Annotated in this window: 51 protein-coding genes and 1 riboswitch (2 of these 52 running past the window's edge); of the genes, 32 read left to right on the top strand and 19 right to left on the bottom strand. The window is 55.7% G+C overall.

The window, feature by feature from the left end; genetic code table 11:
* Together V6U78_RS11225 and V6U78_RS11230 are read left to right on the top strand one after the other, a co-directional pair.
* Positions 1–144, top strand: partial view of a D-2-hydroxyacid dehydrogenase gene (locus V6U78_RS11225; RefSeq protein ID WP_405340742.1) — the final stretch only. 804 nt of this gene lie to the left of the window's left edge; 144 of the gene's 948 nt are visible here — the last part of the coding sequence; its start codon lies beyond the left edge, outside the window; the stop codon is at positions 142–144.
* Positions 144–1,046, top strand: coding sequence for a phospholipase A (locus tag V6U78_RS11230; RefSeq protein WP_405340745.1), 903 nt, complete (start codon positions 144–146; stop codon positions 1,044–1,046). The genes V6U78_RS11225 and V6U78_RS11230 overlap by 1 nt, the downstream gene beginning before the upstream one ends.
* Positions 1,047–1,103: 57 nt before the next feature.
* Here the strand turns inward: V6U78_RS11230 and qhpR are convergent, their stop codons facing one another.
* Entirely contained in the window at positions 1,104–2,189 is a 1,086-nt protein-coding gene (qhpR, locus tag V6U78_RS11235; protein WP_347428185.1) for an AraC-like transcriptional regulator QhpR, read from the bottom strand.
* Positions 2,190–2,336: 147 nt separating this feature from the next.
* The gene (locus V6U78_RS11240; RefSeq protein ID WP_405340749.1) at positions 2,337–3,341 is read right to left on the bottom strand and encodes a phosphotransferase enzyme family protein; all 1,005 of its coding nucleotides are present in this window, start codon (positions 3,339–3,341) and stop codon (positions 2,337–2,339) included.
* A 221-nt stretch (positions 3,342–3,562) separates the two neighbouring features.
* Between V6U78_RS11240 and V6U78_RS11245 the strand changes: the two genes are divergently transcribed.
* On the top strand, positions 3,563–4,906 hold the full coding sequence (locus V6U78_RS11245) for an aspartate aminotransferase family protein (protein WP_405340752.1): 1,344 nt from the start codon (positions 3,563–3,565) through the stop codon (positions 4,904–4,906).
* On the opposite strand, the gene V6U78_RS11250 is transcribed toward V6U78_RS11245, so the two are convergent.
* Positions 4,892–5,530: a DsbA family protein gene (locus V6U78_RS11250; RefSeq protein WP_405340755.1), complete on the bottom strand. Its 639-nt coding sequence runs from the start codon at positions 5,528–5,530 to the stop codon at positions 4,892–4,894. The two genes, V6U78_RS11245 and V6U78_RS11250, sit on opposite strands and share 15 nt — an antisense overlap.
* A 97-nt stretch (positions 5,531–5,627) precedes the next feature.
* Positions 5,628–6,266, bottom strand: a complete 639-nt coding sequence (locus tag V6U78_RS11255) for an NAD(P)-dependent oxidoreductase (protein ID WP_405340758.1) — start codon at positions 6,264–6,266, stop codon at positions 5,628–5,630.
* A 117-nt stretch (positions 6,267–6,383) separates the two neighbouring features.
* On the opposite strand from V6U78_RS11255, the gene V6U78_RS11260 reads away from it, so the two are divergent.
* Positions 6,384–7,304 carry a LysR family transcriptional regulator gene (locus tag V6U78_RS11260; protein ID WP_405340761.1) on the top strand — a complete coding sequence of 307 codons (921 nt, stop codon included), beginning with the start codon at positions 6,384–6,386 and terminating at the stop codon, positions 7,302–7,304.
* Here the strand turns inward: V6U78_RS11260 and V6U78_RS11265 are convergent.
* Positions 7,272–8,324, bottom strand: coding sequence for a helix-turn-helix domain-containing protein (locus V6U78_RS11265; protein ID WP_405340764.1), 1,053 nt, complete (start codon positions 8,322–8,324; stop codon positions 7,272–7,274). The genes V6U78_RS11260 and V6U78_RS11265 overlap by 33 nt on opposite strands.
* A gap of 232 nt (positions 8,325–8,556) precedes the next feature.
* Here V6U78_RS11265 and eat point away from each other — a divergent pair, with 232 nt between their 5' ends.
* On the top strand, positions 8,557–9,978 hold the full coding sequence (gene eat / locus V6U78_RS11270; RefSeq protein ID WP_405340767.1) for an ethanolamine permease: 1,422 nt from the start codon (positions 8,557–8,559) through the stop codon (positions 9,976–9,978).
* A 71-nt stretch (positions 9,979–10,049) separates the two neighbouring features.
* On the opposite strand, the gene V6U78_RS11275 is transcribed toward eat, so the two are convergent.
* Both V6U78_RS11275 and fliD read right to left on the bottom strand, forming a co-directional pair.
* The gene (locus V6U78_RS11275) at positions 10,050–10,829 is read right to left on the bottom strand and encodes a hypothetical protein (RefSeq protein WP_405340769.1); all 780 of its coding nucleotides are present in this window, start codon (positions 10,827–10,829) and stop codon (positions 10,050–10,052) included.
* 115 nt (positions 10,830–10,944) lie between these two features.
* On the bottom strand, positions 10,945–12,327 hold the full coding sequence (fliD, locus tag V6U78_RS11280; protein ID WP_405340772.1) for a flagellar filament capping protein FliD: 1,383 nt from the start codon (positions 12,325–12,327) through the stop codon (positions 10,945–10,947).
* A gap of 151 nt (positions 12,328–12,478) precedes the next feature.
* Here fliD and V6U78_RS11285 point away from each other — a divergent pair, with 151 nt between their 5' ends.
* Both V6U78_RS11285 and V6U78_RS11290 read left to right on the top strand, forming a co-directional pair.
* A complete protein-coding gene (locus V6U78_RS11285) occupies positions 12,479–12,823 on the top strand; it encodes a HopJ type III effector protein (RefSeq protein ID WP_405340775.1) in 345 nt (114 codons plus the stop codon).
* Entirely contained in the window at positions 12,813–13,154 is a 342-nt protein-coding gene (locus V6U78_RS11290) for an FKBP-type peptidyl-prolyl cis-trans isomerase (protein ID WP_405340778.1), read from the top strand. Before V6U78_RS11285 ends, V6U78_RS11290 begins: the two co-directional genes overlap by 11 nt.
* Before the next feature lie 108 nt (positions 13,155–13,262).
* On the opposite strand, the gene thiC is transcribed toward V6U78_RS11290, so the two are convergent.
* Positions 13,263–15,164 (bottom strand): phosphomethylpyrimidine synthase ThiC, encoded by a 1,902-nt coding sequence (thiC, locus tag V6U78_RS11295; protein ID WP_405340781.1) that lies wholly within the window; start codon positions 15,162–15,164, stop codon positions 13,263–13,265.
* Between the two features lie 75 nt (positions 15,165–15,239).
* Positions 15,240–15,341, bottom strand: a riboswitch (TPP riboswitch).
* A gap of 148 nt (positions 15,342–15,489) precedes the next feature.
* Here thiC and V6U78_RS11300 point away from each other — a divergent pair.
* Together V6U78_RS11300 and mobA are read left to right on the top strand one after the other, a co-directional pair.
* On the top strand, positions 15,490–16,017 hold the full coding sequence (locus V6U78_RS11300; RefSeq protein WP_405340784.1) for a hypothetical protein: 528 nt from the start codon (positions 15,490–15,492) through the stop codon (positions 16,015–16,017).
* Positions 16,018–16,244: 227 nt separating this feature from the next.
* Positions 16,245–16,850: a molybdenum cofactor guanylyltransferase MobA gene (gene mobA / locus V6U78_RS11305; protein ID WP_405340787.1), complete on the top strand. Its 606-nt coding sequence runs from the start codon at positions 16,245–16,247 to the stop codon at positions 16,848–16,850.
* A 50-nt stretch (positions 16,851–16,900) separates the two neighbouring features.
* Here mobA and V6U78_RS11310 read toward each other — a convergent pair whose 3' ends face one another.
* The 3 genes from V6U78_RS11310 to V6U78_RS11320 all read right to left on the bottom strand — a co-directional run bounded on the left by V6U78_RS11310 (position 16,901) and on the right by V6U78_RS11320 (position 19,559).
* Positions 16,901–17,698, bottom strand: coding sequence for an ABC transporter permease (locus V6U78_RS11310; protein WP_405340790.1), 798 nt, complete (start codon positions 17,696–17,698; stop codon positions 16,901–16,903).
* Complete coding sequence (locus V6U78_RS11315) at positions 17,685–18,314, bottom strand: ABC transporter ATP-binding protein (protein WP_405340793.1); 630 nt, start codon at positions 18,312–18,314, stop codon at positions 17,685–17,687. Before V6U78_RS11315 ends, V6U78_RS11310 begins: the two co-directional genes overlap by 14 nt.
* Before the next feature lie 117 nt (positions 18,315–18,431).
* On the bottom strand, positions 18,432–19,559 hold the full coding sequence (locus V6U78_RS11320) for a MalY/PatB family protein (protein WP_405340796.1): 1,128 nt from the start codon (positions 19,557–19,559) through the stop codon (positions 18,432–18,434).
* A 230-nt stretch (positions 19,560–19,789) separates the two neighbouring features.
* On the opposite strand from V6U78_RS11320, the gene V6U78_RS11325 reads away from it, so the two are divergent.
* Positions 19,790–20,185 carry an acyl-CoA thioesterase gene (locus V6U78_RS11325; protein WP_405340799.1) on the top strand — a complete coding sequence of 132 codons (396 nt, stop codon included), beginning with the start codon at positions 19,790–19,792 and terminating at the stop codon, positions 20,183–20,185.
* 279 nt (positions 20,186–20,464) lie between these two features.
* Here the strand turns inward: V6U78_RS11325 and V6U78_RS11330 are convergent, their stop codons facing one another.
* Positions 20,465–20,944 carry a hypothetical protein gene (locus tag V6U78_RS11330; RefSeq protein WP_405340802.1) on the bottom strand — a complete coding sequence of 160 codons (480 nt, stop codon included), beginning with the start codon at positions 20,942–20,944 and terminating at the stop codon, positions 20,465–20,467.
* Positions 20,945–21,195: 251 nt separating this feature from the next.
* Here V6U78_RS11330 and V6U78_RS11335 point away from each other — a divergent pair, with 251 nt between their 5' ends.
* From V6U78_RS11335 to V6U78_RS11350, 4 genes are all read left to right on the top strand, one after another.
* On the top strand, positions 21,196–23,700 hold the full coding sequence (locus tag V6U78_RS11335; protein WP_405340805.1) for a TonB-dependent receptor plug domain-containing protein: 2,505 nt from the start codon (positions 21,196–21,198) through the stop codon (positions 23,698–23,700).
* 53 nt (positions 23,701–23,753) lie between these two features.
* Complete coding sequence (locus tag V6U78_RS11340) at positions 23,754–25,445, top strand: ABC transporter ATP-binding protein/permease (protein WP_405340808.1); 1,692 nt, start codon at positions 23,754–23,756, stop codon at positions 25,443–25,445.
* Positions 25,442–28,318, top strand: coding sequence for a M16 family metallopeptidase (locus V6U78_RS11345; RefSeq protein ID WP_405340811.1), 2,877 nt, complete (start codon positions 25,442–25,444; stop codon positions 28,316–28,318). The genes V6U78_RS11340 and V6U78_RS11345 overlap by 4 nt, the downstream gene beginning before the upstream one ends.
* Positions 28,319–28,427: 109 nt before the next feature.
* A complete protein-coding gene (locus V6U78_RS11350; protein ID WP_405340814.1) occupies positions 28,428–29,939 on the top strand; it encodes a coproporphyrinogen-III oxidase family protein in 1,512 nt (503 codons plus the stop codon).
* Here V6U78_RS11350 and V6U78_RS11355 read toward each other — a convergent pair.
* Genes V6U78_RS11355 through V6U78_RS11365 form a run of 3 tightly spaced genes read right to left on the bottom strand, consistent with a single transcriptional unit; the run spans position 29,936 to position 33,974 of the window.
* Complete coding sequence (locus tag V6U78_RS11355) at positions 29,936–32,119, bottom strand: GNAT family N-acetyltransferase (protein ID WP_405340817.1); 2,184 nt, start codon at positions 32,117–32,119, stop codon at positions 29,936–29,938. The two genes, V6U78_RS11350 and V6U78_RS11355, sit on opposite strands and share 4 nt — an antisense overlap.
* Positions 32,119–33,042 (bottom strand): substrate-binding domain-containing protein, encoded by a 924-nt coding sequence (locus V6U78_RS11360; RefSeq protein WP_405340820.1) that lies wholly within the window; start codon positions 33,040–33,042, stop codon positions 32,119–32,121. The genes V6U78_RS11355 and V6U78_RS11360 overlap by 1 nt, the downstream gene beginning before the upstream one ends.
* Positions 33,039–33,974 carry a formate dehydrogenase accessory sulfurtransferase FdhD gene (locus V6U78_RS11365; protein WP_405340823.1) on the bottom strand — a complete coding sequence of 312 codons (936 nt, stop codon included), beginning with the start codon at positions 33,972–33,974 and terminating at the stop codon, positions 33,039–33,041. The genes V6U78_RS11360 and V6U78_RS11365 overlap by 4 nt, the downstream gene beginning before the upstream one ends.
* A 125-nt stretch (positions 33,975–34,099) precedes the next feature.
* On the opposite strand from V6U78_RS11365, the gene V6U78_RS11370 reads away from it, so the two are divergent.
* The 4 genes from V6U78_RS11370 to V6U78_RS11385 all read left to right on the top strand — a co-directional run bounded on the left by V6U78_RS11370 (position 34,100) and on the right by V6U78_RS11385 (position 37,713).
* Positions 34,100–34,564: a DUF3305 domain-containing protein gene (locus V6U78_RS11370; RefSeq protein ID WP_405340826.1), complete on the top strand. Its 465-nt coding sequence runs from the start codon at positions 34,100–34,102 to the stop codon at positions 34,562–34,564.
* Complete coding sequence (locus V6U78_RS11375; RefSeq protein WP_405340829.1) at positions 34,564–35,154, top strand: DUF3306 domain-containing protein; 591 nt, start codon at positions 34,564–34,566, stop codon at positions 35,152–35,154. Before V6U78_RS11370 ends, V6U78_RS11375 begins: the two co-directional genes overlap by 1 nt.
* 70 nt (positions 35,155–35,224) lie before the next feature.
* Positions 35,225–36,931 carry a 4Fe-4S binding protein gene (locus tag V6U78_RS11380; RefSeq protein WP_405340832.1) on the top strand — a complete coding sequence of 569 codons (1,707 nt, stop codon included), beginning with the start codon at positions 35,225–35,227 and terminating at the stop codon, positions 36,929–36,931.
* A 131-nt stretch (positions 36,932–37,062) separates the two neighbouring features.
* Positions 37,063–37,713 (top strand): TorD/DmsD family molecular chaperone, encoded by a 651-nt coding sequence (locus V6U78_RS11385; protein ID WP_405340835.1) that lies wholly within the window; start codon positions 37,063–37,065, stop codon positions 37,711–37,713.
* Between the two features lie 11 nt (positions 37,714–37,724).
* On the opposite strand, the gene V6U78_RS11390 is transcribed toward V6U78_RS11385, so the two are convergent.
* Positions 37,725–38,906, bottom strand: coding sequence for an HD-GYP domain-containing protein (locus V6U78_RS11390; protein WP_405340838.1), 1,182 nt, complete (start codon positions 38,904–38,906; stop codon positions 37,725–37,727).
* 345 nt (positions 38,907–39,251) lie between these two features.
* Between V6U78_RS11390 and V6U78_RS11395 the strand changes: the two genes are divergently transcribed.
* The 6 genes from V6U78_RS11395 to moaB all read left to right on the top strand — a co-directional run bounded on the left by V6U78_RS11395 (position 39,252) and on the right by moaB (position 45,191).
* Positions 39,252–39,500 (top strand): twin-arginine translocation signal domain-containing protein, encoded by a 249-nt coding sequence (locus tag V6U78_RS11395; RefSeq protein WP_405340841.1) that lies wholly within the window; start codon positions 39,252–39,254, stop codon positions 39,498–39,500.
* Between the two features lie 53 nt (positions 39,501–39,553).
* The gene (locus V6U78_RS11400; RefSeq protein WP_405340844.1) at positions 39,554–42,409 is read left to right on the top strand and encodes a molybdopterin-dependent oxidoreductase; all 2,856 of its coding nucleotides are present in this window, start codon (positions 39,554–39,556) and stop codon (positions 42,407–42,409) included.
* 18 nt (positions 42,410–42,427) lie between these two features.
* Positions 42,428–43,066 (top strand): formate dehydrogenase FDH3 subunit beta, encoded by a 639-nt coding sequence (gene fdh3B / locus V6U78_RS11405; RefSeq protein WP_405340847.1) that lies wholly within the window; start codon positions 42,428–42,430, stop codon positions 43,064–43,066.
* Positions 43,066–44,151 carry a formate dehydrogenase subunit gamma gene (locus tag V6U78_RS11410; RefSeq protein WP_405340850.1) on the top strand — a complete coding sequence of 362 codons (1,086 nt, stop codon included), beginning with the start codon at positions 43,066–43,068 and terminating at the stop codon, positions 44,149–44,151. Before fdh3B ends, V6U78_RS11410 begins: the two co-directional genes overlap by 1 nt.
* Positions 44,152–44,352: 201 nt before the next feature.
* The gene (locus V6U78_RS11415; protein ID WP_405340931.1) at positions 44,353–44,676 is read left to right on the top strand and encodes a DUF1244 domain-containing protein; all 324 of its coding nucleotides are present in this window, start codon (positions 44,353–44,355) and stop codon (positions 44,674–44,676) included.
* Complete coding sequence (gene moaB, locus V6U78_RS11420) at positions 44,676–45,191, top strand: molybdenum cofactor biosynthesis protein B (RefSeq protein WP_405340853.1); 516 nt, start codon at positions 44,676–44,678, stop codon at positions 45,189–45,191. The genes V6U78_RS11415 and moaB overlap by 1 nt, the downstream gene beginning before the upstream one ends.
* Before the next feature lie 47 nt (positions 45,192–45,238).
* On the opposite strand, the gene V6U78_RS11425 is transcribed toward moaB, so the two are convergent.
* Positions 45,239–45,976, bottom strand: coding sequence for a glutathione S-transferase family protein (locus V6U78_RS11425; protein ID WP_405340856.1), 738 nt, complete (start codon positions 45,974–45,976; stop codon positions 45,239–45,241).
* A gap of 84 nt (positions 45,977–46,060) precedes the next feature.
* On the opposite strand from V6U78_RS11425, the gene V6U78_RS11430 reads away from it, so the two are divergent.
* Positions 46,061–47,299 carry a molybdopterin molybdotransferase MoeA gene (locus V6U78_RS11430; protein ID WP_405340859.1) on the top strand — a complete coding sequence of 413 codons (1,239 nt, stop codon included), beginning with the start codon at positions 46,061–46,063 and terminating at the stop codon, positions 47,297–47,299.
* Between the two features lie 412 nt (positions 47,300–47,711).
* On the opposite strand, the gene V6U78_RS11435 is transcribed toward V6U78_RS11430, so the two are convergent.
* Together V6U78_RS11435 and V6U78_RS11440 are read right to left on the bottom strand one after the other, a co-directional pair.
* The gene (locus V6U78_RS11435; RefSeq protein WP_405340862.1) at positions 47,712–49,817 is read right to left on the bottom strand and encodes a sensor histidine kinase; all 2,106 of its coding nucleotides are present in this window, start codon (positions 49,815–49,817) and stop codon (positions 47,712–47,714) included.
* A 24-nt stretch (positions 49,818–49,841) separates the two neighbouring features.
* On the bottom strand, positions 49,842–51,218 hold the full coding sequence (locus V6U78_RS11440) for a sigma-54-dependent transcriptional regulator (RefSeq protein ID WP_405340865.1): 1,377 nt from the start codon (positions 51,216–51,218) through the stop codon (positions 49,842–49,844).
* A gap of 264 nt (positions 51,219–51,482) precedes the next feature.
* Here V6U78_RS11440 and V6U78_RS11445 point away from each other — a divergent pair, with 264 nt between their 5' ends.
* The 7 genes from V6U78_RS11445 to V6U78_RS11475 form a co-directional block, all read left to right on the top strand.
* The gene (locus tag V6U78_RS11445; protein WP_405340868.1) at positions 51,483–52,298 is read left to right on the top strand and encodes a substrate-binding domain-containing protein; all 816 of its coding nucleotides are present in this window, start codon (positions 51,483–51,485) and stop codon (positions 52,296–52,298) included.
* Between the two features lie 45 nt (positions 52,299–52,343).
* On the top strand, positions 52,344–53,051 hold the full coding sequence (locus V6U78_RS11450; RefSeq protein WP_405340871.1) for an ABC transporter permease: 708 nt from the start codon (positions 52,344–52,346) through the stop codon (positions 53,049–53,051).
* Complete coding sequence (locus V6U78_RS11455) at positions 53,048–53,704, top strand: ABC transporter ATP-binding protein (RefSeq protein WP_405340874.1); 657 nt, start codon at positions 53,048–53,050, stop codon at positions 53,702–53,704. The genes V6U78_RS11450 and V6U78_RS11455 overlap by 4 nt, the downstream gene beginning before the upstream one ends.
* A 210-nt stretch (positions 53,705–53,914) precedes the next feature.
* On the top strand, positions 53,915–54,463 hold the full coding sequence (mobB, locus tag V6U78_RS11460; protein ID WP_405340877.1) for a molybdopterin-guanine dinucleotide biosynthesis protein B: 549 nt from the start codon (positions 53,915–53,917) through the stop codon (positions 54,461–54,463).
* Positions 54,460–55,755, top strand: a complete 1,296-nt coding sequence (gene moeA, locus V6U78_RS11465; RefSeq protein ID WP_405340880.1) for a molybdopterin molybdotransferase MoeA — start codon at positions 54,460–54,462, stop codon at positions 55,753–55,755. The genes mobB and moeA overlap by 4 nt, the downstream gene beginning before the upstream one ends.
* A gap of 78 nt (positions 55,756–55,833) precedes the next feature.
* A complete protein-coding gene (gene moaC / locus V6U78_RS11470) occupies positions 55,834–56,661 on the top strand; it encodes a cyclic pyranopterin monophosphate synthase MoaC (protein WP_405340883.1) in 828 nt (275 codons plus the stop codon).
* A 2-nt stretch (positions 56,662–56,663) separates the two neighbouring features.
* On the top strand, positions 56,664–56,736 hold the beginning of the coding sequence (locus V6U78_RS11475; protein WP_405340886.1) for a molybdenum cofactor biosynthesis protein MoaE. 407 nt of this gene lie beyond the right edge of the window; only the first 73 of its 480 coding nucleotides appear in the window; the start codon lies at positions 56,664–56,666; the stop codon falls past the right edge of the window.

Consider the following 56,736-nt stretch of genomic DNA (forward strand, 5'->3'; position numbering starts at 1 on the left):
CTGTTAGAGGCGCTGGATGAAGAGCTGAACCTGATCATGACCCCACATAGTGCTTGGATTAGCCCAGAAGCGCGCCAAAACATTCTTGGTCTGACCGCCAAACAGCTTGCCGCTTGGCAGGCCCAAAACAAGGAATTTGATTGATGAAACAGGCCCCGCCTTTTGCCTTTTTGTGGTGTGCTGCCTTTTTGCTACTGACTTTGCCCTTTGCGCTGCTGGCTGAGCCTCAGCCTGAGCCTTGGTTGTTGCCACCCGTGGAGACTACTGCTCAAGAGTCAGAAGCAGCAGTTGCGACCACGCCAGCAGCACCGACAGCCTTGGAAGAGTATATGAACTCACCGATGGCCGCGCTGACCGTGCATGAACCCATGTACTTTGTTGCAGGCAGCGGTGAAGGTGAGGATATTAAAGCCCGCTTTCAGTTCAGCTTTAAATATCGGCTGTTTGATGAAAACACGGAGTTTGTGCAGCGCTTCCCGCTGTTAGGGCGCTTGCACCTTTCCTATACCCAAACCAGCCTCTGGAACTGGTCTGCCCAATCTGTGCCTTTTGAGGACACCAGCTATAAACCCAGCCTGTTCTTTGAGCTGCTGGATACCCCCGTCGCGCCTGTGTTGAATGTAGGCTATTACCATGAATCGAACGGAGAAGATGGCGATGATTCACGCAGCATGGATACGCTCTTTGTGCAGCCTGTCTGGGGCACTCAGCTGTGGGGCCGCGATTTTTATTTTATCCCGCGCGCCTTGGTGTATTTGACCAAGGGCGATGAAAACCGCGATCTGACCAAGTACCGTGGCCATGTTGATTATCTGCTGCGCTATGGCAATGAGGATGGCTTGGTGCTGAGCAGCTTGTATCGCTATGGCTATGGTGGACGCCATACCGTGCAGATGGATGCCAGCTATCCTCTACGCATGCCGATAGCCTGGCGTACGGGTGGGTTTGTCTTCGCACAGGCGTTTAGCGGTTACGGCGAAAGCATGCTCACCTATAACGAGCGAGTCGATTTTACGCTGCGTATTGGCCTTGGGATCGTGCGCTAAGGAACACTCTGATCAACGCAGCATGACCGCGCAGCAGTTAATCAGCGGCTTCCTAAGCTAGGAAGCCGCTGCCAATGGTGCGTGATGCGCCAGATACTGGCAGCGCCACTGGCGCGGACTCAAGGTAAACCAGCGTCGGAACGCGCGTGAAAAAGCACTGACTTCGGAATAGCCCAAAAGCAGTGCCATTTCTGAAATGCTGATCTGCTTCTGCTTTAAATAGTGCTGCGCCAAATCCTGACGGACCTGATCAACCAGCTGGCTAAAGTGGGTGCCTTCCTGCTGCAGCTGGCGTTGCACACTGTGCTGAGAGGTCTGCATCTTGGCTGCCAGCTGCTCTAAACATGGCTCACCTTGGGGCAGCTGCAGTTGGATCTCCAGCCGAATCTGCTCGGCTAGGCTCTGGCGTGGTGGCTGGATATTCAGCCGCTGAATGGCATCTTGCATCACCAGCAAAAGAGTTGGATTGTGATCCGGCATCGAGCGTTGTAACTGGCTTTTGGGGATCACGAGAGCATTGTAGGGTTGATCAAAATACACGGGGGCATCAAAGAGCTTACAGTGTTCGTGCCAGTTCTCAGGTCGTGGATGCTCAAAATAAACTTCCTTGGGCGCCCACTGGGGTCCCAGCCCGGTGCGCAGCAGATTTAAAAACATGCCCAGTGTCAGTTCGGCATCCTGACGCCGACACAAGATCCCGCCGTGGCGCACCTGATAATCCAAACGCCAGCTGTTGCCCTGATCCACCAAGCGCGTCAGCGTATCATGCTGATGATAAGGAAAGGCATGGACCAAGTTAATCAGAGCCTGCTCCACGGTTGCAGAACAGAGGCCTATATAGCCGAGCAGGCCGAGAGACTGAGGTTGAAACTGATAACCATAATGCAGCCCAAAGTTATCCTGACCGAGCTGCTCAGCTGCGGTTTCCATCGCTTGGCAGTAGTGAATCAGGCTGAGGCTTTGCGTTGGGCACGCCAAGCGCTCAGGATCTAGCCCGCTGTGGCCGAGAATCCGCTCAGGATCCCCGCCCTGCTGACTAATGAAATCACTAAAACCTGTTGCCGCTGCGGCCAGCACACCCTGATGACCTGCCCGCGTGGTAGAAAAAATAGCACTGACATGCTGGGGAAGAAGGTCTTGCATGCTGAGGCTCCATCTGCAGGAAAAACGCGAACCTGCAGAGAGAGCAAAGCCTGTGCCAACCCGTAAAACCTATAAGAATCAGTTGATTGATGGCACCTGAGTCGAGAAGAATGACTTCTTATGGTGCAGCCCGTCCTTCTTGGTGCGTTAACAGCCTAGGGGCCAGCGCTCAGGCTGCGCCAGATATTGGCGGCAGAGTCTGAGCGTATGCTGCATCCAATCCGCATCGAGTTGGCGGACGGTTTCTGTTTCTGCATGAGAGGCAATCCAGGCTGTCATTTGCAGGCGTCTTTGCAAAAACAGGCTGGGAAGAACTGCCAAATCAGCGGCCGACAAAGGGCAGTGAGCTTGATACCCCGCCAACCAGCGCTCGGCCCACAGAGGCGCATTGGGATGATGTTCTTCAAAGCTGAGTGCCGCTGCCAAATCATGCAGATACCAGCCTTGGCCGCAATCATCAAAATCAATCACGCGTGTTTGTTGCTGATGACGCAGCAGATTGGTCAGGCGCAGATCGGCATGAATCAAGCCATAGCGCTCAGGGCTCTGGCCATACTCAATCAGGGCCTGCTGGATCTGGGTTAAAGCCGCCTCGACCAGCGGGTGTTCTTCAGCGGGCAAGCCACTGGCTGCACGCCAATCGCCCCAGTGCCCCTGTGGGCCGACCATGGTTTCATGATTCCAGATGATCCTTTTAAACGCTGCCGGCGCTTGCCACTGGCGGCTATGTTGATGCAGTTGCGCGGTGATTTCACCCAGCTGATAGAAGGCCTCAGGGCTGACATCAGTCGTCGGCATCTCCCCGTCCATCCAGTGAAAGATGACCGCATAGCGGTGCTCACCATCGAGCTGCAGTTTTTGTACCCGCTCTCCTTGTCGATCATAAAGCGCTTCGGGTGCCTGAATATCGGCCGCGCGCAGTGCATCCAGCCACATCAGCTCGCTTTCTATGGCTTGTTGATCGTGATAATGGCCGCGATGTAAACGCAGGGCATAGCGTTGTGTGGGTGTTTCAATGACAAAAGTCGCGTTCTCCGAGCGACAGAGTAAACGCAGTTCGCCTTGGACTGAATCGGGATAGGCTTTTAATGCGCGTAAAGCCAGTTGCGTCAGCTGGCTGCTGGTTAGCGTTTCATATTGTAAGGCGCTCATAATGGATGCTCCTGATGGTTGGCAAGGTGGAAGCAGCATGCCGCAGGTTTCAGGCTGGCTGCTTGACCTTAAAACGCATCTTGTTGACCTCAGATGGAGCTGGCGCCTCAGATGGAGTGAAGTTGACCGAACAAGGTTTTTTCTGCTGTGTGCCGTCAAGTTTTTTATCCAAGGCCAAGGCATGATGATGCTCAGTCCATTGCATAGGCAGGAGAAAAGAGATGAATGTTCGTTCAACGATTATGGATACCAACAGCTTTCGTGCCGAGCATGCGGCCGATTTAAGTCAGGCATTGCGTGATTTGACCCACAAACGCGAGCAGGTCTTAGGCGGTGCTTATCGACTGTTTTATCGCCGTCCGGTGCATCTGGTGAAGGGGCAGGGCCAGTATTTGTGGGATGCCGAGGGCAAAAAATATCTTGATGTCTATAACAATGTCGCCAGTCTCGGCCATTGCCATCCCGCCGTGATTGATGCCGTCCATCAACAGATGGGGCAGCTGAACACCCACACCCGTTATCTGCATGAGGGGATTCTCGACTATACCGAATCCCTGCTGGCGACTTTGCCGCCAGAAATCAATCGTGCCATGTATATGTGTACTGGCTCCGAGGCCAATGATCTGGCGATTCGGGTTGCCCAGTCCTGGAGTGGCGGTACCGGCATTATCGTAACGCAAGAGGCTTATCATGGCACCAGCGCGCTGACATCGGGTGTGTCGCCTGCCTTGGGCAGTGGGCAGCCGCTTTCTCCAACGACCCGCGTGGTGCCAGCCCCTGATGCCTATCGCATCGGTCATGAACATCTGGGGGCCTGGTTTGCAGATCAAATTCAGCAGCAGATCGATGATATGGCCGCCCACGGCATTCGCTTTGCGGGTTTAATCGCCGATTCACTCTTTTCTTCCGATGGCGTGTTGCCAGGGCCGCGCGGTTTTCTGAAGCCAGCGATCGATCTGATACATCAGCAGGGCGGGGTGTTTATTGCGGATGAAGTCCAACCTGGTTTTGCACGTACCGGAGAGCATTTCTGGGGGTTTGAGCGTCATGGTGTGCTGCCTGATATCGTGACCACAGGCAAGCCGATGGGGAATGGTTTTCCGGTTTCGGGTTTGATCGCACGCGAAGAGGTGCTGGCCACCTTTAGCGATCACCTGCCCTATTTCAATACCTTTGGTGGTAATCCGGTCGCGATGGCGGCGGCTCAAGCGGTATTGGATGTGATTCAACAAGAAGGCCTGCAAGCACACAGTGCGCAGATGGGGCAGAGATTGCTGACGGAGTTAAAAGGGCTGCAGCAGCGTTATCTTTCTATCGGTGATGTGCGCGGCGCGGGTCTGTTTATTGGCCTTGAACTGGTGCAAGATCCAGCCACCAAAGCACCGGATCAACAACTGGCTTTGGATGTGATCGAAGCCCTGCGCGAGCGTGGCGTGCTGACCTCAGTGGCTGGGCCACATGGCAATGTGCTGAAACTACGCCCCCCCTTGGCTTTTCAAGAACAGGATATTGATTGGCTGGTCGGGGCGCTGGATCAAAGTTTGCAGGTGTTAGGTGCGCGTTAGGAGGGCTCTGATCTGAAGATGGAGTTCTTCTAAGCTGGCTGTGCTGATCGGCAGAGGATGTGCCTGATGCTGATGCCAGAGCACTAAACTGGGGAAGTGCTCGACACCCAGCTGGCGCGCGAGCTGAAATTCTGCAATGGCTTGTGCCTCGCTGGTGGCATAGGTGTGCAGAACGGCATCAGGATCCAGCCCCGCCGTCTGAGCCAGCTGCTGATAGGTGGCCGATGCGCCAAGATCCAGCCCTTGCTGGTAAAAAGCGGCTTGCAGCAGATGAAAGAGTTCGGTTGCGCGTTCAGGGGCTTGGCTTTTCAGACTGATCAAGCCCCGTGCCGCCTGCAAGGAGTCCATACAAAAGCGCCCTTCGCTGAGCAGAGCCTGATAGGGTGCACCAAACTCTGCCCCCGTCATCTGCTGAATCTGCAGATTGGCTGAGGCCAGATAGGGTAAGCGTGCCATAGGTTGAACGCGAGGCCCGATAAACAAGCCGCCAGAAATGACTTCCACCGGCAGTTCTTGCTGCCAAACTGCCGCCAATGCCTGCCATTGGGGCGCGCGCCCCCAACACCAACCACAGTAGGCATCACCGACATAAATTAAACGCGAAGACTGGGTATCCAGTGACATGATGCACCTCGTTAAGCGGCCTGAAAGCTCAGGCCGGAGTCCAAAGTCAGAAAGACGCTTTCTAGTAGGCCAGTAGGGGCTAGTCGGCTAGTCGGGGCTAGTAGGCCACACTCATCCGCTGCCAAGCATGCTGTGCGGTTTCTGCTTCATCCAGGAAGGCCACGGCATAGTCCTCGACCGAGATGCGGCTCTGCCCTTTTGCATCGACCAGAAGCTGGTCTTGACCAAGGCGGAATTGGCCTGTGCGCTCACCGGGAAAGATTTCAGCGGCAGGTGAAATCAGCGTCCAGTTTTGAGTCTGCTGGGCGCGCAGGCGCTCAAGTGCTGTTTTGGCACCCTCGGCTGTGGCGCGGTAAGCCGCAGGGAAGTCTGGGCTATCCAGCAGCAGCTGACCTGGTGCCACCTCAAGGCTGGCCGCACCACCGACCAGCATCAAACGTGGCACACCAGCGGCTTGGGTTGCGGCCAGAATCGATTCAAAACCACGCACATAGTAGCCATACACATCTTCCTGAGCGTGGCCGCTGAAGGCGCTGATGACCAGATCGGCACCACGCAGTTGCTCGCTGAGGGTGGCGGTATCCAGCACATCGCTTGGCAGGGCCTGCAACAGAGGGTGGGGCGCGAGTTTTTGTGGATGGCGAACCAGTGCGGTGACCTGATGCCCGCGTGTGAGGGCTTCATTCAATAAGGCAGAACCAATAAAACCACTGGCACCAATCAAGGTAAGGTTCATCTTGTGACTCCTCATCAGGGGGGAAGGGATGCGCGCATTATTGCGCTCAACACTGTCTTGATAAATAGCCTCTTTTTTGATTCACTGTTATCAATTTGATAACAATCTGAGGTGAGTATGGCGCGTGATCTGGATCTGAACAGCCTACCTCTCTTTCTGGCCTTGGCTGAAACGCACAGCTTTACCGCCACCGCCGAACGCTTGGGTTGTACTAAAACGCGGGTAAGTTTAAAAATCAGCCAGTTGGAGGCCCATCTGGGTGTCACCCTTTTTCAACGTACAACGCGTCGTGTGCAGTTGACTCAGGCTGGCCATAGTCTGTATCAAGCCATCCAGCCTGAGATGCAGATGTTGCAGGCGGCGCTGCACCATACCCAGATAGAAGAGCATCAATTGACTGGTGAGCTGCGTATCAGTGCGCCAGAAGACTATGCTGTCGCTGTTTTGGGGGCGGCAGTGGCCGATTTTGCGCAACAGCATCCTGAATTGCGTATTGATCTACGCAGTGCTGATCCGATCAGCAATATGGTCGAAGAGGGGGTGGATCTGGCGTTTCGCTTGGGCTGGCTCAGGGATTCCAGCTTGCGCGCGCGCGAATTGGGACAGTTTGAGCAGTATCTGCTGGCCGCCCCCAGCTACCTAGCGGCTCAAGGGACGCCCACCCATCCACAGCAGTTGGTGGAGCATCGCTGGATTGCGTTAAACCTGCTGCGCGCGCCTTTAACCTGGACTTTTCAACAGGCTGATCAGCCGCAACGCGTGCAGATGAAGGCTCAGATCAGTGCACACTCCACGGCGGGTTTAAAAGCCTTGCTGGTGGCGGGTGCGGGTATTTCTATCTTGCCTGATTTAAGTGTGCGCTCTGAAATTGAGCAGGGCCAGCTGGTGCGCCTCTTGCCTCATTGGTCGCTGCCTCCAGGCGCGATCTATGCTGTCTATCCGCCCAGTCGTCGTCAGCCAGCCCGAGTTCGCGCCTTTGTCGATTTCTTTCAGCGTTGGTCTGCCTCACGCTCGATCCCAATGGTGGGCCGCGCCTGAGTGGTGGGCCTGCTGCATGTGCTGCGCCAAGGTCAGAGAAGGGGATTCTCCAAACAGGGTTTTATAATCTAAGGCGAACTGCCCTGGGTGCCAGAAGCCCCATTCTGCAGCGACTTGATAAATCCGCACTTCTTCACCCGCTGCAGCCAGTTGCACGAGTCGGCGGCGCACCTGATTCAAACGTGTCATGCGCAAATAGCGTAGCGGGCTGATGCCCAGAATCGTCTCGAAGCTGTATTGCAGTGTACGCCGACTGGTGTGGGTCAAGGCGCACAACTGGCTCATACTGAGCGGCGTTTCAGGATGAAGACGTAAGAGCTCACACACTTGATCTACTGTGGCCTTACGCCGTGCGTAGCTTGGGCGTTCACTGGGTTGTGCCTCACTATCGCTGAGCATCAACAGCAGCCAGCTGTAAAGCTGGTCTCGATCCAGTTGCGGCTGCGATACCTGCCCGTGAAGATGATGCTCAATCCAGCTTTGGAGCAGGCGCTGTTCTTGCTCTGACCATTGGCGGCGGGCAGCTTGCCAGAGCTGTTCTGAAAAGGGCAGATGCTGTTGGGCTGCACAGGTCGCGAGGGCTTCCCGCTGGATCACCAATCCATAAATCTGAAAATGATTGGGCGTGGTCAGCGCAAAGCTTGCTGTGCCAGCGTGTAGCATCAGCTGGTTTTCGACTTCAAGACCATTAATGCGGCATTGCTGCCCTAGCGCTGGAAAGCCGATCCAGAGACCTTCTGACCAGATTTGGCATTCCTGCTGAGTCGCTTGATGGATCTGCTCACGAAAAAACTGCAGCTCCTGATCTTCCACTAAATCTGTCACGCCATAAAAAGCCCCTTCACCTAGCTGATCATACTGCTGCTGCCAGCGATGCAGGCTCGTGGCCTGGGTATCGGCATCAAAAGCCTGCTGAGTGCATTTTTTCAGTGCGTTTTCTTCTGCTTGCATCTCTTCTGTGCCTCTGGGTTGCTCGTGGAGCTGAATCTGGCGCGGGTCTGGTGTGCGATCACGGCACAAGACGCTTTTTCTTTGTTTAACACCATGTTTCAGAAGGCTTTTTTATCTTTGCCAAAATCGGATAGGCCAGAGGTACGAAAGTCGCTTATCACCTGATGGCCGATCCTCGTAGAGGAATGCAAAAGGCGTTCCTGCTGCGTGGTCGTGCAGTGAAGATTGAGGCGGGCGTCTCAATCCACATGCAGAGCATTGGTGTTGATCTGCACCTAGGTTGAAAAATGAGGAATCGATCATGTCCCAAATAGAGCAGGCTTATCTGGCAAAAAGACAGCTGAAACGCGGTACCGCCGGTTGGATTCTACTGGCTGGGCTGGGCGTGTCTTATGTGATTTCGGGGAATTTTGCGGGTTGGAACTTTGGTATTGAGCAGGCTGGATGGGCAGGTTTTGCGATTGCCGCTGTGTTGATGGCCGTGATGTACTTGACGCTGGTGCTGTCGCTGGCTGAAATGTCTGCAGCCATCCCTGCCGCAGGGGGTGGATATAGCTTTGCGCGTCAGGCGATGGGGCCGGCCGGTGGTTTTATGACGGGCTTGGCGGTGTTGATTGAATACGCGCTGGCCCCTGCCGCGATTGTCATTTTTATTGGTGCGGCGGTGGAATCGCTGACAGGCTTGAACGGCCCGTGGGTCTACGCGCTCTTCTATGCGGTCTTTATCGGTATTCATCTCACTGGCGTGGGTGAGGCCTTAAAAGTGATGATGGTGATTTCAGGCTTGGCGGTGCTGGCTATTTTAGCGACGGCTTTGGTGTTGTTTGGGCAGTTTGACAGCGCCAATTTAATGGATATGCAGGCCGCAGAAGGCGGTAGCTGGTTGCCGATGGGCTGGTATGGTGTTTGGGCAGCGCTGCCTTTTGCCATGTGGTTGTTTTTGGCTGTAGAAGGCGTGCCTCTGGCTGCTGAAGAAGCCAAGGACCCCGCCAAGGATGTCCCTAAGGGCATTATTGGCGCGATGCTGTTTTTGTTGCTTACAGCCAGTCTGGTGGTCTTTTTGGTTCCTGGTGCTGCTGGCGCGCAAGCCATGTCGATTAGTGAAGTGCCGCTTGTGGATGCATTAAATGCCGTGGGAGCACGAGATCTGGCTATCACGATTAACCTGCTGGGTTTGGCGGGTTTGGTGGCGTCTTTCTTCTCGATTATTTACGGCTATAGCCGACTGGTGTTTGCTCTTTCGCGTGCGGGTTATCTGCCTAAGAGCCTTTCTGTGACCTCTGAGCGCAAGGTACCTGCGCGGGCCTTGATTCTGCCAGGCGTGTTGGGTTTTGTGGCTTCACTGAGTGGAGAAGGGGATTTGATGCTGGCGATGGCGGTTGTGGGGGCCACGGTCTCTTATGCGCTGATGGCTTATAGCCATATTCTGCTGCGCACTCAGCGCCCTGATCTGCCTCGGCCTTATCGCACCCCCGGTGGTCGCCTGACTTCTGGTGTGGCGCTGGTGCTGGCGCTTGTTGCTCTCACTGGCGTCTATGCGTTTGATCCGCGTGCCTTCTGGTATACCTCGGTGCTCTTTGCCCTCGGGGCAGCCTACTACTTTGGCTATAGCCGCCATCATCTGGTGGCCAAAACAGCCGAAGAAGAGTTTGCCCTGCTGGCCGATGCCGAAGCCGATTTGCAGCCTGAGCCAGAAGCTGAGCTGACGCCTGTCGTGAATTAAATCCTCTCGATGGCAGACTCAAGACACCCGTTGGCGGTGATCTTGGGTCCGCCATTTCTTGATTGATGGGGTTATTGCCCTGCGCGCGACCAAGCACAAGCCGGTGCGGCAGGCTGGTCGCAGATCAGGTTGATGTGCTCTAGATAAAAGGGCGGCAAGGGGCTCAGCGGCAGATTCTCGACGGTCACCTTGGTGTCTTCAAACACATTCTCGTTCAGTGTTCTGTGTAGCGTTGAGGTGAGGTAATCAAGCGTAAAATGCGTGACCTCGCCATGATATCGAGAAAAACCGAAATAGCGGTATTCTGCGAGTCTTAAGCGATCCTCCACCATCACAAAGTGCAGTGTTTGAGAGGCGGTCCAGTTGCTGCCACAACTCAAAAAATAACGCAGTTGAATCAACAGCGCTCCAGAATGCAGTTGGATATCATCGAGCGGATCGGCCAAGCAAGGTGCATCTGCGTTGGCCGGTGGTGGCAAAAAATCATCACGACTGATCAACAGCTGATCACCACTGGCACTGCCGAGCAGGATGATCAAGCGGCGTGGGTTCACATTCAGCGGTGGTGCGCCATAGCTGTCTTGATGAGCAATCAGCTTGTTAGGATCGTCTTCGAGCAAGACCAGAAGGGTGTCCTGCTGGCCGTTGTGGTTTAAATCTCCCGTCCTGTAGAGTTCAAGCTGCCAGCCTTCAGTGATCCACGGGGCAAAGTGAGCCTGAGCTTCGGCTGGTGTCATGCTGTTGGGGTGCGGTGTGCTGGAATCTGGCGTATTGGGGGAGCTCTGGGCAAAAGCCAGCACCTGAGTGCAGAGTAAGAGCAGGCACAAGATCAGCTGGGGCAGGCTGGACATGGTTGAGAAGACCTTAAAGAGAGGTGTGAATGGCATCCAAACGCAACCCGCCTGATCAGGACCACTTGTGCAGTCGTTGGTCAGGCGGGTTGCATCCGTGCTGCTCCAGCTGATTCTAGCGCGTATAGCCAGGCAAGCCTGCCATCTGTTGCTGAATAAACATCCCTGTGGCATTCATATTGGCGGCCATCGCATCGGCGGCCGCAAACTGGCGATAGAGTCGCTGTTCCATCTGGTCCAGACGCATCAACTGGGCTTCAATCCGATCATCAATGCGTTTGATTTCATTATTCAGCCCATCCGTGCGTGTTTCGATCAGTCCTTTCTGCAGCTGACCTTCGACGACGGTGGTTTTGGTCATGCTGTCTGCTAAAGCACCAAAGCGAGCCGCATAGCCTTCTTCTGGATGACCAATAATATGGGCAACCCGATCAAAATCTTCATCCAAGGCCGCATTCAGCTTGGCCGAATCAATCCGCAGCGTGCCATTTTGTGGATTGGGGTTTTTGGGATCATAGCTGGGATCGACATAGGTTTCGATACCGATCAAGGCCAGCATGTTTTCTGGCTTGCCCCCGGTTGGGGTATAGAGCTCATTGCGCAGTTGTGTTTCTATTGAGCGCACCACACCTTCGCCACCCAGTGGGCCTTTTTTGGCTTCATTGAGATGAATGATGACATCGTTATAGGCCATCACAAAGGCATCGATATTGTCCTTGATCGCCTGCTTGTCTTGATCCACATTCAGATTGCCGATGCGCTGCTCTGCAGGCAGATTCCCCGCACCGGCTGCCACATTGATGGTGACACCGCTGATGACATTCGCAAAAGTATTGGTGGAACTGCGGCTTTCGATGCCATCAACTCGAATACGGGCATCCAGATCGGCAGCTGGATCGGTTGAGAGGTCAGAAGCGGTCAGCGCGTCGCTGTGGATTGTTAAGCGGCCATCATTGCCTGTTTGGCTGGCATTAACGGTCAGGCGCACCTGCCCGTTGCCTTCATTGACCAGATTGGCAGAGGCCACACCGCGTAAGTCTTCGTGGCTGTTGATCTTTTCTCGAACTTGATCTGCGGTGAGGCCGCCAATTTCTAAGGTCACACCATTGATTTCGAGCGTGGCATCTTCTGCAAAGGTGTCTTCAGCACTGAGCGATTCGGAAACAAAGCGATCGGCGCGTGCTTCGGCAAGCACTTCGATCTGGTAGTTACCTAGTGTGGCACCAGCCAGATGATCGGCCTGAGCGGTAAAGAGTTGGGGTTGGCTAGATTGCGCAGCCAGCTGCTGGAATTTCTCTGGGGAGTTGAGCTGGTTCATCGCCGCGTTGAGCTGATTGAGGCGGCTGGCTAGCTCGGCATAGGCGCTGAGTTGAACCTGAGCAAACTCCTTGTTTTCCTCCATCCGGTAGATGGGGGCCGCTTCAGCCGCGAGGGTGGCATCCACTATCTCCTGCACCGGCATGCCCGAACCTATGCCTTGAAAAGAAACGGGGTTCATCCTGGCTCTCCTATGAATTGAAACGCTTGTTTGTCTCTATCTAAACAAGTCGGCCAACAGAAGTCGAGCTTGAGCTTTTTTTGCATCTGCGAACAAAGTGAGATCTGTTATTCTCTGCGGCTGATGTTTTGACTAGACTGAGGAGCAACAGATGACCCTTGATGCCCTGTTGAGCACACTAGCCCAGCAACCGGTTGATTTTAAAACCGTAATGGCGGTAATTGATGCCGAATATGACTTTACGCCAACGCGCTTTATCAATGGCGACCAGATCAATGAAGCCAATACTAACAATGGCTCGTGCAAGATTTTTGCCTTTGGTCAGCGGCATGGATTAAGTGAGCAGGCGACCCTGCATGCCTTTGGTGACTTTTACACTCAGGATGTATTGCAAAACCCTGAGGGCACAGATCACCAGAATATCCGCAACTTTATGCAAACCGGTTGGTCCGGCGTGCAGTTTGATGGTGAGGCTTTGCGCGCCCATGTCGAGTGAAGTCCGTATTGAAGATCTAGCTGTAGGACAAGGCCCAGCGACTCAGCGTGGCGCATTGATCACCGCACACTATCGGGGCTGGTTAGAAGACGGCACCGAGTTTGATTCCTCTTATAGCCGCAACCAGCCGTTTCAGACCGTCCTCAGCCACAAGCGTGTGATTCAAGGCTGGGTACAGGGGCTGATCGGGATGCAGGCCGGTGGGCGTCGTCGTCTCTGGGTGCCTGCTGAGTTGGCCTATGGTGAGCGGCGGATGGGTGACAAGATACCGCCCCATTCGAACCTGGTGTTCGAAATTGAGCTGCTGGAAGTGCTTAACCGCGAAGATTAAGGCAGAGCCTCTGCGTTCGCTTATCTCATGAGCCTGTATCGAAACAGCCGCCATCTAGATGTATAGCTCTATGCGGCGGCTGTTGTCGGGATGCTCGACTTCAGCGCATCAAGCCTTGTGGTAAAGCGCCGCGCCCTTTTCTTTGAACTCCTGTGATTTTTGCTGCATGCCCTGTTCAGCCTGAGCATTGATGGCCGCGACTTGCGCTTCATCCAGATCCCGCACTTCCTGACTGATTTTCATCGAGCAGAATTTTGGCCCACACATGGAACAAAAGTGCGCCACCTTGGCAGAATCCTTCGGCAGGGTTTCATCATGGAAAGAACGGGCGGTATCTGGATCAAGCCCCAGATTAAACTGGTCTTCCCAGCGGAATTCAAAACGCGCCTTGGACAGCGCATTATCACGTCTTTGTGCCGCTGGGTGGCCCTTAGCCAGATCTGCCGCGTGGGCTGCAATCTTGTAGGTGATGATGCCGGTTTTTACGTCATCCTTGTTGGGTAAACCCAGATGCTCCTTGGGCGTGACATAACACAGCATGGCGCAGCCGTACCAACCAATCATCGCCGCACCGATGCCAGAGGTGATGTGATCATAGCCGGGGGCAATATCGGTGGTCAGCGGGCCGAGAGTATAAAAGGGCGCTTCATCACAGCATTCGAGCTGTTTATCCATGTTCTCTTTGATCAGATGCATCGGTACATGGCCAGGGCCTTCAATCATCACCTGTACATCATGCTGCCAGGCAATTCTGGTCAGCTCACCCAGCGTCTCCAGCTCCCCGAACTGGGCGGCATCGTTGGCATCCGCAATCGAGCCAGGACGCAGACCATCGCCCAGTGAAAAGGCCACATCATACTGCTTGCAGATCTCGCAGATGTCTTCGAAATGGGTATAAAGGAAGTTCTCCTGGTGATGCGCCAGGCACCATTTGGCCATGATCGAGCCACCACGCGAGACAATACCCGTGACCCGTTTGGCTGTCAGGGGCACATAGCGCAGCAAAACGCCTGCGTGGATGGTGAAGTAGTCGACGCCCTGCTCAGCCTGCTCGATCAGCGTGTCGCGGAAGATCTCCCAGGTCAGGTTTTCAGCCACCCCGTTGACCTTCTCCAGTGCCTGATAAATTGGCACGGTGCCCACCGGAACCGGACAGTTACGGATGATCCACTCGCGGGTTTCGTGAATGTGTTTGCCGGTGGACAGATCCATGATGGTGTCTGAACCCCAGCGAATACCCCAGGTCATCTTGGCAACTTCTTCCTCAATTGAAGAACCCAGTGCCGAGTTACCGATATTACCGTTGATTTTCACCAGAAAGTTGCGCCCGATAATCATCGGCTCGGTTTCCGGGTGATTGATATTGCAGGGGATAATCGCGCGGCCGCGTGCCACTTCATCGCGCACAAATTCGGGTGTGATTTCCTGCGGAATCGCCGCACCAAAGGATTGACCTGCATGCTGATGCTGGAGGATGGCTTCCACCGCCTTACTGCCCAGCTGCTGACGCTTCTGGTTTTCACGGATGGCAATAAATTCCATCTCAGGCGTGATGATACCCTGACGCGCATAGTGCAGCTGAGTCACGTTTTTGCCCGGCAGCGCACGGCGAGGTTTGCGCTTCAGATCAAAACGCAGCGGCTCCAGTGTGGGATCAGCCTCGCGGCGACGGCCAAATTCACTGGTTGGGCCATCCAAAAGCTCGGTGTCGCCACGTTCTTCAATCCAGGTCGCGCGCAGGGCGTGAAGCCCTTTGCGTATATCAATGCTGGCATTTGGGTCGGTGTAGGGGCCAGAGGTATCATAAACGAGAAGATCTGGGTTCTGCTCCACGCCAAACTCGGCGGGTGTATCGGCCTGGCTGATCGCCCGCATGGGCACGCGTAGATCTGGACGTGAGCCTTCAAGGTAGACCTTGCGCGAGTGAGGCAGTGGCTGCACACTGGCGGCGTCGACCTGGGCTTTTTCTCGAAGAAACTGGCTTGAAAAGGAGGTTTCTGGCTTGTTCATTGTCGTGCTCCCACGTTTATCAGGACAAAGCGGGAACCGGCAGGCGAAAAGAATGAGCTGCAGCTGGCGCTGCGAAAAATGAAGGATCTCGATTCCTACGCCGGTACTAACCGGTTCAGGTTCAACGGGTATCATCTCAGCTTCTGCCTTACGGCTTCGGCACCCCGTCAAGATGCAGTCCCGAGTGTAGCAAGTTCATTGGCTGAAAGAAACGCCACAGGCGGGTGGCCACAGAAAAGGATTTAAGTTTTCAGTCCTCTGGCCGATAATGTGCCTGAATCGGTGCCGCCTCAGGCGGTAGAACTGGTGCTATAGGAACGCCCTCATGCGTATAGAAAACTCCTACAATCATTCGCTTGAAGCCCAGGAAAGCCTGAATACCTCGCTGAACTCAGCGCAGGGTGCCCAGTTTTCCTTGATGCTGAGTTTGATGATGGCACCGGTTTATTCCCCCGACCTGTCCGATATCTACAGTAATATGGCGATCAACAGCCCTCAGGCTGTCTATCCCACCCATATTCCTACCCGCTTTGATCCTCCTGAGCTCAGTCAGTATGCTGGCCCGCCTGCGGCCTATCGTGATCTGCGTTTGGTTGAAGATACCTATGCACGCCAGATGGCCAGACGCATTCAAGGCGATATGGGGATTGCTCTGGTGCATGGTAATGCGGGCTATTTTAGTTGGCTGCGTGCGCTGACTGAGCAGTATCCCAAGCTGCAATTTGTGACTACCCTCAAGGCGGCAACCGGTCCTTCACCGCATCAGGTGGCCGCTGCCTATGCCGCGCAAGCCAAGCCAGATACGGCGACTTTGATTAAAGAAATTAACTCTTCTTTGACTGTGGCTGCTTAACCAGAGGATCCTTAATCAGGGGATCCTTAATCTGCGCTTCCTTAATCCACGACCTCCTTGCTGTATTTTCTTCTTTTGTTGATCTTGTCTTGCGATATTCAACCTGTGTTGGCCTGTGACTTGCCTCGGTGGCGCTAGCCGCTGTCTTGCATGAATGCAGAATCAGGGTTTGCAGCCTAGGCAGGATGCCTGATAATGGCCGCACCATTGATTACTGGAGCTTGGCCATGTCTTCTTTAGCTGCTTATTCGACTGCGAATCCTGGCGTCACAGGTGTCATTCTTGCCGGTGGGGAAGGACGGCGCATGGGGGGGCAGGATAAGGGTTGGGTGGATTTTGATGGGCAGCCCTTGATTCAGCATGTGATCAACCGCCTAGAGCCGCAAACGCAGACACTACTGATCAATGCTAATCGCAACCTCTCGGCCTATGCTGCGCTTGGCTTTAAGGTGATTGAAGATCTGCAAACGGGCTTTCATGGCCCGCTGATGGGCATGCTGACAGGGTTGAACGCCGCCTCAGATGATTGGGTGATGTTTGTTCCTTGTGATGGGCCTTTTTTGCCAACAGATTTGGTTGACCGTTTGCTGGCTGCCGCTTTAGCAGCTCAAACACGTATTGCCGTTGCCGCAGAAGCAGGCCGTCTGCAGCCAGTGGTGGTGCTCCTGCATCGCAGTCTGGCGGCTGATTTGCAGCAGGCCATGGCGCAAGGCGAGCGTAAACCCGATCGCTGGTATGCGCAGATGGGCATGACGCAGGTAGAGTGTGATGCGCAGAGTTTACGTAACTTTAATCGTCCTGAGGAGTTGATGAGCAATTCGGCCAACGGCTAGGCAAGCCAGCTCTGTCCCTGGATGGCACCTAGTCTGCATAGCTTCAGTTGTTATCGGCTATTGAGGCGGTCCAGCCTCAGTCTTTGTCTTTGATCAAAAAGTCGTCGGCTACCCAGCAAGACAGCGATAAGGCTTCCAAGCCCCGTGCCTAGAGTGATCATCAGCATGATCAGGATTTGATATTTGACGGCCAGTGCTGGTGGGGTGCCTGCCAGAATTTGCCCTGTCATCATGCCTGGAAGGCTAATAATACCTGCCGCAGCCATGGCATTGATGCTTGGCAGTAGGCCGGCACGCATGGCCTCTCTGCGCACTGGTCCAAGGGCTTCGCTCCAGTGCTGGCCGAGCATTAAGCGATTTTCGATGATAGCACGCTGTTGCCACGCCTGCTCAGTGAGGCGCTCTAAGGCCAAGGCCACTCCGGTCATCGTATTTCCCAGCAGCATTCCTAGCAAAGGAATCGCGTATTGCGGTGTATACCAGGGTGTCGGGCCGACCAAGAGGAGCAGAGTGAGGATGGCGAGAGAAAAAGACGATAGAAATAACGACAGTGTTGCTAGAGTATATCCCCAGGCACCCTTAAACCGCCGTTGTTGACGTGCGATGATCTCACGGCCAGCCAGGAGCAGCATGGTGATGGCCATTAAACTGACCCAGAGCAGACTGCCGAGAGAAAAGAGAACTTCTAGGATCAGGCCAATCAGAGCCAGCTGAAGGATAGTACGCAGTGCTGCAACTAATAATTGGCGGCTCACACCTAGCTGGGCGCTTTGTGCCAGCAGGGCCAAAACCAAGATCAGGCTGGCTGCTAAACTCAGTTGCCACCAGCTGAGTTCAATGACCTCCAAGAGGTTGCTCCTGAATCTGTTCGCCTTGAATTAATAAAATCTTATCAGCCACTCTATTGACCTGCTCTCGATCATGCGCCACCCAGATCACAGGCCAAGCATGGCGCTGTATTTCTTCTTTTAGCCATGACTCTACCTTAAGACTTTGCTCAGGATCAAGATGGGCGGTGGGCTCATCAAGCAGCAGCACCTGCAGCGGAAAAGCCAGCGCGCGTAGTAAAGCCAGACGCTGCTTTTCGCCGCTGGATAAGCGGCTCACTTGCCAATGCATGGCCTCTTGCACCAAGCCGAGTGCTGCCAGTGCTGCAGGATCGACATCGGCGGGAAAGTGATCAGCGACTTCATCAGACCACCATTGGCTTTCCGCTGGAACCAGGCGGACTTTAAGCCGCCATAAATGGGCCGGCATGGCCTGCTGGCTTTGCTCATTCAGCCAGACTTGGCCTTGGTGTGGCTCAAGATCGGCAAGCGCGCGCAGAAAACGGCTTTTTCCACTGCCAGAAGCCCCGGTTACACAGCAGATTTCTCCACCGCGCAGTGTTAAAGAAAAGGGCTTCCAGAGTGGATTGCTTAGGGCCTCTAGGCGCAGAATCGGCTTAGGCTGGGGTGTCATCATTCACATCCTGAAAGGAATAAGGTTCACCAGCCTAGCAACTGCACGCAAAAATTTTACTGCCTTGGCTCAGGGTTCAGTTTATTGATACAAAAAAACACCTTTGTCATCAAAAGTTCATCAACGGCCCCGCCGTGTCTGGATCACCCGCGCCATACGTTGTAGGGCTGCATCGAGTTGTGCGCTAGGGCAACCAAAATTGAGGCGCAGATAGCCATCAGTGCCAAAGGCTTCACCGAGCGAGAGCGCGACGCCACCTTCAAGGAAGTCCTGTTCGTTCAGTCCGAGCTGGCGCAGATCCAGCCAAGCGACAAAGGTGGCCTGAGGGCGCGTAAAGCCAATTTCAGGGTAGTCTTGGAGCCAGTGTTCGAGCTGATCGAGATTGGCATTAAGCTGCTGTTTGAGCGCAGCCAACCATGCTGCGCCCTCTTGCCAGGCGGCTTGCGCGGCTAGTAGGCCGAGATAATTCATATCAGGCATCATGCCGCGCATCTGGCGGCGAAAACGCACACGCCTTTCTGGATCAGGAATGATGGCAACAGCGCAAGAAAGCCCAGCGATATTGAAGGTTTTGCTCGGTGCCATCAGCGTGATCGAGCGGGCAGCGGCGTCTGGATTGAGTGCAGCAAAAGGCAGATGCCGCTGCTGAGGATCAAGGAGCAGATCCGCCCAGATTTCATCAGAGATCACCAGCAGATCGCGCTCAAGAGCCAGCTGCGCCAGTTGCTCTAAATCCGCGCGTGTTGCCACCTGTCCGCTTGGGTTGTGCGGGTGGCACAAGACCAGTGCTTGGGTCGCATCGGTCAGATAAGGCGTCCAGTCTGTCGCCTCGCTGGGGACGCTCACCAGGGGCCGCGCGCGCAATCGACCTAGCTGACGAATCGGTGGATAGACCGGCTGTGGCACAGCCAGACCTGCCTCGGGCGCTAATTCGGCTTCGATAGCGAGATGCAAGCCAGGCACCACCCCCGGTAGCCAGACCAGCCATTCTGCTTCGATGGCCCAGTGATACTGCTCAGCGCACCAGGCAACAAAGGTGTCGATCAGCCCAGAAGGGATCTCGCCATACCCAAAAACGCCGCGTTCGACGGCTTGGCGCAGCGCTTTTTGTACCGCTGGCGGTGCGGCAAAGTCCATATCGGCCACCCACATGGGCAGAATATCTTGCTCTTCATAGCGCTGCCATTTGAGGCTGGCGGTGCCACGGCGCTCGATGGGGGTCACAAAATCAAATTCAGGTGTAGACATGTGCATTCCTTGATAGCAAAGAAACGAGGAGTGCGACCTTTGCTGGATGCCCTTGGGTAGAGCAGATCGCTATACTCCTTGGTTCTGAAAAAAAGCGGGTTTTGAAAAAGTAGGTTCTGAAAAAAAGCGGGTTTTGAAAAAGTAGGTTCTGAACAAGGCTTTTGATAAGCCGCTCTGTACATCCGTTTTAAAGAAACGATGGTTGATGAAGAAAAACAAAGGATAAAACAATGCTTTCGATGACACTGACGCCGGGTTTTACCGATACCGATGCCATGGGCCATATCAACAATACCCGCCTGCCAGTCTGGTTTGAACTGGCACGCAATGATCTGTTTCGCTTTTTTATCCCTGATTTAGACCCTCAAAAATGGTGCTTGATTATTGCACGAATCGAAGTTGATTTTGTGGGTGAGCTTTTTTATGGGCAGGAGGTAGAAATCCGCACGCAGATTGCCAGAATCGGCAATGCTTCGTTTGTTGTGCAGCAAGAAGCCTGGCAGGAGGGGCGTCTTGGCGCACGTGGGCAGGCCACCTTGGTACATTATGATTTCACCACCAAAAAGACCCAGCCACTGACACCTGCTCAGCGTGAAGCTTTGACGCCTCATCTGATCAGCGCCTAGGAACCCTCTGATTAACTACTGCGCTTGGTGATGCTGCGTTGAAATTGGTCTCAAAATGCTCATTTACTCCGTGTAAACTCCGCTTTTTCGATCAATTTCGCCTTGCGACCTACATGGATGTAGGAAGTGCAGCAATTCGTCTGGAACGAATGCTGTCCTGACCTGTGCTCGTGACGTTGATCAGAGGCTCCCTAGCCTGCATCAATGGCATCAAAAAGCCCCAGTCGTCTGATAACGGCTGGGGCGAGAGCGTGCAAACTTGGAGCTGACCGATCGGGATTAGAAGTGCAGCAGTACACCCAGATGGGGGCGGATCACCAGCTCATTTTTCTTGCCTGTTGTTGGGTGATCGATGCCATAGACGCCACTGATACTGGCAGAGAGCACCATCCAGCGCGTGAGCGGCATCTCGTAGCCTAAACGCAGATCAGCACCGATATTCGAATCGGCTTCATCGCCACGCCAATAGCTGGCTCCAAGCTGATAAAAAGTACCGCTTAAATAACGTTCGTTATAACGCTTAAATCCCGCCTCATACACTTGATACTCATCGCCATCTGCCAGACCCAGCACCAAGGCAGAGCGGCGTCCCACCGAGACCTGATAGGACAGGTTGAGCTGACCATCGTCCTGATTGCGATCAAGCTGACGTGCCAGATCATAGCCAAAAGCGTGGCTGGTATTGGCCTGCGCCGAGCTGACAGTGATCGAAAAACAGACAACAAGGCTTGCAAGTAAAAGAAGAGCACGCTGCGCCATAGAAATCTCCAGCAAATCAAAGGGCGGGATAAACAATCCCGCATCTTAAAGGAAAAGGCGCGAGCTGCCTACTCTGGGTGTGTGCTCCAGCGCAACTGAAGAAGATCGTCTCTCTTTATCAATAGTCTATCTAAATGATAATAATTGACATTTACTATGCATGTTTTTAATATACCGCGCGGTTTATTCCTCTGAGTTGCATCTTATTCTTGGTGCATTTTTCTGCTCTTCTGGCATACAAAAGGAAAGACATGAAGCTTGTGAAGTCGCCTATCGCGCTGGCACTCTGTAGCTGTTTGGCCACCAGCTTACCTCTTTGGGCGAATGAGGTGGATCAAGAAGAAGATCTGCAACCCGATGTGGTGGTCTATGGTCAGGCGCTTGATCCCTTAACCAGCAGCAGCTCGCTGGATGCCGAGGCCATACGCCAGCGTCCAACAGGTGATGGCAATCTCACCGATCTGCTGCGCACCAATCCGGCGGTGCAGTTTTCCAACTCAAGCAGCAGTATGAATCAGGGTGAGATACGCCCTGAAAGCATCTCGATTCATGGTTCGCGGGCCTATCAGAATAGTTTTCGGCTCGATGGCATGAATCTGAATAATGATCTCAATCCGGCCAGCCCTAATCTGGGTGTCACCTTAACCAATCTGGGAAGTGATACGCAGGGCTTTTATCTGGATAGCCGTCTGATCGATTCGATCACGGTGTACGATGCCAATATTCCGGTGGAGTTTGGTGGTTTTATGGGCGGCAGTATTGAGGCCCAATCGCGGAGTTGGCGCGGTGAACGCGGTGGTCAGATCTACTATCGCCATACACAAGCCAGCTGGAACCGCACCCATATCGATCGTCAGCTGAATTTTGATTCCAGTGAAAACTCCCGCGCTCATCCATCGCGTTTTCAGCCAGATTACCGCAAGCATAGCTATGGCCTGAATGTCGAGACAGGATTGACTGACCAGCTGGGCGTGGTGTTCTCCCTGTCGCGTCGTGAATCCACGATTCCCAGCCAGCATGTGGGCGGGCTGAGTGTTGATCTGGATGAAGCAGGCGAGCATCTGGTGATGTTTAATCGCGCTGATCAGGTCAAGAATCAGACCCGCACCAGTGATCAGGCCTTTGCCAAGTTCAGCTGGTATCCGCAAGGCGGCACCGAGCTTCATTGGTCGACCACCTATACCGGCTATACCTCAAGCCAGTTTTTAAATGGGTCTGCCAACTCGGATTATGATGAAGAGCACCGTGGCTTGGGTTCACAGCTCCAGTGGCAGCAGCAAACGCGCTGGGGGCAGAGTGATCTGCATTTGAGCTGGCAGCAGCTCGAGGATGAGCGAGATTCAGCGCAAAAGTATTCAGTGCAACTTGAGGATTTAAGCGATTGGGAGCACCGGCGCACTTATGATTCAGGCGGTCCAGGGGATCTGATTTCGCGTCAGGAAAACCTGACTGCGCGCTCAACCTTTCGCTGGCATCCACTGGTGTGGGGTGAATGGGAGCAGCGCGTGCGCGTGGGTGCTGAAGTGACCCGCACCGAAGCTGAGTATGAGCGGCGTGCGCCCTTCTTCCGTAATGGTTTTATCATGACGCAAGGCTGGGATGGTGAACCGAATTTGATGGGTGGACAGGTTGAGGCCTTTTTTGCTGGGCGGCATCGGGCTGATTTTACCCAGACGGCGGTCTTTGCTGAAAACACCCTGAGCTATGGCCGCTGGAGCTTCCGTCCTGGTGTGCGTGTGGATCGTGATGATTTTGTTGAGCGGACGAATCTCGCACCGCGCTTTGTTGCCAGTCTGGATGTCTTTGGTGATCAGCGGACCCGCGTGACGGCAGGGGCGAATCGCTATTATGGGCGCTCGATGCTGACCTATGCTCTCTATGAAGCGCAGAATGCGGGCCTGCATTTGTGCTACTGGGGTTGTACACCGAACAGCATGGATAATGATTGGAGTCCCGCGCGTGATTTTGAAGGCATGGCGGATCTGCATACCCCCTATAGTGATGAGTTGAGCTTGAGCGTCAGCCAGATCTGGGGTCCGACGCTATGGCGTGTCAGCTATGTGCAGCGTGATAACCGCGATGAAGTGCGTAGCCGACCCAAGTATCCAGGAACCAGTGATCCAATCGAAGCCCGTATTCGTACCTTTGATAATGGTGGTCGCAGTGAGCATGAAACCCTCTCGTTGACGGTCAGTCATTTAGATGGCGTGGCGTTGGGTGCCACAACGCATCATTGGACCCTGACTGCGGCTTGGCAGGATTCCTTCAGCAATACACCCAAGGATCAAGGCTATGCCTTTTTTGATCCTAACCTGAACCTGAATATGGATTATGTGGATTACCGGGGTGAGATTATTCGCGCGCGTGATCTGCCTGCTACGGATTTCAATCTGCCTTTGCGTATCAATGCTGAGTTGATTTCAGTCTATGAGCCCAGCCAGCTGAGCTTCTATCAGACCTGGCACTGGGGCAGCTCGCGTGATCAGGCCACACGTCATCAGAATGACTACACCACCTTGCCGGATAGCGATCAGCAGGTGCTCAAGTATGAGCGTGTGCGTTATAGCTCTACCTTCCGCTGGGATACCAAGGTCCGCTGGGAGCCCAGTTGGGCACAGGGTTTTGGTGCGGCGCTAGAGGTCACCAACCTGCTCAATAATCGCAATGCCACAGATGCCTTTGTGCATTCCAATCAGGTGTATCGCTCCTATGCGCCCGGGCGGCAATTCTGGTTACAGCTGGATTATAACTTCTAATTCGACTCTTCTTCGGCCAGCCTTGTGCTGGCCTTGTCTCGCTGGTGATCTTCATGCAAGTGCTACAGGATTTTTGGCGCTTAACACGCGCCTATTGGCTGCGTCGTCAGGCCTGGCCTCAGCTGTTATTGCTTTTGGTGGTGCTGGGGATGAGCCTGTCTTCAGTCTGGTTCTCCGTCCAGATCAATCACTGGAATGGTGATTTTTTTAATGCACTCCAAGCCTTGGATGGCGAGGCCATCTACCCGTTGTTATTACAGTTTGTGGGTTTGGTGGCGGCCTTTGTGCTGGTGATGGTGTATGCCGACTATCTGAAAAAGAAGCTGATGCTAGAGTGGCGACAGTGGATGACGGATGACTATGCCACGCGCTGGTTATCGCCCACGCATCACCACTATCAGCTGCAGCTGACTCAGCAGGAGCCAGATAACCCTGACCAGCGTATTGCGGAGGATATTCGTATTCTGGTCGAAGACTCGCTCAATCTGCTGGTGTCTTTTTTGCGTTCAGTGCTGACGCTCTTCTCCTTTTTAGCCATCTTATGGCAGTTTTCGACGCCGGTGGATTTGAGCTGGATGGGGCTGAACTGGGTCCTGCCCGGCTATCTGGTGTGGGTCTGTCTGGCCTATACCCTGGTGGGAACCTGGATCACCCACCGTATTGGCCGTGAGCTCCAGCCTCTGAACTATCAGCAGCAGCGTTGTGAGGCCGATCTGCGACATCTGCTGATGCAGCAGCGTGAATACAGTGAAGCCATCGCTGGCCAGCAGGGTGAAAACTGCGAGCGGCAGCGCCTGCGCACGGGTTTTCAGCAGGTTGCAGGCAACTGGTATCGCCTGATGCGCCGTGAAAAAAACCTTTCCTTTTTTACCCAGAGCTATGCGCAGGTCACCTCCTTGGCCCCGATCTTTTTTGCACTCCCCGCTTTTCTGGCCGGAAGCCTGCTGCTGGGGGGCTTGATGCAGGTGCGTCTGGCCTTTGCTCAGGTGGCGGGAGCGCTGAGCTGGTTTATCTATGCCTATCGTGATCTGGCCAGCTGGAGTGCCACCGTGGCCCGTTTGACGCGTTTTCAGCAGCGGATGGCGAGCCTAGAGACCGAGGCCCAGTGGCAGCCAGCCACAGGGATGAGAATGCAGATCAGCGTCAAGCAGGCCGATCAGAGCCCGCTGCTGGAGATGCCGCCTTGTCGCCTAGAAGCAGGGGATTTTATGCTGATCGAAGGCGCCTCTGGCCTTGGCAAATCAAGCCTTTTGCGCACCTTGGCGGGTCACTGGGCTCACTTTAGCGGTGAGATCAAACGCGACCCGCATCTTCTGTGGGTACCGCAGGATCTCTATCTACCCAGAGTCTCACTGAAATCTCTCTTATGTTATCCACAGCCCGTCACCGCCCAGACCGATGCAGCTTGCCTTGAGGCTTTGGAGCAGGTTGGGCTGGCGTCGCTGGCGCAGGATCTGCATCAAGAGCAGGAGTGGCGCTTACGTCTTTCAGGTGGCGAGCAGCAAAGGGTGATGTGGGCGCGCGTGCTGCTCAATCGTCCAGCGATTGCCTTGATGGATGAAACCACCAGCGCCTTGGATACAGCCAGCGCGCTGGCATTGATCCACCAAGTGCGCCGTGCCTGCCCAGAGTTGATTCTGGTGCTGGTCAGTCATCAGGCCGCGCATGCGGAGGAAGTCACGCAGCGTTTATCTTTTCAAGCAGGCACACCGGCTCAGGGCGTGTTTAAGGAGCAAAAAGTATGAAGTGGAATCCGTCTTTTGATCACAAAAAGACCGCCAAGGGGATGGTTCACATCATCCTGCTGCTGCTCTTGTTGAGCCAGTTTATGGGATGTGTGGCCTCATCGTCGCATTCCACGCGCGTAGAAGAGGCCTTGCCTGATCATCCTGCCTTGGTCCGCCATACGCTGGCCTCAGGCACGGAGATGTGGATTTTGCCACGGGCTGGCGAGGCTGTTGAGTTGCGTCTGGTGGTGAATGCCGGTTCTGTCCATGAAGCACCAGATCAGCTGGGCATCGCGCATCTGGTGGAGCATATGGCCTTTCGTGGTACAGCGGCCTATCCAGCAGCGGAAGCGCAGGCCGAACTGGCCGCGCAGGGGCTGAATCTGGGCAGTCATGTGAATGCAGCGACCAGTTTTTTTAACACCACCTATCGTCTTTCGTTACCGAATGCCGAGGCATTGCCCGTTGCCTTGCATTTGATGGCCCAGTGGGCCAATGCCATCACTTTTGATGCCGAGGCGCTGGCGGGTGAGCAGTTGATCGTGCAAGAAGAGTGGCGACTGCGCCAAAGTGGTGGCACGCGCATCAACCAGCAGCTGGATGCTGTGCGCTACCAAGGCTCTTTGTTGGCCGAGCGTGAGCCAATAGGGGATCTGACGCAGGTGCTGGGTTTTGATCGTGATGCCCTGCTGGATTTTTATCAGCAGTGGTATCGTCCTGAACGTATGACTTTGATTTTGGTTGGGGCGGTGGATGTGCAGCAGGTGATCGCGCAGGCTGAAGCCGATTTTGCCGCCGAGCAGTTTACCCTCTCACCCGCCGGTGCGCCCTTATCGAATGTGGATCTAGCCGCCTTTCCTGCCGCCAGTGCCGCACCGCTTGTCGCGGCGGTACTTGATCCTGAACAGGGGCAGCGTTTCGTTCAGGTGATGCTCCAGCGCCCTCAGCCTGCGCCCTTAACTCAGGTGAATGGCCAGTTTCGTGATCTGATCGATCAGCTTTGGCTGGAGATCCTGACGCATCGTTTCAACCAGCGTGTTGAGCAGGGGGATCTGGCGCGCGGGCAAACTTCTCCTTTTGGGCAGCTGTTGACGCCTGATTTTCAGCATTATCTGCTGATTCTGCACCCGCAGCAGGGCAACTATGCTCAGGCCGTCGAGGTTGCCGCGCAAGAGCTGGCTCGTTTGATGCAGCATCCTGTGCTGGATGAAGAGTTGCATGCCGCCAAGCAGCGGCTGCTCCATCAGCGTGGCGATCAAGCCCGTTTTGCCGCCGCCGTGCCGCCTGCGCGCCTTGCTGATCGCTTGGCCAATGCAGCGGTGTATCAGCTCCCTGTGCTCAGTGAGGCGCAGGAGTTTGAGCTGACACAGCAGCTGTTATCAGGCATCAGTGCCGCGCACTTACAGGCCGCCTTGTTGGAGCTAGAGGCCCAGGCGCAAGTCAAGCTGGCTTTGATCGGCCCCAGCAGTGATGCTGAACCCATTGCCGCGACCGATTTTGCGGCGCTGTGGCAGCAGACCCTAGCTAGGCCTCAGTCGCCTTGGGTCATGCAGCAGGCTGCCGTAGCCTCTTTGCCGGCGTTAGTGCAAGCGCCGCTGGTGCAGCGTAGGCAGCTGCCTGCCTTGTCAACCGAGGGTGCGCGCACTGAACGCCTGACGCTGAGTAATGGGATGACGCTGCTCTGGCGTCAAGATCCAGCACTGGATGCCCAGTTGCATCTGGATGTGCGCTTCCCCGGCGGGCGCTCTTTGGAAGACGAGCACGGCCCAGCATGGGTTTTCTGGTCGATGATGCTGCCTGAGGCCTGTGGCTATGGTGATATCTCTGCCGCTGATGTGGCCCGTTTTGCACGCACCCATCAGCTTCAGGTGCGCCCCTATGTGGAGGAGTTGCATCATGGCTTTCGTGCGAGCGCCAGCCCCGCGCAACTGGAGCCTTTGCTGCAAGTCTTGCAGCTCAAAATGGCGGCGCCGCGCTATTGTGAAGCTGGCCTAGTACGCTGGCGTGAGCGGTTGCAACAGCAGCAGCAGCAGCAACATCAGCCTGTCGAGCAGTCTTTTGCTCAGCAGCTTCAGGCGCTGGCTTTTGAATCTGGACATTTGATGCAGCCAGCCGCCTTATTACAGCAGCTCGATGCCCTGCCGCTTGAACAGCTGGCCGAACAGCGCGAGCGTTTATTCGCGCAGGCTTCTGCTGGGCGGATTGGGCTGGCGAGCCGTCCACTGCCTGAGCAGCTGCAAGTGCGCCTACCCGCTTGGTTGGCTGCACTGCACACCAGTGATGCACCGGCGATCACTTGGCAGGATCGCGGTTTGCGTCCTGTTGCACAATCCATGCAAGCCAGTTGGCCGATCAACCTGAGCCCAAAAACGCAGGTTCAAATCCATTACAGTCAACCCACCCACTGGTCTGCTGAGCGGCAAATTGCGCTGGAGCTGTTAGAAACCTGGGTGCATCAGCGTCTGCAAGCCAGATTGCGCCAAGATCTTTCTGGGGTGTACAGCTTTGGTATGCATCACCTGTTGGCGCGTGATCCTGAGGCCTATTATCTGGGTCGTCTGAACTTCAGTAGCGCACCAGAGCGAGCTGAAGAACTGATTGAGGCCGCGCTGCAAGAAATCGCGCAGCTGCGTCAAACACCGCCGACAGCGGCAGAATGGCGACAGGCGCAGGAAACCTGGCGTCTTGGTCTGGCAGAGCGTGAGGCACAGGCAGCCTATTGGAGCGCCGCGCTGGCGCAAACCCAAACGCCAGCACAAGAAGAACAGCTGGCGCTGGCAGCAGGGCAAGCGGCTGCTCTTTCTGCTGAGAGGGCACACGCCTTGTTGGTTGAATGGCTGGCTGGGCCGGTGAAAATCTTCCAGCTCACGCCGCGCAGAGAAGAAGGGTAGAATAGCCTTTTGGGATCATCTTGCTGTGGTGGCCTTGCTGAGGCAGGTCGCCATAGACCCGCTGTCCAGCCAAGATGATCAACGCCAGAGGCAATAAGGAGAAGGGAGTATGCCCAAGACAAGGTGGACGTCAGCCGCCCCCGCTGATCAAACCGCGCCTGCCATGCAGCAGGTTTTTGAGGCGGGTGAGCGCCATCATCATATCGCCAATACGGCCTATCCGCTGGCACATCAGCAGACGTGGAAGCCTTATCGCGTGCGCCAGAATGAGCAGGCCGAGCGCCTGGTGAAAGCCTTTGACGGTCTGGATCAGCTGACGCTCTATTCTCATCTGCCTTTTTGTGAAACCCGCTGCTATTTCTGTGAATACACAGTGGTTGGGCGCGCCGAGCTAGCCCATACCTCGCTGTATATGCAGTATCTGGGGCAGGAGCTGGCCGCCTATCGTGCATTACTGGGGCCGCGTGAGTTGCTGGGATGGGATATCGGCGGGGGAACGCCTTCTTTTGTGGATGCGGCTTTGATTGATCAGCATATTGAGCAGGTGACCCGCCACTTTCACCTGGTTGACGGCGCGAAGGTCAGCATTGAAACCACGCCGAAGATCGCAGCAGCTGAACCAGAAAAAATAGCGGCCTATTTTGCAGCGGGTATTCGGCGTATCAGCATGGGGATTCAGGTCACGCAGCCGGATCTACTCAAGGTGCTGGGCCGTGAAGAGAATGGTATCGCGCAGATTGATCAGGCGGTGGCTCATATTCGTCGTGCCGGATTCACCGAGTTCAACATTGATTTGATGTATGGTTTTGCTGGCCAGTCACTGGCCTCGTGGGAGGCCACGCTGCGTTATGCGCTGGCGATGCAGCCTGAGTTCATCACCCTCTATCGAATGCGTTATAAGTTAACGCGTATTTCTAGCCAAGCGGATCAGGTCACCCCTGAGCAGGTGCGCTTGCAGTCTCAATTGGCGAAGACCCTGCTGAAAGAGGCCGGTTATTGGGCCAATCCGGGTAAGAACACCTTTAGTCGCCTGCCAGCCCAAACAGGCACCAGCAGTTATCTGACGCAGCGTGTCATTCACGGGCGCTCTTATCTGGGCTTGGGTCTGGGAGCGCAATCGATGACGGACACCAGCATTAGCTACAACGCTGGTGCGGTAGGCAAGAATCTGGCCCCCTATTTTAAGCGTCTGGATCAGCAGCAGTTACCCCTTCAGGATTTTTATGATCTGCCCGCGATTCAGATGATGGCCAAGATGGTGGCGGTCAGCTTCTACTTTGGTGAGGTGAATCTGGCTGCCTTCGAGCGCAAGTTTGGCCTGCCTTTAGAAGCCGCCTACCCAGAAGCAGTGGACTATGCGCTGCAACAGGGTTTGATGCACTACACGGATTCGCGCAATGGTCAGGAATGGCCGGATCAGCCGCGACGCAGCCTCTCCCTCACAGACAAGGGGGCGGCCCACTTTAATGGCAGCATTGCGCTTTTTTACGCCCCTTCGGTACAAAACTACCTGCTTGAGAAGAATGTAGCTGAGGATTTAGCCCGCCAAGAGCGCGCAGCGCAGCAGGTGTTTGAGCGTAACCAGCGCATTGCCTCTGTGCCCTTGTCGGCGACAGACTAATCTGACGCGCCACGCGCGAGAGTCAGGTGGGTGGCGGTGGCCGCATCGAAGCTGCGCAGACTAGCACGCAGTTTTTTCTCCTGAGCTTTGCGCCCCAAGCCTTGGAGTTCAGGCAGCTGATCCCAGCTGTGTCCCTGAATTAACCAGCGGATCCAGCTGTGCCATGCTGGGTCCTGAGCCACGGCATCGGATGCTTGAGCAAGACGGAAGCAGAGCCAGCGCCGCAGTGCCGTTAGGCTCATCATCAGTGGACGATGGCCTTGGGCGCAGGCATGGATTTCAGCCGCATCCGCCGCTTGCCAAACCCCTGCAGGGAGTTGACGCAGGATCAAGCGCAGGAGTTCGGCATCCAGGGCGGCATAATGCACGGGGCCATCATCACCAAGGCGCTCAGCAAAGCGCGCCGTACACTGCGCCAGACACTGCTGCCCAGCGGGGCTGAGTCCCAAGCCCATCTGTAGCGGAGGTTCACCACTGGCCAGATCCTGTGTCATCCCCAGACGCAATACCTGCCAGCCCAGTGCTTGCCAAAAGCGCGCCAGTCTTGCTGTGGCCCCAAAACTGCTGCCCAGCGCATCGATTCCCTCGGTGGCGGCTGCTTGGTGTTGAATCCAATCCATCAGCTGGCGACCCCACCTCTGCCCTTGATATGGCGGCTGAATCGCAAGGCGTTGAATACGCCACCAGCGCAGCTGTGCCGCCGCCGGCATGGCGGCATGAAAGGCCAGTGATTGCGCCAGCAGATGGCCTTGTGGGCGTCGCTGGCCAAGATAGATGGCATCAGCCAAGTCCGCTGGAAACCTACCCTCCTGTTGGATCATCGCCAGTCCAATCAGCGTGCCAGTGGGTTGATCACAAAGCAGCGCTAACTTCAGATCTGGGCCATCAAGTAGCTGGCGCAAATCCTCTGCGCGTGTGCGGTAGTGGGCCAGACGCAGCAGGCTAAACACCTGATGCAACAGTGCGGGTTGGGCGGCCAGCTCAGCTTGCGTGATCCAGGCGATCTGAGGCTGAATCTGCACAGGCATAGCCTGCAAGGGTGCAGGTTGGAGCAAAAGCAGACGCTCGATCAGCCCTTCTAGGGGGTCCGCCTCAGCCCAGCGCAGCGGTTGATGGAGTTCAAGCCAGAGTGCTTGTGGTTGGATGGCCAGCAGTGCCGCCCGAAAGCGCAGGTCAAAACCTCGCCCGCTGCCTTCATAGCCTTGTAAGGTGGTGGCATAGAGACTGGCCGGATAGCGGCTGATCAGTTGGTTGAGCTGGGCGATCGGCAGTGCGGCGGCTTCATCCAGCAGCAACCAGTCGCCTGCTTGGTGTTCGGCCAGCAGCGCATCAGGAGCAACAAAGCGCACGGTGGCGCTGGCGGGTCGATGTTGATCTAGCCAGTGGAGCAGTTCGCTCGCCGCTGCAGCAGAAGGCGCACTGACTAAAAGATGCCCCTCAGGCCGCTGCGCGAATAATCCCAGCGCTACCAAGCCCAATGCGGCGCTCTTGCCTCGGCCACGCGCTGCGGTCAGCACCGCGGCCTGGCCTTGCTCTAGCTGTGCCAACAGCTGTTGGACCACCTGAGCCTGCTCATCGGTGAAACTGGTCTGGCGCTCACTGGGTGGGGGCTGCCAGAGGGTCTCGCTGAGGTCGATTGGGCTGGCACTCAGACGGGTTGGGCGCGGCTGGCCTTGCTGCCAATGAATCAGCTCTTGGCGTGCGGCGGCTTGTTGCAACTGCTGTTCGCAGTGGGCGATAAAAAAATGGCTGAGCTGCTCGGGTTGATAGGGCCAGGCCGCAAGGCGTCGATAATCGCCATCGACCTGCTGTGCCCAGTCTTTCGGTGTTAGCAGCAGCAGCCAGCCGCCTGCCTTGAGTGTGCCGGCCATCACGCCCAGCGCATCGGGCATCAGCCCAGCATGGGTGTCGATCACCAGCCAATCGAGTTCTTGTCCTAAAAACTGACGCGCTTGTTTGGCGGGGACCCAGGCCAGTGATTGATCTTCACGCAGGCTGGGGCGATGGGGTGGCTCCGCGCTAAAAAGCCACGCACCCTGCTGCCAGTGGTGTTGGCTGGAGAGCCGACGCGCCTGCTCCTGTGTCCAGTCTGCTGAGCCTTCAAGCCACAAGATCTGGCGCTGCCCAGAGGGAGAGTGAAGGACATGGCTCGGTGGAGAAGAAGAGGGCCGACTAGGCATCAACTGGATTCTCTTTGTTCGCCATTCCAAGTGAGGCGGCCGCTGAGCGAGACATCATAACCCTGTAGGTGCTGTGCCGCACGCCGCCCTTCAGCGCTGTTCAGCCAATCAAACACCTGCTGAATCAAGGTGCGGAAAAACACCTGTCGTGGCAGTACCAGATCAAAGGATTCTTGATAGATCGGCACAAAATGCAAGCCAGCTTCCACGGCCACGGCCTCTGCTCCTGGCCCCAGATCAGCCTGTCCGCGTGTGATGGCGGCCGCGACTTCTTGCTCGGTTAGGGCAATGCAGCTGGCCTTGAGGCGCTGGATATCCAAATGCTGCTCTTGGAGCCAGTCCTTTAAAAAGCGCTGGGCACCGGCCCCCTCTTGGCGCACCACCCAGTTCAGGCGATACAGGGCCTCACCTTGGCGTCCGGCCTCTTGCAGCTGCTGAGCCAGCTGGGCATCGCGCATCATCAATCCTTGTTGGCGCTGATAAAGATGGACCAGAACCCAGTGACGTGCTCCGGCGTATTGGCGGATCAAACCAGGATGACGCAGATGGCTTTCTTCGGCGCGGCCCCAGTGTACGGCGCAGGCATCGATCAGCCCTTGAGACAGTAGCGACAGGCCTGCCTGGGTGCCCGTGGGCATATAGCTATAGAGTGCTTGATACTGCTGCGCCTTCATCAAGCGCAAGAGTGCAAAGCGCAGCAACGGATCATCACTGCCTGCCAGCAACAGCCGATCTGTCAGCAGGCCGTGATGGCTAGATTCGAGCAGCCATTGATCCACCAAGCTGCGTGGAAAGAGCCACTTGCCTGTGACCTTGGTGGCAGGTAGGTGCCCATCACTGGCCAGCTGATAGACCTTCTTTTCATTCAGATGCAGATACTGGGCGACCTCTTTCACCGTCATATAGGGTGAGCTGTGGGTCATGATGCTTCTCCAGTCTGTGCGGGTGCGCGGCGCTGAGGGCTAGGGCGTGGCGCAGGTTTGGCATCCAAAATTAAACGTTCAGCACCATGAAAAACCTGAAAGTGCGTGCCGCGTGCGCGGGCGATCAGCAGGATACCCAGCCGCTGCGCCAGCTCCAGTCCCATCACGGTGGCCCCTGAGCGGGAGAGCAGCACGCTGATACCCATCTGGGCGGCTTTGATCACCATCTCTGAAGTGAGGCGGCCAGTGGTGTAAAAAATCAGTTCTGAGGCGGGCAGGTCTTCAAGCCAAAGCTGCCCAGCCAGACTATCAACGGCATTATGGCGGCCTATATCCTCACAAAAAGCCAGCAGCTGCCCTTGGCGATCACACAAGGCGCAGGCATGCACACCGCCAGCTTCACGATAGGTGGTGTTGGCCTGTTGCAGACCATCGAGCAGTTGATAGAGATCACTTTGGCGCACTGACCATTGGCTCAGGGCCAGCTGATCCAAGCGGTCCATCTGCTGCCCAAACACTGTCCCCTGCCCGCAGCCAGTGGTGACCGTGCGCTGTGCGAGGCGGGCTTCCAGATCCTCCGGCAGGGCTTGGAGCACAACAGCTGCTGCGCCCACCTCCCAATCGACCTGAATCGAGATCACCTGCGCCAGCTCAGTCACAAAGCCCTGATTGCGCAGATAGCCTAGCACCAAGGCTTCAGGCTGCTCACCGAGCGTCATCAGTGTCACGATTTCTCGTTTATTGAGATAAAGGGTTAAGGGGCGCTCGCAGGCCAGAGGCAAGGTGCTGGTCTCGCCATACTCATTCATCACCAGCTGATTCTGCATTAAAGGTGCGGTGGCATGGCTGAGTCGTGGATAGGTCATCAGAGGGCCTCGCTGATAGAGTGGATAAACCTGAGTTGATCGACCCAGCTGCGCCAAGATGTCCATACTGAGGCCGTATTTGCTGAAGGATCATTGATTCAGGCTGATAAAACGCGATTATAGGTTTTTTTTGTTCCTTTTGCCTTGGTATATAAGTTGCTTGAAAGATCATCAAGATAAAAGGAGCACCTATGTCTGTGATTTCTGCCCCGAATTTTTCTCCACCGACCTTGAATCATTGGCCTTTATGGATCGAGCTGGCCCCAACGCAGCGTGTGTCACGCGGTTGGACGAGCACCAGCTGGTCTGTTGTCGAGCTCAGTGCCCAGCCGCGCTCAGGCGAGGGTATTTTTCAACTCGATCTGGTGCTCTATCGTGGTGAGCGTCTGGCCTATCGTTTTAACCTGGCCTCTCAGGCCCCCAAGCTGTTTGTGGTGTGTGAAGCGCTAGAGCCTGAGCTGTGGCAGCCCAGATTGATCACGGCCAGTCAGGATGAAGTAGCAGACTATATGGATGCCGGTCAGCCAGTGCTGGATTTACCCATGCCACGGGTGATCCATCAATGGATCGATGCTTTTATCGCCCATCATGGCGAGCCAGAAATGGGCCGCAAACGCCGTGGGCAAGGCCCCGCTGCTCAGTGTGGAGAGAGCTGATGTCCAAGGCTGAGGCAACAACAGGTTTTTTAGGGCGCTGGTCGGCACGAAAGCGGCAGCAGGAGATCGCGCCTGAGCAGGTCGACACGCCACCAGCCCCAGCTGCGCTGCCTGAAGCATCTGCTGATCCAGAAAGCGCGCCACCTATTACGCTGACCGATGCCGATATGCCGGCCTTAGAGAGCTTGCATGCGGGCAGCGATGTTTCGATGTTCTTTGCTCAGGGCGTCAGTCAGGCTTTACGCCAGCAGGCGTTGCGGCGTCTTTTTCATCAACCAGAATTTAATGTGCGCTGCCCGCTCGATGAATACGCCGAGGATTACAGTCAGCCGGAGAAGCTGCTGGCTACGCAGGCGCGTGAATTGAAAAGCTGGGCCCAGCAGCGGGCGCAGGCTTGGCGCGATGAGTGGCAACAGGCCGCAGCTGAGGCAGAGCAGCCCGATGCTGCTGCGCCTCGCCCTGAAACTGTTGCAGGCCATGAAGCGGTTGAGGCTGTGACAGCGCCTGAGATGACGGAAACGCCTGAGATGGCTGGGACTCGATCTGAGCTAGTTGAAGAGAGCGTTCAGGATCGCCGATCACCCTCCTGATCAACAGCTTGATGTTTCAAAAGGGCAGGCTGGATCTGCCCACTAAAAAAATACATAAAAGAGTCGCTTGATGATGAACACTTCTTTAAATCTTTTGGCGCGTGAGCGCGCTTTGGCGAGCCTGCCGCCCCAGTTGGTGCAGCAGATTGAGCCTGTTACCTTTCGTAGTCGCGGTCACCTGTTGATTATTGGGCCAGAGGATTTGGGGCGCTTGGCCGCCGATCGCCTGCCGATGATGTCCAGTATCACCTTGCTCGCCAATGGTCAGATCAGCTCGCAGGATGATCTGCATCTGGAGCAGGCTTTTAATGCTGGTCAGCAGGCCAAGCTGCTCTATACCCCCTTGGTCAGCCTCAAGGGCTGGATGGGACAGTTTGAATTACAGGTGATGACCGAAGATCAGCAGCCGCTCAATCCAGCGCAGGCTTTAATCGGTCAGCCTTATTTTGATCTGGTGCTGGATCTGAGTGCCCAGCCTGTTTTGGCTGTTGAGCTGCCCCCAGCCGGTTATTTTGCACGCGCGCTTGAGGCGCAGGCACCGATTCAAGCACTGCTGGATCAAACTCTGATTGAAGAGCTGCAGAGCCTGCAAGGTGAGTTTGATAAGCCGCGCTATATTCAAGTCAATCATGATCTTTGCGCGCATGGTGATCGCGGGCAGGTCGGATGCCAACGCTGTTTAGATGTCTGCCCAGCGGATGCGCTGAGTAGTCAGGCGATGCCGCCTTATCATGATCTGACCATTCAGGTTGAACAGTCCCTTTGTCATGGTGCGGGCAGTTGTGCGACCGCCTGTCCCACTGGCGCACTCAGCTGGGTGCAGCCTCAACCTGCGACCCAATTAGCCCGCTTACGCCAGCTGCTGACCATCTATCGCGAAGAAGGCGGCGAGCAGGCCGTGGTTTACTTCTATGCCGAGGACACCCCCCCTGATTTAGCGCAGCTGCCTGCGGAGGTGATTCCCTGTGCGTTGGAAGAAGCCGCCAGTGTCGGCATGGACATGTGGATGGCGCTGCTAACTTCTGGTGCGCGTGCTGTGGCGATTCAGCTGACCCCTGACACCCCGCCGACGCTGCGAGCCTTGATCGAGCGAGAAGTGCGCTTGGCTGGCCTGCTGCTCGAGGCACTGGGGCATCCGGCCCAAAGAATAAGCTGGATCGAACAGCAGGGCGAGGCACCCCATGCCGCAGATTGGGCACGCCTGCCGCCAGAGCAAGCCACTTGGGAGATCAGCGACCCCTACCCCTGGGAGGGCAAGCGCGCCACCTTGAATGCCGCACTGGAAAGACTCTATGAGCAAGCTGAGGCGGCACAGCCTGTGGTGGCCCTGCCCTCAGGTGCGCCCTTTGGGCAGGTCAAACTGGCCGAGGCAGATTGCACCCTCTGTATGAGCTGTGTGTCGATTTGTCCGACTCAGGCCCTGCTGGGTGGGCAGACAACCCCCGAGCTGCACTTTAACGAGGGCAGCTGTGTGCAGTGTGGTCTGTGTGTGGCGGCCTGTCCTGAAAAGGCGCTGACGCTTGAGGCGCGTTTTGTGGTGGCGCCGGGTGAGCGCTTAGAAGCCCGTCTGCTGAAAAGCGAGCCGCCTTTTCACTGTATTCGTTGTGCCAAGCCTTTTGCGACGCAAAGCGCGATACACAACATCATGAAAAAGCTGGAAGCCCACCCCTATTTCCAAGGTGAGGCCGCACAGCGTTTGCAGATGTGTGAAGACTGCCGTGTGCGCGATAGTTACTTGGAGCTGGCGCGCGATCCAGAAGCACAACTGCGGCTCTAGCTTGGCGTGGTGATCAGGGATGCACCTTGCATCCCGACAGGTGATCTTTTTATGTAACAGAGGCAGGTCAGATGCCTTGCCTCTCATACAGCAGGCCAGCCGATGATGACGGGTCTGCGTTGGAGAAAATAGTGACTCTTGATGCCCTTATCCCCACTGAGCTGCAAGAAGAACAAGCCTTGCGCGCGGATATCTATGCGCTACTGGCGGCCTTGTTTCGCCAGCCACCTAGCGCTGAGCTCTTGTCTTGGTTAAGCGAATTAGAGCTAGAGCCGAGCGGTCAGCCTGCTCTGGATCAAGGTTGGCAATTTGTACGCTTGGCGGCCCGTCAGACGCAGGTTGCCAAGGTTGAGCAGGAATATGTGAATGTCTTTATTGGGATCGGACAGGGCGAAGTGACACCCTATGCTTCTTGGTATTTGACTGGCTCGTTAATGGAGGCACCTTTGATCGAACTGCGTCGTGATCTGCGCCTGTTGGGTTTTGAGCGTGATGCCACTTATAAAGAGCCGGAAGATCATATCGCGGCCTTGTTAGAGTTGATGAGCTATCTGCTGCTGCAAGGCACCAGTCGTCAGCGTCAGGCCACCTTCTTTTATCGCCACCTCGCGAGCTGGATGCTGCCCTTCTGCGCCGATGTGCAAAAAGCGCCGAGTGCGGTGTTTTATCAGGCAGTCGGCAGCTTGGCGCAGGCTTTTTTAGCCCAAGAGCAGGCTCTGCTTCCTCAGCCAGAAGAGCAGGCGCAAGCCGTGCAGCTTTTTGTGCCGCCGCAGACTTCCTAGCCGAGGCTGGCTTACATTCGCTGGCTGGGGTGGGTGTTCCAGAACAGAAAGGGCTGGCGCTTGTGCAGTATCTCTTGCCCCAGCACCTTGATGATTCGATATTGGAAATCGCTGGTATCGCGCCTTAAAGGCTGTAGATAAAACTCGCCACTGGCCGCTTTGATCGCCGCACAGATGGGTTGATTCAGGCTCGCGCCCGGCTCGACCACCACTGCCGTATCGCCATTGTCCAAGGCCACGACACTGCCGGGTGGAAAGACGCCCAGAGAGCGTAAAAAGGCCTTGCCCAAGCGCGCATCCAATTGTTGATTCTCTCCCCCGAGTAGTTCACGCATGGCCTGACGTGGTGATAAAGGCGTGCGGTATTGGCGCGGACTGGTCATCGCCATATAGGTGTCGGCCAGACCAATTAAGCGTGCTCCCAAGCCGATGGCCTTGCCTTGCAGGCCCTGCGGATAGCCGCTGCCATCCAGACGTTCATGATGTTGCCGCACGGCCTCCAGCCAGAGTTCATCCTCGACGCCAAGCAGCTCTAAAAGCTGCGCGGTTTTCTGGGGATGGCTCTGCATACGTCGGCGCTGTACCTCGGATAAGGGGCGCGGCAGTTGATGCAGCTCATCCTGCATCTTGGTCAAACTCAGATTGGCCGTGAGCGCGGCACACAGGGTGGCTTGTAACTGAGGGGCGGGCAGGCGGAGCTGCTGCTGGGCCACAACGGCAATCAAAACAGCGCTGCGCAGGGCCTGCCCTAGACTCATTGAAGGTTCGTGATGCGGCCAGTGTGCGGCACCCAATAAGGCTGCAGGTTTGCGCAAGGCCAGCAGCGGCAGGCGTATGGCAATATTGCGGATCTCAAAACTCAGGCCCTGAGGTCTTTTTTGCTCCATCAGATCTTGATGGATGCCATACAGGGCTTGATAAAAGCTATCCAGTTCCAAAAAAGGGTTCACATCCTTGGTATAGCGAATGCCGTGTACCTCGGTGGCATCCTGCCGCTGAATCACCTTTTCATCTGGATCGAGATAACCCTGCATTTCGAGCGAGGCCACCTGAAAGTCGTTTTCAATCGGCATGCCGCGCGAGAGCAGCAGAACGCCACGGCGCGTATAGACGTGAAAGGGGGCCTTGTCCCCGACAATTAGCTGATCCTTCTTTAATTTGATATATCTGGCGCGCGCTCGACTGCTCGACATCAACAGGTTTCCTAGCATAAGGCGGAAGCGGGATTCTGCGTGATTATAGAGGATCAAGCCTCGGTGTGGGCAACTCGGGTGGCGGATCAAGGGTGCACTGGAGTAAGACAGGGGCGGCGAGATGTCGCACCAAGTCGCAAACACCTGTTTGAATAAGGACATTATGACCCACTCTTTTGCCCTGAGAGAGATCAGCCTAGTTATTTTAGGGTTTTTGGTGGCTTGCCTTGGCTTTTTTTCTGGTCTCTCAATTGCTTAAAAAGAATGACATCTTTATGAACATATCTTTAATGACACGACAGAGCACCGCTGAACGTGCTGCTGTCACTAAGGGGGCAAATCAAGATGCAACACAATAATAAGCCGAGCGCCACCGCGATGGAGAGCGCAGCCGCAAACCCGCTTGTTGAACCAACTCAGCGTCGTCAATTCCTGAAGGGATTAGTCGGTGCTTCTGCTGTGGCCGGTTTGGCCGCTGTCTCTGCAACTGCGGTGGCCCAGCCCATTCAGCAACCTGACGCAGCATCAGCGACAGCAGAGAAGGGTGATCTCAATAGCGCCCATATTCGTGCCTACTATGCCAGCTGCCGCTAGCCCTGACGCTTGTCAGTGATCGCGCTTAAAAAAATAAGTTGAGGAGAAGCTCCATGCGTTTAACCAAAAAAGCGCCTGCCGTTGAGCACAAGCCGCAGGGCTTGGGTGTCAGTCGTCGCGGTTTCTTAAAAGGAACAGGTGTTGCAGCGGGTGGTCTGGCCGCAACAGGTTTACTCGGCCAGCAGATGATTCGCCCTGCCGAAGCCGCGCGCACCACCTATTCGACCGCGCCAGTCGAAGTCAAAAGAACCATTTGTACCCACTGCTCGGTAGGCTGTGGTGTCTATGCAGAGGTGCAAGAAGGCGTCTGGACAGGTCAGGAACCGGCTTTTGATCACCCGATTAACCGTGGTGCCCACTGTGCCAAGGGTGCGGCCCTGCGTTATCACGGCCACTCTACGCGCCGCCTGAAGTACCCGATGAAACTGGTGAATGGCCAGTGGCAGCGTCTTTCCTGGGAGCAGGCGATTAGTGAGATCAGTGGTCAACTGCTGAGTATTCGTGAGCAATCTGGTCCTGATTCCGTCTTCTGGTTGGGTTCGGCCAAGTTTAATAATGAGCAGGCTTATCTGTTCCGCAAAATGGTGTCTCTGTGGGGCACCAACAACGTCGAGCATCAGGCGCGAATTTGTCACTCCACCACGGTGGCCGGTGTGGCGAACACCTGGGGCTATGGTGCGATGACCAACAGCTATAACGACATGCAAAACAGCAAGTCGATTCTGTTTATCGGTTCCAATGCCGCTGAAGCCCACCCTGTTTCGATGCAGCACACGCTGATCGCTAAAGAGCGCAATAACGCCAAGGTGATCGTGGTGGACCCACGTTATACGCGTACGGCTGCCAAATCAGATGAGTATGTGCGTATTCGTCCTGGCTCCGATGTGGCCTTTATCTGGGGTCTGCTGTGGCACATCTTTGGTAATGGCTGGGAAGATCGTCAGTTTATTAGCCAGCGTGTCTACGGTATGGATGAAATCCGTGAAGAAGTGCGTCGCTTCCCACCGGCTGAAGTCGAGCGTATCACTGGCGTTGGTGAGCAGCAGATGTATAAAGTGGCGCGGATGCTGGCTGAGAATACGCCTGGCTGTATCGTGTGGTGTATGGGTGGAACCCAGCATACAACGGGCAACAACAACACTCGGGCTTACTGCATTCTTGAGCTGGCTTTAGGGAATGTGGGTAAATCTGGTGCGGGTGCCAATATTTACCGTGGTCACGATAACGTCCAGGGCGCGACGGACTTTGGTGTACTGTCTGACTCTCTGCCTGGCTACTATGGTCTGGCCGAAGGAGCGTGGCGTCACTGGGCACGCGTGTGGGATGTGGATTACGAGTGGATCAAAAATCGCTTTGATCAGAGCACCTACCGTGGTCGTCAGCCAATGAACACCAACGGCATTACCGTCTCGCGCTGGATCGATGGTGTGCTCGAAGATCCTGCCAATATTGATCAGCGCGACAATATCCGCGCCATGTTCTATTGGGGGCATGCGGTGAACTCGCAAACACGCGGCCCAGAAATGCGTGAAGCGATGAAAAAGCTCGACATGATGGTGATCGTCGATCCCTATCCAACTGTGGCTGCGGTGATGAACGATCGCACTGATGGCGTCTATCTGCTGCCAGCCTGTACGCAGTTTGAGACCTATGGTTCGGTCACGGCGTCCAACCGTTCGATCCAGTGGCGCGATAAGGTCATCGATCCGCATTTTGAATCCAAAACTGACCACGAAATCATGTACCGTTTCGCGCGGGAGCTGGGCTTGGATGAGCCTTTGTTCAAGCATATTCGGGTTGAAAACAACGAGCCGAATCTTGAAGACGTGGTGCGTGAATACAACCGTGGCATGTGGACAATTGGCTATACCGGCCAGAGCCCAGAGCGCCTCAAGTATCACCAGCAGAACTGGCATGCTTTTGATTTCACCAGTCTGCGCGCTGTGGGTACGGATGCGCATAACGAGTTCTACGGCTTGCCTTGGCCTTGCTGGGGCACACCCGAGATGAAGCACCCTGGTACCCATATCCTCTATGACACGAGCTTGCCGGTTGCCGATGGCGGTCTGGGCTTCCGTGCCAACTTTGGTGTAGAGCGTAATGGCGAGACCTTACTGGCAGAAGGCTCAGCCCCTGTAGGGAATGAAATCGGTGACGGCCATCCAGAGTTCAGCGCCAATCTGCTCAAGCAGCTGGGCTGGTGGAATGATTTAACACCAGAAGAGCAGCAGGCCGCAGAAGGCAAGGATTGGAAAACCGATCTATCCGGTGGTATCCAGCGTGTTGCGATTGCGCATGGCTGCGCGCCGTTCGGGAATGGTAAAGCGCGTACTGTCGTCTGGACCTTCCCTGATGCGATTCCGCAGCACCGTGAGCCGCTTTACACCACGCGTCGTGATCTGGTTGCCGATTACCCCACCTGGGATGATTTCCAGTCGATCTCGCGTCTGCCGACCCTCTATCGCAGTATTCAGGAGCGGGATACTTCAGCTGAGTTCCCCATCATCTTGACTTCGGGTCGTTTGGTTGAATATGAAGGGGGCGGTGATGAAACTCGCTCTAACCCTTGGTTGGCTGAACTGCAGCAGGACATGTTCGTTGAGATCAACCCCTTCAATGCGAATACCCTGCGCATTCGCAATGGTCAGGATGTGTGGGTCTATGGCCCTGAAGGCGGTCGTGTCAAGGTGAAGGCCATGGTCACTAATCGGGTCGATCGTAATGTGGCCTTTATGCCCTTCCACTTTGGTGGTGTCTTCCAAGGTGAGGATCTGCGTCATCGCTACCCACAAGGCAGTGATCCCTATGTCTTGGGTGAGTCGGTCAACATCGTCACCACCTATGGTTATGATCCAGTGACCCTGATGCAAGAAACCAAATGTACTGTCTGCCGTATCGAAGCAGCCTAATCACTGAGGAGAACACACATGGCTCGTATGAAATTTTTATGTGACTCAGAGCGCTGCATCGAATGCAACGGTTGCGTCACGGCCTGTAAAAACGCTAACGAAACAGAATGGGGTATTCAACGCCGCCGCGTTGTGACGCTGGATGATGGCGAGATCGGACGCGAAGTCTCGATTTCTGTGGCGTGTATGCACTGCTCCGACGCCCCTTGTATGGCGGTGTGTCCGACCAACTGCTTCTACCCCACGGATGAGGGCTTGATCCTGCACAATAAGGACACTTGTATTGGCTGTGGTTACTGCCTCTATGCCTGTCCTTTTGGTGCGCCTCAGTTCCCGAAACAAGGGGCCTTTGGTGCGCGCGGCAAGATGGACAAGTGTACCTTCTGTGCCGGTGGTCCAGAGGAAGATCCCGCATTACAGCAGCAGAAGTATGGTGCCAACCGTCTCAGCGAAGGCAAGCTGCCTTTATGTGCCGAGATGTGTTCAACCAAGGCGCTGTTGGCGGGTGATGCGCAGCAGGTCTCGGATATCTTCCGTGAGCGCGTGGTGTACCGTGGTCACCGTAACGGTGCTTGGGGTGCCAACGAAGCCGCTCCTGGCTTAACCGAACTGGCGCGCCAAGCGGCTGAACTGGCGACCGACGCAGCGAGAAGCTAATGATGAAGTCCCTTCGCTCACTTAATCCGCTGAGCTGCGCCCACCCGACTGCCTCATGGCGGTTGGGTGGTGGTCTGCTGTTGCTGTTGGTGCTTTTACTGAGCTGGAGCCTGCCCGTGCTGGCCCAGCCTCCAAGCACCCAGCCAGCCGATGCGCGTCGCGAGCTGATGCAAACTCTACCTGGTGTCACGTCAGACTACTGGCGTGATGTTCAGGGTGGTGTTTCTGGCACCACCTCTTCACGCAGCCCAGGTGCAGATACGCTGATCATGGTGGAAGGTCAGCGTTGGCGCGAATGGCGCAACCAGTGGGTTTCTCCCGGTGGATTGCTGGCGCTGGGCGGAAGTGCGCTGGGTATTCTTGGGTTTTATCTGCTGTTTGGGCAGGTCAAGCTGGATCATCCGCGCACTGGCCGTAAGGTTGAGCGCTGGACACCTTTGGATCGTGCGATTCACTGGTATGTCGCCAGTCTGTTTATGATTCTGGCTCTTACCGGCTTGATGCTGCTTTATGCCAAGTGGTTTATGCAGCCGATTCTGCCGGCCAGTGTCTGGGGCAGTCTGATGTTGGCCGCTAAGAATATCCACAACTACCTTGGACCGCTCTTCTCCTTGGGTTTGTTGGTGATGATTCTGAAATGGATCAAGCACAATGCCTATACGCGAGTGGATTTGGCCTGGTTTAAGCAAGGTGGCGGTATTTTGATCAAAGGGCGTCATCCCTCGGCTGGCTATTTGAATGCTGGTGAGAAATCTTGGTTCTGGCTGGTGACCTTCCTTGGATTAACCGTGGTGATTTCTGGGCTGATTCTCGACTTCCCCAACTTTGGTCAAAGTCGCGAAACCATGCAAACCACATTGTTGATCCATGCTGCAGGCGCGCTGATCCTGATAGCTGCATCCTTTGGGCATATCTATATCGGTACCGCTGGAACCGAAGGTGCCTTTGAAGGTATGAAAACCGGCTATGTCGATGAAGCCTGGGCCAAGCAGCACCATGACCTTTGGTTTGAAGAAGTCAAAGATCAGCTGGTGGAGGCACCCAAGACGCCATCAGCAACGGAGACGACGCCTGTCCAATCCTGATCCTGGCTGTCTGAGATGGGAGGGTTCGCCCTCCCTTTTTTGATGCTTTTTTTAGCAGCTCTTTTTAGCCGCTTTTTTTGATCGAGGCGCGCTTGGCGGCTGCACTGGCTCCGTTGCTGAGTTGCTATCCTGAAGGCGCTGGGTCATCATCCTGTTGATGGATCTGATCCTTTGGCTTTGATTATTTTGGAGATCTTCCCGATGCAGACACTCGACCCACAAGTTGAAACTCGAATTGAAGCGGCGGCCTTTCGTCGTTTACTGCGCCATCTCGATGAACACAAGGAAGTGCAGAATATCGAGTTGATGATTCTGGCTGATTTTTGCCGCAACTGTCTGGCTAAGTGGATGATGGCCGCTGCGCAGGAAGAAGGCGTCACTATGGATTACGACGAAGCCCGCGAGCGCATCTATGGCCTGCCTTATGATCAATGGAAGGATCTGCATCAGCAACCAGCGACACCAGAGCAGCTGGCGGCTTTTGAGGCGCGTCAGGCGGCCAAAAAGGCCAAAGGAGAAGCGTGATGGAGGCCATACCTCTGAAGATAGCGGTGCTGACGCTGTCCGATACGCGCAGCCTTGCCGAAGATAAGTCAGGTGATTATCTGGTCAGCGCTTTGGAGGCCGAGGGCCATCAGCTGGCTGCGCGTCAGGTGATCCCTGATGATGTGTACCAGATTCGAGCGGTCGTCAGCCAGTGGATTGCCGATCCTGATATTCAGGTGATTCTGACCACTGGTGGCACCGGCTTTACCGGACGCGATTCGACACCTGAGGCCGTGCGCCCCTTGTTCGATACTGAAATCGAAGGCTTTGGGGCGTTGTTTCGTCAGCTTTCCTATGAAGAGATCGGCTCTTCCACGGTGCAATCACGCTGTCTGGGCGGCTTAGCCAATCGCACCGCGATCTTTTGTCTGCCGGGTTCGACTGGCGCGTGCAAAACAGGCTGGCAGCGTATTCTGCGTGAACAGCTCGATAGCCGTCATCGTCCCTGTAATTTTGTGGGTATCCTGCTACACGGACGTCAGCTGCATAGCTAAGAAGCCTTGGATGAACTCTTGCGCTTGCAAGGTTCATCAGCGGCTTCCTAGGTTGGCTGGCGATGCAGCAGATACATCTGTTGTACCGCTTCCAGTTGTGTCTGATGGGCCTTGAGCCAGTGGCGGAAGTTGGGCGGCAGTTCAGGCTGCCCCCAATCAAGGCCATAGGCTGCGGGCATGAATAAAGGTGCAAAGAGTGCCCCAGCCGTGAGATCCGCACGCGAAAACGCTGGTCCAGCGAGATAATCACCGGCTTGATAAATCGGCGCAATTTCTGCCAATAGCTGCTCAATCACCTTCTGGGCTGTGGCCGCCCCTGCTGCATGAATGCCCAGTTTATCGCGCATCATTTGGGCGACCTTCGGGAAAAACAGGCGCAGTAGCCAAGACTGATAAAAAGGCTGTCCGGCCGCGAGCCAAGGCACCAGAATATCGGGCCGATCAAGCAGGTGATAGTACACAAAGGTACGAATCGCGCCGCCGAGTTCTTGATCCAAACGCCTCTCCCAAGCCTTGGCCTGATCGAGCTGGTTTTGGGGGCAGAGGCTAGCCGCTGGATACTGCTGATCTAAATAGTCGAGAATGGCACTGGAGCCCTGAATGGCTTGTTGGCCATCGATCAGCAACGGCACACTTGAGCGCAGCGCCCATCGACGTACAACCTTGATATGCGCGCCGGGCATTAAATTCTTTTGCGTATAAGCCAGTCCTTTGAGATCCAAAGCCCAGCGTACTTTTTCGCAGTAGTGAGAAACAGGGAACTGGTAAAGAATCAGCGTCGCCATGGGTCTTGTCCTGTCAGTCAGGTGATGGGGGATAGATCTTAGCATTCTTTTTGGTGATCACCGCAGTGATCTGAGGAGCCTTGAATGAGTACTTTTCCTTTTCTGACGCCTGTTGAGGAGGCGCTGAGCCAGATGCTGGCTGAAGTGTCGCCGCTGATGGAGACTGAGCTTATACCGGTGACACAGCTGCTTGGCCGTGTGTTGGCTGAAGATATTCTGGCACCGCTGGATGTGCCGCCGGCGGATCACTCAGCGATGGATGGCTATGCGGTGCGTGTCGCGGAGACGGCCGTCGAGCTGCCTGTCAGTCAGAGAATCACCGCAGGACAGGTGCCCCAGCCTTTAGCAGCACAAAGCTGCGCACGCATTATGACGGGAGGGCTGATCCCACCCGGTGCTGATGCGGTGGTGATGCAAGAGTGGGTCGCCTTCGATGAAGAAGACAAGGTGCTGATGTTGGGCAAGATCGAGCCTGGGCAGAATATCCGTCGTCGCGGTCAGGATATGCAGCTAGGCCAGCGGGTGCTCTCACGCGGCCAGCTTTTGGATGCCCGTCATCAAGGGCTGCTGGCCAGTCTAGGGCTGGCGGAGGTGCCTGTGATGCGTCGTGTACGCGTCGCGCTGCTGGCGACAGGCGATGAACTTGCCATGCCGGGTCAAGCCTTGCAGCCGGGGCAGATTTACAACTCTAATCGCCCTTTATTAATGGGTTGGCTGGCGCAGCAGGGCGTAGAAGTGATCGATCTTGGGCAGGTGGCCGATACCGCAGTCGCCACCGAAGCGGCCTTGCAGATGGGGGCAGAACAAGCGGATTTAATTCTCTCCACAGGGGGAGTGTCGGTCGGTGAAGAAGATCATGTGAAGCCCGCTGTGGAAAAGCTAGGCCAGCTCCAGCTGTGGAAGCTCGCCATGAAGCCGGGTAAGCCGGTTGCTTTTGGGCGGATTCCGCGAGCTCAGGGGCAGGCGGAGGCTGTGTTTCTGGGGCTGCCAGGCAATCCAGTATCGGTCTTTGTCGGCGCTGAAGTGCTGCTCAAGCCGCTGTTGGCCCGCCTGGCTGGGCGTCCACCCGCCACACCACGCCTGCTCACAGGGCGCGCTGACTTTGATTGGCACACTCAGCTACGTCAGGAATATCTGCGTGTGCGTGCTGAACCCAGCGCGGAAGGCTGGCAGTTAAGCGCCCATCCGAACCAGAATTCTGGTGTGCTCAGCAGTGTGACCTGGGCGAATGCTCTGGCTTGCGTGCCGCCGCATACCCGACTGCAAGCTGGTCAAGCGCTGGCCTTTTGGTTTATTGATGAGCCCTTTTTTGATCAAGGCTGATGCGGCCACCCAGAGGCATTTAGGCAGAACTGCCGTGTGCGAGAAGGCAGACGCCTCTGAGCTGCGCTCTTAATGTTGATCAGCCGTTTCCTAGATCAGAGGCTCTTGATGATGGGCGTCGCTGAGTGGCCTTGGCGGCCGATCTATGGGGTGGATCAGGCACCACTGAAGCAGTTGTTCGGCGCAGTAAGCTGCGCGCAGATAATCCACAGGTGTCCCTCCTTGCAGCAGCTGTGCAAGCGTCGTGAGTCCGAGACGTTGGGCTTGTTCTGCAAGCTCTGATAGACCAAGATTTCTAGCGCAAACCCAGCTGCCAGGGTGCAAAAGACAGGGTATTGCATCACAAAATGCAAAATAAAAAGCAAAAAAATGGATTGATTAGCAGGCTAGAGCAGTGGAATGGTCTAGAAGGCTAGACCACCCCCAAGCCGGAGAGAAGCTGGCGCATGGTGGCCTCATCTTCAGCATTGATCTGCGCCTGACTAAGCAGATAAACACGAAAGCAGCTGCCTCGCCCTGGCTCAGATTCCACTTGAATATCGCCGCCATAACGACGAATCAGTGACAGGCTGACAGAAAGCCCCAAACCATTGCCATTTTCGCGGGTGGTGAAAAAGGGCTCAAAGATTCGTGCTTGTACTTCAGGCGTCATGCCGCGCCCATGATCCTTCACTTGGATCATCGCGCCCAGAGTCCGACCTTGATCATCCTGCCAGAGCTGGGTGCTGAGCTGAATCTGCCCCGGCCCATCGAGTGCATTGGCGGCGTTGATCAGAAGATTCACTAAAACCTGCTGGAGCTGCTGGCGGTTGGCTTGAATACTCGGCAGGGTTTGATACTGCTGCTGAACCTCGACACGCTGCTTATCCAGTGCATGACGAACTAACGCCAGCGTATCTTGCACGACAGGGTTGAGTTCCAGCGTTTGCAGCTGATCGGTGGTGGAGCCAGGGCGGCTGTACTGCAGCAGATTGTTGATAATCGCGCGAATACGATACACCTGCTCGATCACGGTATCGATCTCCTGCTGCACCGCGCTGGCCTGATCGCCCAGTTCAACCTGCAACAAATCCATATGGCCAAGGATCACGGCGGCGGGATTATTGATTTCATGCGCGATGCCAGCTGTTAACTCACCCAGTACAGCCAGCTTTTCTTTGGTAAATAACTGGGCGCGTGTGGCCTTGAGCAGTTGGATGTGTTTCTCCAGATCCTGCGTCTTGTGCTGCAGGCTCAGGGTGCGTGCTTCAACCTGACGTTCAAGCTCTTGTGCCGCGGCCTGAATGGTGCGTTGGCGCGAATCCAGCTCATCCATCATCTGATCAAACTGATGGGCCAGATCCGCCATTTCATCTTGTGTATCCAAAAAGCCTATCCGTGCATCAGACTGGCCAGCGCGTACCGCCATCACGGAGCGGTGAATCTGCTCGACAGGGATAAACAAGCGACGCGCACCATGCCAGACCAGAAAAGCAGAAACCAATAGGACGATCAGCAGCGTGATGCCCAGCTCGGACAGGGTGACGCGATACTGGGCAATAAAAGGCCCTTCTGAAAAGCCGGTATAGAGCACACCGACCAGCTCTTGATGCAGGTCGTAGATGGGTTCATAGGCGCTGATATACCAGTCATGGACCACAAAGGCGCGATCCAGCCAAAGGCGCTGCTGATCGAGCACCTGCTCGGCGACCTCAGCTGAAATTCGTGTGCCGATGGCGCGCATCACCCCGTTTTCTGTCTGGCCTGCTGGAGAAGCCTCGGTGACATTGGTCGAAATGCGGGTATCGCCCAAAAACAGTGTCACACTGCCGATGCCATCTTCAGGCAGTGTGCCGGGGCCGTAGACCAGATCACGGATTTGATCGACAAAAGCCAGATTGTGATTCAGGAGTAATCCCGCATCGAGCAGATAGGCCACCTCACCATCGAGATTCAATAAAGGCACAAGACTGCGTACCACCAGCGCGCGGTCTTCGACTCTGGCATCGGTGGGGCGGGCATGGGGGGTGGGACGCAGTGGGATTTGTGCCTGCTCGGCCAGTGCCAGATCGATCGCTTGCAGTTCTTCGGGTTCAAGGCGCAGCAGACCCGATACTGACTCGCCGCTGGCTAACAGCGGGAGCCGATCTTCAATGCTGGCCAAGCTGGTACGAAAAAGATGGAGGCGTTCGGCAGGCAGCAGGCGCAGAAAATCGACCTCGAGCTCTTGTTGCAGCTGGCTGGTCAGCTGTTCAAGTAAGGCGGTATCAGCCAGCTGGGTGGGTTGAAGCTGCTGGATCAGCTGCCAGCTGCTGCTCAGTCTTTGCAGCTGTTCGAGCTGGCGCTCTTGCAGATGATGTAGCGTATTGCGCGCCACCGCGAGATCGGCAGCCACCTTCATATAGAGTTGGCGATCAGTATAGGTGCTGGTCCAATAGGCGGTGAGGCCGATCAGCATCAACAAGGTGAGCAGGATCGGCAATAAAGTCAGCGCCAAGAGCTTGCCGCGCACAGAGCGCTGCCAAAAGAAAATCCGCATGGTGTCCTTGTTGGTGTTGGCTAATTAGTGGGCGGAGGTGGCGTCTTCCCAGCTGGTCAGTTTGCGATCGAGTGTTTTGCGTGCGATGCCGAGCTGGCGTGCTGCCGCGGATTTATTACCTTCGCTGGCTTGCAATACCCGCAGGATGTGCTGCTTCTCGACTTCTTCCAAGGTCCAGCACACAGGAAAACCCGCCTGACGCGGCGAGGTTGGGCTGCTCGTGGGTTGTAAGTCCTGCAAAGGCAGATGCCCAAGCAAGATGCAGCGCTCGATAAAGTTCTTCAGCTCGCGAATATTGCCCTTCCAATCATACTGCTGCATGGCATAGAGGTCATCATGGCTGAAGGGGATGGGGTCCAGTCCCAGTTCACGCGCTAGGCGGCGTGAAAAATAATGCGCCAGCAACGGAATATCTTCGCGTCGATCTCGCAGCGGGGGCAGAGTCAGCGTGAGCACATTCAGGCGGAAGTAGAGATCTTCACGAAAACGCCCAGCGCGAACCTCTTCTTCTAAATGACGGTTGGTGGCGGCGAGGATGCGCACATCCACCTTTACTTCCTGTTCGCTGCCGACAGGGCGAATGGCTTTTTGCTCTAAGGCGCGCAGCAGTTTAGCCTGCATGCCCAAGGGCAGTTCACCGATCTCATCTAAAAAGAGGGTGCCGCCACTGGCATAGTGAAACAGGCCCTCACGACTGCGCATGGCGCCGGTAAACGCGCCTTTGGTGTGACCAAAAAGCTCGGCTTCTAACAGATCTGGCGCGATGGCACCGCAGTTCACCGGAACATAGGGGCCGCTGCGCCCTGATTGTTGGTGCAGCGCCCGTGCGACCAGATCCTTACCTGTACCCGATTCGCCTTCGATTAATACCGCCGAAGGGGTGGGGGCCACACGCTGAATGACCGCTTCAAGCTGACGAATGCCCGCGCTATGGCCGAGCATCGGGCTATCATCATCGACAAATTGATGGACTTCGCGTTTGAGCAGGAAGTTCTCGCGCGCCAGTTGACGACGCTTGAGCACACGCAAAATGGCATTTTGCATCTGTTCCAGACGAAAGGGTTTGAGAATAAAATCAGCCGCGCCCACGCGCAGGGCTTGAATCGCGGTATCCAGCTCAGCATAGGCGGTCATAAAAATCACATCGCTGTGGCGATTCGGATCATGCAGCGCCTCATGCCAATCCATGCTGGAGCGACCGGGCAGGCGTACATCCAGAATCAGTAAATCAAAATGACAGCGCTGACGCAGCGCCTCGGCTTCCTCTATACTGCCCGCAGTTTCGACCAGAGCAAAATGCTTAAGCAGCGCCTTGGAAAGAAATTGGCGCATCCCTGCTTCATCATCAACGATCAACACAGAAGCTGTGCGACATAAGGAAAAGTCGGGTTCAGCGGTCATAGTCTTACCTGTGAGGGTGGAGAAGTCTGGTGTTCAGGCCAGTGTTCAGCGAGGCGTGTCGAAATGCAGCAACACGTGCGGCAAAGTGTAGCATTTTGACCCAGTTTCGCGCAGCTTTTTCTCGGTAGACCTAGATCGAGTTGACTTGAGGTAGAGCAGGATCTTAGGCAGGGCGCTGGCTTGGCCTATTTCTGGTTTTTGGCTGGCACTGGGCTTGCAGCTGGCTGACCTCTCTTGGCTTTCTTGACTGATAAGGATACTCCTATGTTTGGATCTCTCTCTCGCTGGCGTCAAGCTGGCGCTTTCTTGCTGGTCGCGTTGCTGGCGATGCCTCTTTTTGCAGCGGAAAGAATCCGCCTGGCCACCACAACCAGCACCTATAATTCGGGTTTGCTCGATGCGTTGCTGCCTGAATTTGAGCGTGCAACAGGTATTCAGGTGCAGGTGCTTTCTGTAGGGACTGGACAGGCTCTGCGTTTGGGGCGCGATGGTGATGTCGATCTGGTGATGACCCATGCGCCAGCAGCGGAAGAAGCTTTTGTTGAGGCTGGCCACGGTATTGATCCTCGTCGCCTGATGTATAACGATTTTGTCTTGGTTGGCCCTGCCAATGATCCTGTTGGTTTGCGTGAGTCTGAAGGCGTGGTGGAAGCTTTTGAGCGTATGGCGCGAGGCAATACGCCCTTTATCTCGCGTGGAGATGATTCTGGAACACATAAGAAAGAACTCGAAATCTGGGCGCTGACTCAGTATGACCCCAGTTTTGCCCACTACCACGCCGTTGGGCAGGGCATGGGCCGTGTCTTGTTGATGGCCAGTGAAATGCAGGGCTATACCCTGACAGATCGTGGCACCTGGTTGGCGATGCGTCAGCGCCTCGATCTGGAACTGCTGGCCGAAGGCAGTATTGATCTGGCCAATCCCTATCAGGTGATTCTGGTGAATCCACAGCGCCATCCGCATGTGCAGTTGGCGGCAGCCACCCAGTTCCGTGATTGGTTGGTCTCGGCGGAAGGGCAGGCGTTGATCGGTCGCTTTACGGTCGATGGTGAACCCTTATTCTTTCCTGATGCGGATTAGCTGCATGTTGCGGTTGAGCCTGTATTCGATTGGGGAGAGGCTGTTGTGGAGAGCCTAGGTCAGATCACTCTGGATGCCCTTGCTCTCTTGTTTTCTGGCGATCAAGAACTCTGGCAGATTATTGGTGTGTCTTTTCGGACTTCCTTGCTGGCGCTTCTACTGGCGACCCCCTTCGCTTTTTTGCTGGGCTGGACTCTGGCCTTCTGGCGTTTTCCCGGTCAGGGGATGCTGGTGTCGCTGAACAATACCTTGCTGGCTGTGCCAACGGTGGTGATCGGATTGCTGCTCTTGATGCTGTTCTCGCGTGCGGGGCCCTTGGGAGATTGGCGTTGGCTTTTTAGCCAGCCGATTATGATCTTGGGGCAGATGTTGATGTGTTTGCCGATTTTGATAGCGATGAGCCATACCGCCTACCATAGTGTGTCGCGCCATGCTTGGGAGTCCTTGCGGACTCTGGGTGTCGCCCCCTGGCGTTGTCTTTGGTTGATTACCCTTGAAGTGCGTTTTGCGCTCTTGGCGGCGCTGGTCACCGCCTTTGGCCGGATTATTGCTGAAGTCGGCTGCGCGATGATGGTCGGTGGCAATATCGCCGGTTATACACGCACGATTACCACCAGCATTGCCTTGGAAACCTCCAAGGGTGAGTATGCTCAGGGTGTGGCCCTGGGTTTGGTGCTGCTGGTTTTGGCCTTGGTGCTGAATCTGCTGCTGGGCTTGGTACGCGGTCAGATCACTCAGGAGCAACAAGCATGATCAAGCCGCCACCTGCCCTAGTGCTGGAGCAGCTGAGTCTTAGCTATGGACGCCGCCGCTTATGGCAGATCGAGGCCGCGCAGTGGTCAGCAGGCCAGCTGATTTGGTTACAGGGTGCCAATGGCGCGGGCAAAACCAGCTTGATGAAGGTGATCAGTGGTCTTTTAACGCCAACACAAGGCCGTGTGCGCCCCATCCATCACGTCGCTGAACCTCAGGCGATCTGTTATCTCCACCAGCAGCCCTATGTTTTTTCAACCAGCGTCAGGCGCAATCTAGAGCAGGTACTCAGCAGTCGTTATCTGCAAGCCGTCCCCGTTGCTGAGCGTCACCAGCGCCTTGAAGCCGCACTGGCATGGGCGCAGCTCAGCGAGCAGGCTGATCAACCTGCGCGCACCCTTTCGGGAGGAGAAAGGCAAAGATTGGCCTTGGCGCGAGCACGTATCTTGCAGCCGCGCTTTTGGCTGCTTGATGAACCGAGTGCGAATCTTGATCAGCAGGCTGTACAGTTGCTGGCGACGCTGATACAGGATGTGCTGGCCGCTGGTTGCGGGATCCTGTTAACCGCGCATCAATCCAATGCCATTACAGATTTGGCCCAGTGTATCTGGCGGCTGGATCAGCAACAGCTCTCGATCCATCCTGGCGTTTGAGTGGTCACAATGACCTTGGCGCGCGGCTGGGCTGTCACGGCTGGCTGCGCGTCATTTTGATGCACCCCTGTTTTCTGGTTGCGAAATCCTGAGATAAGCCGTTATTTAAGCGGCTTTTTTTGTCTTTTGTTGCCTCTTTGTCAGGCATTGTCCTTGCTTTCTATTCACCCAAGTCAACGCGATGCAGATCAGATTGAAAGAGAGGCTTTTGTGAACACGCGTCCTTTTGCACAACAGCGGCCCCCTTTGCTGGGCTTTGCGGCCTGGAGTGGTACAGGCAAAACAACGCTACTGACGGCCTTGTTGCCGCGTTTGCGTGCCCGTGGGCTGCGTCTGGCCTGTATCAAACACGCCCATCATGCTTTTGATGTTGATTATCCACAAAAAGACAGCTATCGCCTGCGCCATGCTGGTGCAGAGCAGATGCTGATTGCCTCTGATCAGCGCTGGGCCTTGATGGTGGAAACACCTGAGTCGAGCTCTGCGCCAAGTCTGGCCGACCTTGTGGCCCAGCTGGACACACAGCGCGCTGATCTGATTCTTGTTGAAGGCTTTAAAGCCGAGCGCTTCCCCAAGATAGAACTGCATCGTGCTGAGCTCGACCGCCCTTGGTTGTATCCAGATGATCCAGATATCTTTGCACTGGCCAGTGATGTGGCACCACCTAGCGCAGCCCGTCCTTGGGTGCATCTGAACGATCTGGATGCCATTGAGCAGCTGGTACTGGATTTTTTACAGGCCGCGCGGAGTGCTGTATGAGTCTCTCTTGCTTTGAATTTGTCGATAAAAAAAGCCAGCTCACCCTGGAAGAGGCTCAGCAGCTGTTGCTGGATGAGGCCCGCCTTTGGCATCAGCAACAAGATCGCGTGCACCGTCTGCCCTTGCAGCAGGCGTTGGGCGCCCATCTGGCAGCATCTCTCTCTGCACCGCAGGCTGTACCACCGCACACCAATTCAGCGATGGATGGCTATGCATTGGTCGGTGCCAGTTTAGTCAGTCAGACGCAGTGGCAGCTGGTCGGGACGCAGCTGGCAGGGCAGATGACGAGTCATCGCCTGCAACCTGGCGAAGCGATGGCGATCACAACTGGTGCGGCGCTGCCTCCGGGCGCGGATACCGTGGTGATGCAGGAGCAGTGTCATGTAGAAGGCGATCAACTCACTATTCAGCGCGCGGCAGAAATGCGTATCGGGGCCAATGTGCGTCAGGCGGGTGAAGACTTACAGCAGGGCCAGCAGGTCTTGGCTGCCGGTGCGCGTTTGGGGCCAGTGCAGCTAGGATTGCTGGCTTCTTTAGGCTGCGCTGATGTGCCAGTGCGCCCAGCCTTGAAAGTCGCGGTGTTTTCTACCGGAGACGAGGTGGTCGCAGCAGGTCAGCCTCTGGCGCCGGGTCAGATCTACGATACCAATCGCACGAGCTTGATCAGTCTTTTACAGGCATTGGGATGTCAGGTCAGTGATCTGGGTATCTTGCCGGATGATCAGCAGGTGATCCATCAAGCGCTGGCGCAAGCGGCCTTGACGCACCAGCTGGTGATCACCTCAGGTGGTGTCTCGGTTGGGCAGGCCGATTGGATCAAGCCTGTACTGAACCAGCTTGGCGAAACCCGTTTTTGGCAGCTTGCTATTCGTCCAGGGCGGCCTTTTGCCTTTGGGCATCTTGGTCAGAACGCCAGCGGAGAAACCTGCTTCTTTGCCGGTCTGCCGGGCAATCCTGTTGCGGTGATGGTGACCTTTATGCTGCTGGTTCAACCCTTGATTCTGGCCTTGCAGGGAGCTGAAGCCGGTGCCGCGACTCCAGTGCACGCGCAGGCTGAAGAAGAGATCAAAAGCCGCCTAGGGCGGAGTGATTTTTATCGTGCGCGCCTGAGTACAAGCCCAACCGGCCAGCTCAGTGTGCGTGTTGTTGGTGAGCAGGGATCAGGCCGCTTAAGCTCGATGCATGAGGCGAATTGTCTGGTCAGACTTGATGAGCAGGAAGCGCTGAAAGCACGCGGCGATAGCGTCAGAGTCTATCCCTTTGCTGGCTTTCTGGCTGGCTATTTGGCCTAACGCCATCCTGCCAGTTGCAAGGCCTATTGACTCCAGTTTCGATTCCCTATTGGTGATACAACACAAAGAGGTTTAGTGATGAGCGAACAACTCACCCATTTGAATCAGCGCGGTGAAGCTGTCATGGTGGATGTCTCGACCAAGGCCGTCACGCAGCGTACAGCCACAGCTTGCGCAAGTATCAGTATGCAGCCTGCCACGCTGGAGTTGATCCTCAGCGGTGGCCATCATAAGGGCGATGTTCTCGCCACAGCGCGGATTGCGGGCATTATGGCCGCCAAGCGCACACCCGATTTGATCCCCCTTTGTCATCCACTCTTGCTCAGTAAAGTGGCGGTTGAACTGGAGCCAGATCCTGCCCTACCTGGCATACGTATCCGCGCCACCTGTCAGCTGGCCGGCCAAACAGGCGTTGAGATGGAAGCCTTAACCGCAGCCTCGGTGGCGGCGCTCACCCTGTATGACATGTGCAAGGCCGTCGATAAGCAGATGGTGATTGGTCAGATGTATGTGGAGCATAAAGCGGGTGGGCGCTCAGGAGAATGGCAAGCCGAGTTGCAGCAGGGGGCCGCATCGGCGCAATCCGCCAGCCTCTTGCTGTCCACACCGGCAAAGGCCGAGCCGGCCACGCCTGTCTCCAAGCCGGCTGAGAGTGTGCGGGTCTGCTTTTTTGCTGAACTGCGTGAACAGCTGGGCCAAGAGCAGGTTGAAGTGCCGCTGCAAGGCTTGGCAGCGTTGAATGTGGCCGATCTGCGTCAATGGTTGATTCAGCAGTATCCAGATTGGGCTCAGGCCTTAGGCGCGCCACAACTGCTGGCGGCAGTGAACCAGCAGATGGCCAAGGCCAGCCATCCGGTTCAGGCCGGAGATGAAGTCGCCTTTTTTCCGCCCGTGACCGGAGGCTAGAGATGAGTATCCGCGTTGCCGTCCAGACGGAGCCTTTTCACCTTGAAGAGGCCATCGAGGCCTTGCGTGCTCAGC

The sequence above is a fragment of the Marinospirillum alkalitolerans genome, from assembly GCF_045055655.1.
GTDB classification, from domain to species: domain Bacteria; phylum Pseudomonadota; class Gammaproteobacteria; order Pseudomonadales; family Halomonadaceae; genus Marinospirillum; species Marinospirillum alkalitolerans.

Coding starts and splice junctions, on each gene's coding strand:
- fdh3B (WP_405340847.1), top strand. CDS start 42,428: ATGGCTCGTATGAAATTTTTATGTGACTCAGAGCGCTGCATCGAATGC.
- V6U78_RS11355 (WP_405340817.1), bottom strand. CDS start 32,119: ATGCCTAGTCGGCCCTCTTCTTCTCCACCGAGCCATGTCCTTCACTCT.
- V6U78_RS11400 (WP_405340844.1), top strand. CDS start 39,554: ATGCGTTTAACCAAAAAAGCGCCTGCCGTTGAGCACAAGCCGCAGGGC.
- V6U78_RS11370 (WP_405340826.1), top strand. CDS start 34,100: ATGTCTGTGATTTCTGCCCCGAATTTTTCTCCACCGACCTTGAATCAT.
- moaB (WP_405340853.1), top strand. CDS start 44,676: ATGGAGGCCATACCTCTGAAGATAGCGGTGCTGACGCTGTCCGATACG.
- mobA (WP_405340787.1), top strand. CDS start 16,245: ATGTCTTCTTTAGCTGCTTATTCGACTGCGAATCCTGGCGTCACAGGT.
- V6U78_RS11285 (WP_405340775.1), top strand. CDS start 12,479: ATGACCCTTGATGCCCTGTTGAGCACACTAGCCCAGCAACCGGTTGAT.
- V6U78_RS11395 (WP_405340841.1), top strand. CDS start 39,252: ATGCAACACAATAATAAGCCGAGCGCCACCGCGATGGAGAGCGCAGCC.
- V6U78_RS11410 (WP_405340850.1), top strand. CDS start 43,066: ATGATGAAGTCCCTTCGCTCACTTAATCCGCTGAGCTGCGCCCACCCG.
- V6U78_RS11455 (WP_405340874.1), top strand. CDS start 53,048: ATGATCAAGCCGCCACCTGCCCTAGTGCTGGAGCAGCTGAGTCTTAGC.
- V6U78_RS11250 (WP_405340755.1), bottom strand. CDS start 5,530: ATGTCACTGGATACCCAGTCTTCGCGTTTAATTTATGTCGGTGATGCC.
- V6U78_RS11360 (WP_405340820.1), bottom strand. CDS start 33,042: ATGACCCACAGCTCACCCTATATGACGGTGAAAGAGGTCGCCCAGTAT.
- V6U78_RS11260 (WP_405340761.1), top strand. CDS start 6,384: ATGGCGCGTGATCTGGATCTGAACAGCCTACCTCTCTTTCTGGCCTTG.
- V6U78_RS11320 (WP_405340796.1), bottom strand. CDS start 19,559: ATGTCTACACCTGAATTTGATTTTGTGACCCCCATCGAGCGCCGTGGC.
- V6U78_RS11390 (WP_405340838.1), bottom strand. CDS start 38,906: ATGTCGAGCAGTCGAGCGCGCGCCAGATATATCAAATTAAAGAAGGAT.
- V6U78_RS11430 (WP_405340859.1), top strand. CDS start 46,061: ATGAGTACTTTTCCTTTTCTGACGCCTGTTGAGGAGGCGCTGAGCCAG.
- V6U78_RS11435 (WP_405340862.1), bottom strand. CDS start 49,817: ATGCGGATTTTCTTTTGGCAGCGCTCTGTGCGCGGCAAGCTCTTGGCG.
- V6U78_RS11330 (WP_405340802.1), bottom strand. CDS start 20,944: ATGGCGCAGCGTGCTCTTCTTTTACTTGCAAGCCTTGTTGTCTGTTTT.
- V6U78_RS11290 (WP_405340778.1), top strand. CDS start 12,813: ATGTCGAGTGAAGTCCGTATTGAAGATCTAGCTGTAGGACAAGGCCCA.
- V6U78_RS11230 (WP_405340745.1), top strand. CDS start 144: ATGAAACAGGCCCCGCCTTTTGCCTTTTTGTGGTGTGCTGCCTTTTTG.
- V6U78_RS11255 (WP_405340758.1), bottom strand. CDS start 6,266: ATGAACCTTACCTTGATTGGTGCCAGTGGTTTTATTGGTTCTGCCTTA.
- V6U78_RS11300 (WP_405340784.1), top strand. CDS start 15,490: ATGCGTATAGAAAACTCCTACAATCATTCGCTTGAAGCCCAGGAAAGC.
- V6U78_RS11375 (WP_405340829.1), top strand. CDS start 34,564: ATGTCCAAGGCTGAGGCAACAACAGGTTTTTTAGGGCGCTGGTCGGCA.
- V6U78_RS11380 (WP_405340832.1), top strand. CDS start 35,225: ATGATGAACACTTCTTTAAATCTTTTGGCGCGTGAGCGCGCTTTGGCG.
- V6U78_RS11335 (WP_405340805.1), top strand. CDS start 21,196: ATGAAGCTTGTGAAGTCGCCTATCGCGCTGGCACTCTGTAGCTGTTTG.
- V6U78_RS11240 (WP_405340749.1), bottom strand. CDS start 3,341: ATGAGCGCCTTACAATATGAAACGCTAACCAGCAGCCAGCTGACGCAA.
- V6U78_RS11415 (WP_405340931.1), top strand. CDS start 44,353: ATGCAGACACTCGACCCACAAGTTGAAACTCGAATTGAAGCGGCGGCC.
- V6U78_RS11350 (WP_405340814.1), top strand. CDS start 28,428: ATGCCCAAGACAAGGTGGACGTCAGCCGCCCCCGCTGATCAAACCGCG.
- V6U78_RS11345 (WP_405340811.1), top strand. CDS start 25,442: ATGAAGTGGAATCCGTCTTTTGATCACAAAAAGACCGCCAAGGGGATG.
- V6U78_RS11245 (WP_405340752.1), top strand. CDS start 3,563: ATGAATGTTCGTTCAACGATTATGGATACCAACAGCTTTCGTGCCGAG.
- qhpR (WP_347428185.1), bottom strand. CDS start 2,189: ATGCAAGACCTTCTTCCCCAGCATGTCAGTGCTATTTTTTCTACCACG.
- V6U78_RS11440 (WP_405340865.1), bottom strand. CDS start 51,218: ATGACCGCTGAACCCGACTTTTCCTTATGTCGCACAGCTTCTGTGTTG.
- moeA (WP_405340880.1), top strand. CDS start 54,460: ATGAGTCTCTCTTGCTTTGAATTTGTCGATAAAAAAAGCCAGCTCACC.
- V6U78_RS11425 (WP_405340856.1), bottom strand. CDS start 45,976: ATGGCGACGCTGATTCTTTACCAGTTCCCTGTTTCTCACTACTGCGAA.
- V6U78_RS11445 (WP_405340868.1), top strand. CDS start 51,483: ATGTTTGGATCTCTCTCTCGCTGGCGTCAAGCTGGCGCTTTCTTGCTG.
- V6U78_RS11325 (WP_405340799.1), top strand. CDS start 19,790: ATGCTTTCGATGACACTGACGCCGGGTTTTACCGATACCGATGCCATG.
- V6U78_RS11275 (WP_405340769.1), bottom strand. CDS start 10,829: ATGTCCAGCCTGCCCCAGCTGATCTTGTGCCTGCTCTTACTCTGCACT.
- V6U78_RS11315 (WP_405340793.1), bottom strand. CDS start 18,314: ATGATGACACCCCAGCCTAAGCCGATTCTGCGCCTAGAGGCCCTAAGC.
- fliD (WP_405340772.1), bottom strand. CDS start 12,327: ATGAACCCCGTTTCTTTTCAAGGCATAGGTTCGGGCATGCCGGTGCAG.
- V6U78_RS11365 (WP_405340823.1), bottom strand. CDS start 33,974: ATGGACATCTTGGCGCAGCTGGGTCGATCAACTCAGGTTTATCCACTC.
- moaC (WP_405340883.1), top strand. CDS start 55,834: ATGAGCGAACAACTCACCCATTTGAATCAGCGCGGTGAAGCTGTCATG.
- eat (WP_405340767.1), top strand. CDS start 8,557: ATGTCCCAAATAGAGCAGGCTTATCTGGCAAAAAGACAGCTGAAACGC.
- V6U78_RS11340 (WP_405340808.1), top strand. CDS start 23,754: ATGCAAGTGCTACAGGATTTTTGGCGCTTAACACGCGCCTATTGGCTG.
- thiC (WP_405340781.1), bottom strand. CDS start 15,164: ATGAACAAGCCAGAAACCTCCTTTTCAAGCCAGTTTCTTCGAGAAAAA.